Here is a 57,671-nt window from a genome sequence, read left to right as displayed (position 1 = left end):
CGCGAGGACCTCAACCACACCGGCTCCCACAAGATCAACAACGTGCTCGGCCAGGCACTGCTCACCCGGCGCATGGGCAAGACGCGCGTGATCGCCGAGACCGGCGCCGGCCAGCACGGTGTGGCGACGGCCACCGCCTGCGCCCTCTTCGGGCTCGAGTGCACCATCTACATGGGCGAGATCGACACCCGGCGCCAGGCCCTCAACGTGGCGCGCATGCGGATGCTGGGCGCCGAGGTCGTGGCCGTGAAGTCCGGCAGCCGCACGCTGAAGGACGCCATCAACGAGGCCTTCCGCGACTGGGTCGCCAACGTCGACCGCACCCACTACCTGTTCGGCACCGTCGCGGGACCGCACCCCTTCCCGGCGATGGTGCGCGACTTCCACCGCGTCATCGGCGTCGAGGCCCGCCGCCAGATCCTGGAGCGCGCCGGACGTCTGCCCGACGCGGCGGTCGCCTGTGTCGGCGGCGGTTCCAACGCCATCGGCCTCTTCCACGCCTTCATCCCGGACGCCGGCGTCCGGCTCATCGGCTGCGAGCCGGCCGGTCACGGCATCGAGACCGGCGAGCACGCGGCGACCCTGACCGCGGGCGAGCCCGGCATCCTGCACGGCTCGCGCTCCTACGTCCTCCAGGACGACGAGGGCCAGATCACCGAGCCGTACTCCATCTCGGCGGGCCTGGACTACCCGGGCATCGGCCCCGAGCACTCCTATCTCAAGGACACCGGCCGCGGCGAGTACCGCGCGGTCACCGACGACGCGGCCATGCAGGCGCTGCGTCTGCTGTCGCGCACCGAGGGCATCATCCCGGCCATCGAGAGCGCGCACGCGCTGGCCGGAGCCCTGGAGGTCGGCAAGGAACTCGGCAAGGACGGGCTGATCGTCGTCAACCTGTCCGGTCGTGGCGACAAGGACATGGACACGGCCGCCCGTTACTTCGGCCTGTACGACACCGACGCCGAGGTCGCCGCCAACGCGGCCGACACCGCCGAGATCGAGGGGGACGCCAAGTGAGCGGGACCGCATTCACCGGCGGAAACAGCCGGCTGCTGTCGGACACCCTCGCCGCCGCCAAGGCGGAGGACCGCGCCGCGCTCATCGCCTACCTCCCGGCCGGGTTCCCGACCGTGGACGGGGGGATCGAGGCGATCAAGGCCGTCCTCGACGGAGGCGCGGACATCGTCGAGGTCGGTCTGCCGCACAGCGACCCCGTCCTCGACGGTCCGGTCATCCAGACCGCCGACGACATCGCCCTGCGCGGTGGGGTGCGGATCGCGGACGTCATGCGGACGGTCCGGGAGTCCTTCGAGGCCACCGGGAAACCGGTCCTCGTCATGACGTACTGGAACCCGATCGACCGCTACGGCGTCGAGCGCTTCACCGCCGAGCTGGCCGAGGCGGGCGGCGCCGGCTGCATCCTGCCCGACCTGCCGGTCCAGGAGTCGGCGCTGTGGAGGGAGCACGCGCACAAGCACGGCCTCGCGACGGTCTTCGTCGTGGCGCCGAGCAGCCAGGACGCGCGGCTCGCGCAGATCACCGAGGCGGGCAGCGGCTTCGTCTACGCCGCCTCGCTGATGGGCGTGACCGGCACCCGTGAGTCGGTGGGCACCCAGGCGCAGAACCTGGTCGAGCGGACCCGGGCCACCGGCACCGGCCTGCCCGTCTGCGTCGGCCTCGGCGTCTCCGACGCCACGCAGGCCGCCGAGGTGGCCGGCTTCGCCGACGGCGTGATCGTCGGATCGGCGTTCGTCAAGCGGATGCTGGACGCGCCGGACGACGCGACCGGCGTCGAAGCGGTGCGCGAACTCGCGGGCGAGCTGGCGAAGGGCGTGCGCCGACAGGCGTAACCCGGGACAGGCGTGGGCGACCGGGGCATCGGGCGGGACATTTCCGCCGGTCACTCGAACGGGTGGACCTGGGGTCGGGGAGGCGCAATGCGCCTCCCCGGTTCGTTCTGGGGGTGTGAGCGAGAAGAATCGTGCGGGAAAGCGCACCGCCAGGGAGCGGCTGGCGGACGAGCGAGAGAAGCAGAAGGCGGCAGAGCGGCGACGGCGGACGCTGATCGTCGCGTCCAGCGTCGTCTGTGTCCTGGGCCTGGCGGCGGTGATCGGGGTCGTCGCCGCGAACTCCGGCAAGGACGACAGCAGCGACAAGGCGGGCCCGGTCGTGGCGCCCTCGGGAGCGCAGGGCGAGGACGCGCTCGCCATCCCCGTCGGCAAGGAGAGCGCCAGGTCCACCCTCACGGTGTGGGAGGACTTCCGCTGCCCGGCCTGCAAGGCATTCGAGACGGCGTACCGCCCCACGATCCACGAGCTGACGGACGCCGGAAAGCTCAAGGTCGAGTACCACCTGGCCACGCTCATCGACGGCAACATGGGCGGCAGCGGCTCCCGCAACGCGGCCAACGCGGCGGCCTGCGCGCAGGACGTCGGGAAGTTCCCGGCCTACCACGACGTGCTGTACGAGAACCAGCCGCAGGAGACGGACGACGCCTTCGCCGAGAACAGCAAGCTCATCGGGCTCGCTGCCAAGGTCGACGGCCTGGACACACCCGCGTTCCGTACCTGTGTCGAGGACGGCACGCACAACAGCTGGGTCGGGAAGTCCAACCAGGCCTTCCAGAACGGCCATTTCGGCGGCACCCCGACCGTGCTGTTCAACGGCAAGAACATCTACGCGGACCAGTCGATGACGCCGGCGAAGCTGAAACAGATGGTGGAGGAGGCCGACAAAGGGTGACATGGGCCGTCAGCCCTTCACACCTGCCCGTTATGGAGCCGTAGCCGGGCCGCCCGCCGTCGGCCCGGTCCGGCACGGTAGCGTCGACCCTGCCATGGAACTTGCCTACATTCCCAGCCCGTCGCACGGGGTGCTGTACCTCGGCCCCGTTCCGCTGCGCGGCTACGCGTTCTGCATCATCATCGGCGTCTTCGTCGCGGTCTGGCTCGGCAACAGGCGCTGGGTCGCCCGTGGCGGACAGGCCGGCACGGTGGCCGACATCTCCGTCTGGGCGGTGCCCTTCGGCCTGGTCGGCGGCCGCCTCTACCACGTGATCACGGACTACGAGCTGTACTTCAGCGAGGGCCGTGACTGGGTGGACGCCTTCAAGGTCTGGGAGGGCGGCCTCGGTATCTGGGGCGCGATCTCGCTCGGCGCGGTGGGCGCGTGGATCGGCTGTCGCCGACGGGGCATCGCCCTGCCCGCGTACGCCGACGCCATCGCGCCCGGCATCGCGCTCGCCCAGGCGATCGGCCGCTGGGGCAACTGGTTCAACCAGGAGCTGTACGGCAAGGAGACCGACCTTCCCTGGGCTCTGCACATCACGTCCTCGGCGGACGGCCGGGTGCCCGGCTACTACCACCCGACGTTCCTGTACGAGTCGCTGTGGTGCATCGGCGTCGCCCTCCTCGTGATCTGGGCGGACCGCCGCTTCAAGCTGGGCCATGGCCGTGCTTTCGCGGTGTACGTGGCCGGGTACTGCGCGGGCCGTGCGTGGATCGAGAACATGCGCGTCGACGACGCCCACCACATTCTGGGCCTGCGGCTCAACGTCTGGACCGCGCTGATCGTGTTCCTGCTCGCGGTGACGTACATCGTGATCTCGGCCAGGAAGCGGCCGGGGCGCGAGGCCGTGGTCGAGCCGGGTGCGGATGCCTCCGGCGGCGGGACGGAAGCCGGAGCCGACGGCGAAGGCACGTCGCAGGACACGGCTGTTGACGAGACGGGCGGCGACGCCGAAGCGAAGGGCGACGCGAAGTCCGAAGCGAAGGGTGACGCGAAGTCCGGCTCGAAGGGTGACGCGAAGTCCGGCTCGAAGGGCGACGCGAAGTCCGGCTCGAAGGGCGACGGCGAGGCGAAGGCCGGGACCGATGCCGGTGCCAAGGCCGACGCCGAAGCGACGGGTGCCGGCGCAGCCAAGACCGATGCCGCCTCCCGGGCGGACGCCAAGGTCAATGTCGGCGCCGACTCCAAGGCCACGGCCGAGGCCGACGCGGCGGCCAAGGGCGAGAAGGACGCGAAGGGCGGCGCCGCGGCCGGTGCCGAGGAGCCTGCCGCGGTGAAGGCCGAGGACGAAGCCGAGTCGGCCGGCAAGAAGAGCTGACGACCGGTCGGTCGACCGACGAAGAGGGCGCCCGGGGTCTGCCGGGCGCCCTCTTCGCATGAGGAGGCAGGTGGGTTCAGGCCCTGCGGGCCGCCAGGGACAGGGTGCGCTGCGCCGCCGCCACCACGGCCGCGTCGATGAAGCGCCCGTCCGGCAGCGCCTGGGCCCCCCGGTCGGTGGCCGCCGCCTTCACGATCGTCTCGGCCTCTTCCAGTTCCTGCCGGGTGGGCAGATAGGCCTGCTCGATGATCGGGAGCTGGCGGGGGTGGATGGCGGCGCGGCCCAGGAAGCCGAGGGTGCGGCCATGGGCGCAGCTGGTGGCCAGGCCCTCCAGGTCGCGGATGTCGGGGTGGACGGACTGGGGCGGGGGCGCCAGACCCGCGGCCCGGGCGGCGACCACGACCCGGGCGCGGGACCAGTCGAGGCCCGCGTCGTCGCGGACGCCCAGGTCGGCCCGTAGGTCCGCCTCGCCGAGGGCGATGCCGTGCAGGGAGGGGTGGGCGCTGGCGATGGCGTAGGCGTGTTCGATGCCGAGGGCCGTCTCCAGGAGGGCGTGGAGGGGGGTGGCTCCACGCTCCGCGGGCGGCATGGCCGCGGCGACGCGGGTGATCTGGTGCGGGGACGTCACTTTCGGCAGGCGCAGCGCGGAGACCCCGGGGAGGGCGGCCACCGCGCGGAGGTCCGCCGCGGCGAAGGGGCTGTCCAGGGCGTTCACCCGGACGTGGACCGGGACCGGCTGGGGCTCGCCGAGGCGTTCGGCGGTGGCCGTGCGGGCGTACTCCTTTCGGTCCGGGGCGACCGCGTCCTCCAGGTCGACGATGACGACGTCGGCGCCGCAGGCGAGGGCCTTGGTGACCGTCTCCGGACGGTCGCCGGGGACGTACAGCCAGGTCAGCGGGGTTTTGTTCATAGGGCGCCGGCCTCGCGCAGGGACGCCAGCTCGGCCGTGGTCAGGCCCAGTTCGGTCAGGACGGCCTCCGTGTCGGCGCCGTGCGGGCGGCCGGCCCAGCGGATCGCGCCGGGGGTGGAGGAGAGCCGGAAGAGGACGTTCTGCATGCGGATCCGGCCCAGTTCCGGGTCCTCGACCGCGGTGATCGTGTCGAGGGCCTGGTACTGGGGGTCGGTCATCACGTCCCGCACGTCCTGGATCGGGGCGATCGCCGCCTCCGCCTTCTCGAAGGCGGCGAGGACGTCGGTGCGGTCGCGGGCGGCGATCCAGCTGCCGACCGCCTCGTCGAGGAGGTCGGCGTGGGCGGCCCGGTCGGCGCCGGTCCCGAACCAGGGCTCGTCGATCAGGTCGGGGCGGCCGACCAGGCGCAGCACGCGCTCCGCGACCGACTGGGCCGACGTGGAGACGGCGACCCAGCCGCCGTCGGCCGTGCGGTAGGTGTTGCGCGGGGCGTTGTTGGCGGACCGGTTGCCGGTGCGGGCCTGGACGTATCCCAGCTGGTCGTACCAGAGCGGCTGGGGGCCGAGGACGGTGAGGATGGGCTCGATGATCGCCATGTCGACGACCTGTCCCTCGGCCGTGCGGTCACGGGCGGCGAGGGCGGTCATGACGGCGTACGCGGTGGCCAGACCGGCGATCGAGTCGGCCAGGCCGAAGGGCGGGAGGGTAGGGGACGCGTCCGGTTCCCCGGTGATCGCGGCGAACCCGCTCATCGCCTCGGCGAGGGTGCCGAAGCCCGGGCGGTGTGCGTAGGGGCCGAACTGGCCGAAGGCGGTGACCCGGGTGAGGACGAGCCGGGGGTTGGCCGCCGACAGCGCGTCCCAGCCGAGGTCCCACTTCTCCAGGGTGCCGGGGCGGAAGTTCTCGATGATCACGTCGGCGGTGGCGGCGAGGCGCAGCAGCGTGGCGCGGCCGCCGGGCTTGGAGAGGTCGAGGGTGATGGTGCGCTTGTTCCGGCCGAGGAGCTTCCACCAGAGGCCCACGCCGTCCTTCGACGGGCCGTGGCCGCGGGAGGGGTCGGGCCGGGTGGGGTGCTCGACCTTGATGACCTCCGCGCCGAAGTCACCGAGCATGGTGGCGGCGAGCGGGCCGGCGAAGAGGGTGGCCAGGTCGAGGACGCGGACACCGTGCAGGGGGGCGGTCTCCCCGGTCATGACGCGCACGGCGTCTCGGTCTCGCGGCGGTGGGGCATCGGGGCGACGTGGGCGGCGAGGCCCGGGTGCGTGCCGCCGGGCACGACGGTGTCGGTCATGGGCGGGAAGCCTCCCGGTGGGTGAGGGACCAGGTGAGGTGGGCCAGGGTGTCGAAGCCGACGCCGTTGAGGTCGGCGACGGAGGTGGCCAGGCGGTTCTTCAGGGGGGCCGTCCAGTGGTCGGGGAGGGCGGCCGGGTCGCCGGTGAGCAGGGCGGCGATCCCGCCGGCCGTCGCGCCGACCGAGTCGGTGTCCAGGCCGCCGGACACGGCACGGCCGACGGAGCCGGTGAAATCGCCGTCCGCGTGGGTGAGTGCGGCGGCGAGCAGGGCGGTGTTGGGGACGGCGTGGACCCAGTGGTACGCCTTGTGGGCGGTGTGGAGTTCGTCCACCACGGTGTCGAAGTCGGGGTGTTCCCCGGCGAGCCGGACGGCGTGGGTCACGGCCTGCGCGAGGCGGGAGCGGGGCGGGACGACGGTCAGGCCGGCGCGCAGACAGGCGTGGACGTCCTGGGCGCCGGTCGCGGCCGTGGCGATGGTGGCCGCCGTGAACATCGCCGCGTAGACGCCGTTGGCGGTGTGCGTGAGGGTGGCGTCGCGGTGGGCCTGTTCGGCCGCCGCCGCCGGGTCCCCGGGGTTGGTCCAGCCGTGGACGTCGGCCCGGATGAGGGCGCCGATCCATTCGCGGAAGGGGTTGCGGTGGCGGGCGGTGACCGGGGGCTCGATGCCGCAGAGGAGGTTGCGCAGGGCGACGCGTTCGGCGGTGAAGGTGCGGCCCGCCGGGAGTTCGTCCAGCCAGAGCCCGGCCACGTCCGCGGTGGTGAAGTGCCTGCCGTGGCGTTGGAGCAGGAGGAGATTGAGGAGCGGGTAGTTGAGGTCGTCGTCCTCGGGCATGCCGTCGATGTTCTCGGCGAGGGAGGTGGTCGCCGAGCGGCGGTTCCAGGGGTGTGCCTCGAGGAGGGGCCGGGGGACCCCGCGGGCGGTGAAGTAGTGGGCGAGGGGCCAGTTGCCGGTGGACCGGGCGAGTCGGCGGATGGCGTCCAGGGGGAGTTTCTCGACGGGTTTGCCCAGCAGGCAGCCGGCGGCCCGGCCCAGCCAGGCCGCTTCCAGGCCGGCCCGGGTGGGGGCCGGCGGGTGGTCACCGGCGGGCCGGTCCGGCCACTGCGGGCACAGGGCCCTGATCCTCGCCAGGTCGGTCGGCTCGTGCTCCGTCAATCTGCTGGGCAGGTCGGCCAGTTCGTCCATGAGGTCGTCCGCGAGGAGACGCAGGTAGCGGGAGGCGCGCTGGGGGGACGCGCCTGTCCTGGCCGGTGCCTCGCAGCCGCCGGCGGCCTTCCAGCGGGCGGCGATGGCCCAGGGCTCGCGGCCGTCCTGGGCCGCCTGACGCAGTTCGTGGCCGAGGAGGTCCTCCGGCTGGACCCAGGTCAGTCGGAGCATCTCGGGCCTCCGATCGCGGCGAACGCCTGCTCGTGCGTGCGGCGGTGCCGGACGTCCCGGTCGAAGATCTCCCGGGTGACCTCGGCGAGTGCCGCCGCGGGCTGCCAGAGGTCGAGGCGGCTGGCCTCGGCGACCTGCTTGGACCAGTCGTCGGGGACCGGCGAGCCGAGGGCTCCGGCCACCGCGCCCGCCATCGTCGCGATCGAATCGCAGTCGCGGCCGTAGTTGACCGCGCCCAGGACCGCCTGCCGGTAGTCGCCGTCGGCCACCACCAACATCCCCAGGGCGACGGGCAGTTCCTCGATCGCGTGCAGGCGGGAGGGGCGGCGGGCGGCCAGGGAGGGGCGGCGGTAGTCGGGGCCCACGGTGTCGTACGGCGTCACCGCCTCCCGCAGCGGGACCAGCGCGGACTCGAAGTCGTTGTACCGGGCCGCCGCTTCGCAGACCTTCTCGATCGCCGTGCGGGTTCCGTCCTGGGCCAGCGCCAGACAGGCCGTGACGACGGACTCCGCTGTCGCGCCCGGCGTGCAGGCGGCCGCGACCGCCGCCGCGAACACTCCCGCCGCCTCACGGCCGTACGAGGACTGGTGGGCGCCCGCGATGTCCAGCGCCTCGGCGTACGCGCCCGCCGGGTTGGCCGCGTTGACCAGGCCGACCGGGGCCATGTACATCGCCGCACCGCAGTTGACGATGTTGCCGACCCCTGCCTCGCGTGGGTCGACATGTCCGTAGTGGAGCCTCGTCACCAGCCATTTCTCCGCCAGGAAGATCCGGTGGAGAGGAAGTGCCTCCGCCTCCAGTTCCGGGATCCAGCGGGGTGTCGTCAGCAGGTCCGGGACCAGGTGGTCGGCGACCGCGTAGGCGTCCAGGTGGTCGCGGACCGTGGCATAGACCCTGATCAGGGCGTGGGTCATCAAGGTGTCGTCGGTGACGTGGCCGTCGCCCTTGTGGTACGGGGCGATGGGGCGGGCGGTGCGCCAGTCGTCGCCGTTCCAGGGGCCGACGACGCCGTGGACCCGGCTGCCGTGGCGCTGGAGGATCTGCTCGGGGGAGTAGCCCTCGACGGGGCCGCCGAGGGCGTCGCCGACGGCCGCGCCGACGAGGGCGGCGGTGATGCGGTCTTCCAGGGTTCCGCCGCTGCTTTCTTGCACTTTGGGCGTCATGCCCGAATCATCCACCTGGTGAGGCCGGTTGCGCGGCTTCCAGGAGCCCGGCGAGTTCCACCAGATCGGTTCCGGTGAGCCGGGGCAGTACGCAGCCGGAGAGGGTGCGGCAGCTGTCTCGCCAGGAGGCCGGGATCGCGGTGCCGCCGCCCAATGCGCCGGTCAGCGCGCCTGCCAGGGCCGGGGCCGAGTCCGCGACCCGGGAGAGACAGGCCGCCGCCGGAACCGCTTCGTGGATCCGGCCGCCGGACGCGGTCACCAGGGCCAGGGCCACCGGGACCGTCTCCGCCGCCGCGATGCCGTAGCTGTAGACGTGGTCGACGATCTGGTGTTCCAGGAGGGGGATGAGCGCGAAGGCGCTGTCGGCGTCGTGGGCCAGCGCGAGGGCGTGCCGGGCGTTGCGGCCGATCTCCGTGTGCTCGGGGAGTTCGGCGAGCGCCGCCTTGACGCAGGCCTCGGGGCCCGCGCCGACGAGGGCCAGCGCGCAGGCCGCCGCCATCGCGCGTGCGCCGTGCACACCGTCGCCGTCCTGGGTGTAGCGGGCGTCGAACTCGGCGAGTTCGGCGGCGAGTCGGGGGTCGCCGGGGTGGGCCACGGCCAGGACGCAGGCGCGAACGCAGGCCGCGTCGTCGAAGTAGTGCGGGTTGTCGTGGCCGGTGGCGGGCGGTCGCAGCCCGGCGGCGAGGTTGCCGAGACCGGCGCGGACGGAGATCCGGGCGCGCAGGGGGAGGACGGCGGACTCGATCTCGGGCGCGCGGTCGGCGGCGGCCGCGACCTCGCACGCGACGGCGTTCCAGGTGAGGTCGATGGCGGCGCGCATCCGGCGTTCCCGGCTGAGGTCGCCGAGGGCGGTGTCGTCTCCGGCGCGCAGGACCGCCTCCGCGGCGAAGGCCGCCCACTCGGCGTCGTCGGACGGGCCGAGGCGCAGGGGTTCGGGGGGTTGGTTCAGGGCGATGGGCACCGGGAGGGTGGTCGTCGCGTTGTGTTCGGCGAAGGTGTCGAGTTCGCGGGTGAGGCGGCGGGTCCACTCCGGCATGCGGGCGGCTCTGTGGCGGGCGGCGGGCCAGCCGGCGGCGTCGCCCGCGGCCAGGCCCAGCAGGAGGCCTTCGATGCGGTGCGCGTCCCGCGGGCGGGCGGGTTCGACGGCCTCGGCTTCGCCTTCGGCCTTGTCGTTGCGACCCGCACCACCCCCGCGGCTCTCGTCGCCGGGCACGGGCGGCCCCTGCCGAGTGTTCTCGCCGACGGCGGCGGGTGGGTACGGCTCGGCCGTGTGTGGTGCCGGGCGCGTAGGGGTGTGCGGCTTGGTCGGGGTCGGGGTGGTGGTCGTCGGGGTGTGCGGCTCGGCCGTGACCGGGGTGGTGGTCGTCGGGGTGTGCGGCTTGGTCGTGACCGGGGTGGTGGTCGTCGGGGTGTGCGGCTTGGTCGTGACCGGGGTGGTGGTTGTCGGGGTGTGCGGCTTGGTCGTGACCGGGTTGGGAGTGGTCGAGGTGTGCGGCTTGGTCGGGGTGGCGGTCGGGGTCTGCGGCGTGGGCGGCGTGGGGGTCGTCGGGGTGTGTGGCCTTGCCGTGACCGGGGTGGGGGTCGTCGGGGATCCGGCGGACTCCGAGCCGGCCGCTCCCTGGTCCCATGGTGCGGGTGGTCTCATGAGGTGGCCTCCGTGCCGTCGTTCGCCGCCAGGGTGAAGGCGGTCGGGTCCGGCGGGGTGAAGCGGCCGAGGGCCATCAGGGTCGGTACGAGTTCCTCCACGACCGTCCCCTCGCCCCACTTGCCGCCCTCGCCCGGCACCAGCAACTCCGCCACGTCCAGCACGTGGTGGCCCGCCATGGACGGCAGGCAGCTTCCCCGTGCCGGGCCGATCGCCGCCGCCCACTCCGCCGGGATCGCCGACACGCCCCTCGTCGCGCCGGCCAGGGCGCCCGCCACCGCCGCCGTCGTGTCCGCGTCGCGGCCCATGTTCACCGCCGTGAGGACGGCTTCGCGGAAGTCGCCGTCGGCCGCCGCGTAGGCGCCGAAGGCGAGCGCGACGGCTTCGGGGGCGAGGTCGGTCCAGGGGTAACCGCCGATGACGACGGCGGAGCGGACCGCCCGTTCGCCCCGGTGGGCCACCGCCACGGCCCGGCGCAGGGAACGCGCCGTCCAGGAGTCCTCGGGGATCACGGCCAGGGCGGAGGCGACCACCGCGATCGCCGGCGCTCCCGCCATCGCCGCCGCCACTCCCGCCGCGACCGCCTGGCCGCCGTAGATGCCCTCGCCGTCGTGGCTCACCGCCCCGTCGATCGCGACCAGGCGGGCCGCTTCCGCCGGGCGGCCCGCGGCGAAGACGCCGAAGGGGGCCGCGCGCATCGCCAGGCCGTCGCTCCAGGCATGCCGGTGCTGCGCCGAGATCGGGGCCGCCAGGCCTCGGCGGAGGTTCTCCAGGGTGCCGCGTTCACTGAAGCCGGCGCCCCGGAAGGGGCCCTCGTCGCGGTCGGCGATCCACTGGTGCCAGGCCGTCTCGACGTGGGCCGGGGTGAGCGCGGAGCCGTGACGGGCCAGCAGCAGACCCGAGAAGATCGCGTACTCGGTGTCGTCGGTGCCGGCCGGCCTGTCGGCGACGTAGCCCGTGATGCGGCCCCAGCGGGCGCGGATCTCGGAGGGTTTCATGTTCTCCGCGGGGGCGCCCAGAGCGTCTCCCACGGCCAGGCCGAGCAGGGCGCCGCGGGCCCGTTCGCGCAGTGCTGCGGCGTCCCCCGGCGCCGGAACCGGGGGGATGCAGGCGATCGATGCCATACGGCGGCCTCTCCTTCGGGGGTCCGCACGGGGCGGCGGAGCCCTTTTGCGGATGTGTCCCACCATCGGCGGTTGACCCGAGCCTCGGAAGCTCTCATATCACCCGGTCGACATCTGTGCAGCATCCCGATCGTATGAGCATTCGAGGGTAAACCCGCAGGTTAGCCCAGCCTTTCCTACCTGGCGGACGGGAAATACCCGGCGTATGTTCAGTGTTGTCGAAAAGTGGAATCAGTCCAAACTTAGCTTTGCCTCTGCTTACCGAAGCTCTCCGAAGCTCTCCGGAACACCCGAAAAGCTCGAAAAGACACCACCCTGGGGGACCGCGTGGCCATCATCGAAACCGAAGCCGCACTGCACGAGGCGCACCGCGACAACCACACCCACCGGGATGTCACCGGGGGCTGGCTGCGGCCCGCCGTCTTCGGCGCGATGGACGGCCTGGTCTCCAACCTCGCCCTGATGACCGGTGTCGCCGGAGGGTCGGTGGGGCAGCAGACCGTCGTCATCACCGGTCTGGCCGGTCTGGCCGCCGGCGCCTTCTCCATGGCCGCCGGTGAGTACACCTCCGTCGCCTCGCAGCGCGAACTCGTCGAGGCCGAGCTCGACGTCGAACGGCGGGAGCTGAGAAAGCACCCCGCGGACGAAGAGGCCGAGCTCGCCGCGCTGTACGAGGCCCGCGGCGTCGAACCCGCGCTGGCCCGGCAGGTCGCCCATCAGCTGTCGCGCGATCCCGAGCAGGCCCTGGAGATCCACGCCCGTGAGGAACTGGGCATCGATCCCTCCGACCTGCCCTCGCCGCTGGTCGCCGCCGTGTCGAGCTTCGGGGCGTTCGCGCTGGGCGCGTTGCTGCCCGTACTCCCCTACCTGCTGGGGGCCGGCTCGCTGTGGCCGGCCGTGCTGCTCGCGCTGTTCGGACTGTTCGGCTGCGGGGCCGTGGTGGCCCGGGTGACCGCTCGGACCTGGTGGTTCAGCGGACTGCGGCAGCTCGCCCTCGGTGGTGCGGCGGCCGGTGTGACGTACGCCCTGGGCAGCTTGTTCGGAACGGCCGTAGGATAGTGCGGATGCTACTTATGCGTTGGGCCGCATAAGTAGTCGTTACCGACTGGTTTCGAGTGCTTAACCAGCGGGCATGAGCCGTAAGCGCTGTGGGCAATGACGCCTCCGGCGCACTCGCGGGGTGAACGACGCCGCTCCCCTCGCCCTCCGGACCGACGGACACCGATCAGATCGATCTCGTCCCGTTCGGTCCCCACATACTTCCAGCCACGTGCGCGATACCCCCGTCGCGACTCCGTGGCGTCCGCATGTTGGAACGGAGTATCCGGTTCCCGAGAACCGCTCCATCATGTAACCTGCACGAAATTTTGCGTTACGCAGAGGGCCAACGTCGTCCCTTCGCCAGCAGATATGCCACTTGAGACGACGACGGGAGAGCCGATGCGTACGCCGCGCCAGCCGTCCCAGCATTCCGCGAATGGCCAGAACTGGTCCTTCATGGATGCTCGCCCTGCTGCGCAGGGTATGTACGACCCCCGCAACGAGCACGACGCCTGTGGCGTCGGCTTCGTGGCGAACCTCACCGGCGAGGCGAGCCACACGCTGGTCGAGCAGGCGCTCACCGTTCTGCGCAACCTCGAACACCGCGGCGCCACCGGCTCCGAGCCGGACTCCGGCGACGGCGCGGGCATCCTGACCCAGGTCCCGGACGCCTTCTTCCGCGAGGTCGCCGGACTCGAGCTCCCCGAAGCCGGTGGCTACGCCGTCGGTATCGCCTTCCTCCCCGAGGACGGCCTCCAGGACGCCGTCTCGCAGATCGACGCGATCGCCGCCGACGAGGGCCTCACCGTCCTCGGCTGGCGCGAGGTCCCGGTCGCCCCCGGGCTGCTCGGCGCCACCGCCCGCTCGACGATGCCGGCCTTCCGCCAGATCTTCGTGACGGACAACGCCAGCACGGGCATCGACCTCGACCGCAAGGCGTTCGTGCTGCGCAAGCGCGCCGAGCGCGAGGCCGGCGTCTACTTCCCCTCGCTGTCCGCCCGCACGATCGTCTACAAGGGCATGCTGACCACCGGTCAGCTCGAGCCCTTCTTCCCGGACCTGTCCGACCGCCGCTTCGCCTCGGCCGTGTCGCTCGTCCACTCGCGCTTCTCGACGAACACCTTCCCGTCGTGGCCGCTCGCGCACCCGTACCGCTTCGTCGCGCACAACGGTGAGATCAACACCGTCAAGGGCAACCGCAACTGGATGACCGCCCGGGAGTCGCAGCTCGTCTCCGATCTGTTCGGCAAGGACGAGAAGTCCATCGAGCGGATCTTCCCGGTGTGTACGCCGGACGCCTCCGACTCGGCGTCCTTCGACGAGGTGCTCGAGCTGCTCCACCTCGGTGGCCGCTCGCTGCCGCACTCCGTGCTGATGATGATCCCGGAGGCGTGGGAGAACCACGACTCCATGGACCCGGCCCGGCGCGCCTTCTACGAGTTCCACTCCACGATGATGGAGCCCTGGGACGGCCCGGCCTGCGTCACCTTCACCGACGGCACCCAGGTCGGCGCCGTGCTCGACCGCAACGGTCTGCGTCCCGGCCGCTACTGGGTCACCGACGAGGGCCTCGTCGTCCTCGGCTCCGAGGTCGGCGTCCTCGACATCGACCCCGCCAAGGTCGTCCGCAAGGGCCGCCTCCAGCCCGGCCGGATGTTCCTCGTCGACACCGCCGAGCACCGCATCATCGAGGACGACGAGATCAAGGCGCAGCTCGCCGCCGAGAAGCCCTACGCCGAGTGGCTCGAGGCCGGCGAGATCGAGCTGGTCGACCTGCCCGAGCGTGAGCACATCGTGCACACGCACGCCTCGGTCACCCGCCGCCAGCAGACCTTCGGCTACACCGAGGAAGAGCTGCGCGTCATCCTCGCGCCGATGGCCAAGACCGCCGGCGAACCGCTCGGTTCCATGGGCACCGACTCGCCGATCGCCGCGCTCTCCGCGCGCCCGCGGCTGCTCTTCGACTACTTCACCCAGCTGTTCGCGCAGGTCACCAACCCGCCGCTGGACGCGATCCGCGAAGAGCTCGTCACCTCCCTGCGCTCCTCCCTCGGCCCGCAGGGCAACCTGCTCGAGCCGAGCGCCGCGTCGTGCCGGACGGTCACCCTGCCGTTCCCGGTCATCGACAACGACGAGCTGGCCAAGCTCATCCACATCAACGCCGACGGCGACATGCCCGGCTTCAAGGCCGCGACGCTCTCCGGCCTGTACCGGGTGCACGGTGGCGGTGACGCGCTGGCCGCGCGCATCGAGGAGATCTGCGCCGAGGCCGACGCCGCCATCGACAACGGCGCCCGCCTCATCGTCCTGTCGGACCGCCACTCGGACGCCGAGCACGCGCCGATCCCGTCGCTGCTGCTCACCGCCGCCGTCCACCACCACCTCATCCGCACCAAGCAGCGCACCGAGGTGGGCCTCCTCGTCGAGGCCGGCGACGTCCGCGAAGTGCACCACGTGGCCCTGCTGATCGGCTTCGGCGCCGCCGCCGTCAACCCGTACCTGGCGATGGAGTCCGTCGAGGACCTGCTGCGCGCGGGCACCTTCCTCGACGGCATGGAGCCCGAGCAGGCGATCCGCAACCTGATCTACGCGCTGGGCAAGGGCGTCCTGAAGGTCATGTCCAAGATGGGCATCTCGACCGTCGCCTCCTACCGCGGCGCCCAGGTGTTCGAGGCCGTCGGTCTCGACGACGCCTTCGTCACCGAGTACTTCAGCGGCACCGCCACCAAGATCGGCGGCGTCGGCATCGACGTCATCGCCAAGGAGGTCGCCGCCCGCCACGCCAAGGCGTACCCGGCCAGCGGCATCGCGCCGGCCCACCGCGCCCTGGAGATAGGCGGCGAGTACCAGTGGCGCCGCGAGGGCGAGCCGCACCTGTTCGACCCGGAGACGGTCTTCCGCCTCCAGCACTCGACGCGCACGGCCCGCTACGACATCTTCAAGAAGTACACGGACCGCGTGAACGAGCAGTCCGAGCGCCTCATGACGCTGCGCGGCCTGTTCGGTTTCAAGTCGGACCGGCAGCCGATCTCCATCGACGAGGTCGAGCCGGTCAGCGAGATCGTCCGACGCTTCTCCACCGGCGCCATGTCGTACGGCTCCATCTCCAAGGAGGCGCACGAGACCCTCGCCATCGCCATGAACCAGCTGGGCGGCAAGTCCAACACCGGTGAGGGCGGCGAGGACGCGGACCGGCTGTACGACCCGGCGCGCCGTTCGTCGATCAAGCAGGTCGCCTCCGGCCGCTTCGGAGTCACCTCCGAGTACCTGGTCAACGCCGACGACATCCAGATCAAGATGGCCCAGGGCGCCAAGCCCGGCGAGGGCGGCCAGCTGCCCGGCCACAAGGTGTACCCCTGGGTCGCCAAGACGCGTCACTCGACCCCGGGCGTCGGTCTGATCTCCCCGCCGCCGCACCACGACATCTACTCCATCGAGGACCTGGCCCAGCTGATCCACGACCTGAAGAACGCGAACCCGCAGGCGCGGATCCACGTGAAGCTGGTCTCCGAGGTCGGCGTCGGCACGGTCGCGGCCGGTGTGTCGAAGGCGCACGCGGACGTGGTGCTCATCTCCGGCCACGACGGCGGTACCGGCGCCTCCCCGCTCACCTCGCTGAAGCACGCGGGAGGCCCCTGGGAGCTCGGTCTCGCCGAGACCCAGCAGACGCTGCTGCTCAACGGCCTGCGCGACCGCATCGTCGTGCAGACCGACGGCCAGCTGAAGACCGGCCGTGATGTGATCATCGCCGCGCTGCTCGGCGCCGAGGAGTTCGGTTTCGCGACCGCGCCGCTCGTCGTCTCCGGCTGCGTCATGATGCGCGTCTGCCACCTGGACACCTGCCCGGTCGGCATCGCCACCCAGAACCCGGTGCTGCGCGACCGCTTCGCCGGCAAGGCGGAGTACGTGGTGAACTTCTTCAGGTTCATCGCCGAAGAGGTCCGCGAGATCCTCGCCGAGCTGGGCTTCCGCACCATCGAGGAAGCCGTCGGCCACGCCGAGGTGCTGGACGTCGAGCGCGCCGTCGACCACTGGAAGGCGCAGGGCCTCAACCTGGCCCCGCTGTTCCACGTGCCCGCCCTGCCCGAGGGCGCGGCGCTGCACCAGGTCATCACGCAGGACCACGGCCTGGAGAAGGCGCTCGACAACGAGCTGATCAAGCTCGCCGCCGACGCCCTGGCCGCGGACTCCGCGACCGACGCCCAGCCGGTGCGCGCCCAGGTCGCCATCCGCAACATCAACCGCACGGTCGGCACCATGCTCGGCCACGAGGTGACGAAGAAGTTCGGTGGCGCGGGCCTGCCCGAGGACACCATCGACATCACCTTCACCGGTTCCGCCGGCCAGTCCTTCGGCGCCTTCCTCCCGCGCGGTGTCACGCTGCGCCTGGAGGGCGACGCCAACGACTACGTCGGCAAGGGCCTCTCCGGCGGCCGGATCGTCGTCCGCCCGGACCGGGGCGCCGACCACCTCGCCGAGTACTCCACGATCGCGGGCAACACCATCGCCTACGGCGCCACCGGCGGCGAACTGTTCCTGCGCGGCCGTACCGGTGAGCGGTTCTGCGTCCGCAACTCCGGCGCGACGGTCGTCTCCGAGGGCGTGGGCGACCACGGCTGCGAGTACATGACCGGCGGTCACGCCGTGGTCCTCGGCGAGACCGGCCGCAACTTCGCGGCCGGCATGTCGGGCGGCATCGCCTACGTGATCGACCTGAACCGCGACAACGTCAACTCCGGCAACCTCGGCGCCGTCGAGACGCCGGACCAGGCCGACAAGCAGTGGCTGCACGACGTGGTGCGCCGCCACGCCGAGGAGACCGGCTCGACGGTCGCCGCGAAGCTGCTCGCCGACTGGGACGCCGCCGCGGAGCGCTTCAGCAAGATCATCCCCAGCACGTACAAGGCAGTGCTCGCCGCCAAGGACGCCGCCGAGCAGGCGGGACTCTCCGAGTCCGAGATCACCGAGAAGATGATGGAGGCGGCGACCAATGGCTGACCCGAAGGGCTTTTTGAACCACGGCCGTGAGGTCGCCAAGTCCCGTCCGGTCGACGTGCGTCTGAAGGACTGGAACGAGGTCTACGTCCCCGGTTCGCTGCTGCCGATCATCGGCAAGCAGGCAGGCCGGTGCATGGACTGCGGCATCCCGTTCTGTCACAACGGCTGTCCGCTCGGGAACCTGATCCCCGAGTGGAACGACTTCGCGTACCGCGAGGACTGGTCGGCGGCCTCCGAGCGCCTGCACGCCACGAACAACTTCCCGGAGTTCACGGGCCGGCTGTGCCCCGCTCCGTGCGAGTCGGCGTGTGTGCTGGGCATCAACCAGCCGGCCGTCACCATCAAGAACGTCGAGGTCTCGATCATCGACAAGGCGTGGGAGACCGGCGACGTCGCCCCGCAGGCCCCCGAGCGCCTGTCCGGCAAGACCGTCGCGGTCATCGGCTCGGGCCCGGCCGGCCTGGCCGCCGCCCAGCAACTGACGCGGGCCGGTCACACCGTCGCCGTCTACGAGCGCGCGGACCGCATCGGAGGCCTCCTCCGGTACGGCATCCCCGAGTTCAAGATGGAGAAGCGGCACATCAACCGCCGTATCGAGCAGATGCGCGCGGAGGGCACCCGCTTCCGTACCGGTATCGAGATCGGCCGCGACCTCAAGGCGACCGACCTGAAGAAGCGCTACGACGCCATCGTCATCGCCGCCGGCGCCACGACCGCCCGTGACCTCCCGGTCCCCGGCCGTGAGCTCAAGGGCGTCTACCAGGCGATGGAGTACCTGCCGCTGGCCAACAAGGTCCAGGAGGGCGACTACGTGGCGCCCCCGATCTCGGCCGAGGGCAAGCACGTCGTGGTCATCGGCGGTGGCGACACCGGCGCCGACTGCGTGGGCACCGCCCACCGGCAGGGCGCGGCCTCGGTCACCCAGCTGGAGATCATGCCCCGGCCGGGCGAGGAGCGGGACGCGGTCTCCCAGCCGTGGCCGACCTTCCCGATGCTCTACAAGGTCACGAGCGCGCACGAGGAGGGCGGCGAGCGGGTCTACTCCGTCTCCACCACCCACTTCGAGGGCGACGAGGACGGCAACGTCCAGTGGCTGCACCTCAGCGAGGTCGAGTTCATCGACGGCAGGCTGACCCCGAAGCCGGGCACGGAGCGCAAGATCCCCGCCCAGCTGGTCACCCTCGCCATGGGCTTCACCGGCACCGACCGTGAGAACGGCGTGGTGGAGCAGTTCGGCCTGGAGCTCGACGAGCGCGGCAACATCGCCCGCGACGCCGACTTCCGGACGAACGTCCCGGGCGTGTACGTCGCCGGTGACGCGGGCCGCGGCCAGTCGCTCATCGTGTGGGCGATCGCGGAGGGCCGCTCGGCCGCCCGCGGAGTCGACCGGTTCCTGACCGGCACGAGCGAGCTCCCGGCCCCGATCCGCCCGACGGACCGTTCGCTGCTGGTCTGACGGCCCGAGGGTCCCCCAAAAACGTCCCGTACAAAGGCGTACGGAACACAGACGGCGCCTGCCCCACAGTCCCCGACCGGACGACTGGGCAGGCGCCGCCGCATGTCCGCGTGCTGGCGTGCGGCGGCACCGGCGTGCGGCGGCACGGCACTGGTCTGTCGGCGTGCCGCCGTTCTGCCGTGCCGCCGCACCGCCGTGCCGCCGCACCGCCGCACCGCCGCACCGCCGCACCGCCGCACCGCCGCACCGCCGCACCGCCGCACCGCCGCACCGCCGCACCGCCGCACCGCCGTGCCGCCGTGCCGCCGCACCGCCGCACCGCCGCACCGCCGCACCGCCGCACCGCCGCACCGCCGCACCGCCGTGCCGCCGTGCCGGCCTGTCGGCGCACCGCCGTGCTGGCGTGCCGCCGTGCGTGCCGTCGCACCGCCGCACCGCCGCACCGCCGCACCGCCGTGCCGCCGTGCCGGCCTGTCGGCGCACCGCCGTGCTGGCGTGCCGCCGTGCGTGCCGTCGCACCGCCGCACCGCCGCACCGCCGCACCGCCGCACCGCCGCACCGCCGTGCCGGCCTGTCGGCGCACCGCCGCACCGCCGGACCGGTGTACGGGCGGGCGGGCTACGGGACCCGGAACGTCTCTCCGTACACCTCCCACCGCAGAGGCGGGCGCAGGCCGAGGTTGCCGTCGTGCAGGAAACGGCGCTGGGTCGTGTCGACGCGGGAGGTGTCGATGCCGGGGTGCCGGGTCACCATGGCCCGGCGGCGGGCGTCGAGGAAGGCGTCCAGGTACTCGGTCTCCTTGCCGCCCCGAGCCGGGGTGCGGACCTGCCGCATGGCGCTGGAACGGATGCCGTCGAAGCTGGTCGGGCCCGCGCCTGGGCCGTGGAAGACCAGGGCGTCGTAGTAGATGAACTGGCCCAGCGCGCCCAGCCCGTCGGCCCGGCCCCGGTGGACCGCGGGGTCGAAGTAGACACGGTCGCGCTCGACGTCCTGGGCGGCCCGGAACGCGGGCACCCTCGACTCCGTCCGCCAGGCGGCCGGGAAGCCGGGGTCCAGACCGGCGTGCGAGGCGGTGCCGTCGACCCGCCGCAGGGCGGGGAGATAGCGGGCGAGGGCGTTGCGCGGGTGGTCGCGCGTGTAACGCTCGACCAGGGTGAGCAGATCGTGGGTGCCGGTGCAGAAGCCGATCAGGCCCGCCGTGTAGCCCTGGCCGTCCCCGATGTCCTCGACATAGCCGTACGCGCTGCGCCAGTTCAGGGTCCCGTTCTCGGCACTCGCCACGATCTTCTGGGCCAGTTCCTTCTGGCTGGGGGCGGTGAGGCCCGGCGGGGTCGCCCAAACGTCGGTGGTCGGCTGGACGAGTTCGGCCGGGGTGAACAGGTACACCGTCGACGCTACGGCGGCGCAGACCAGGGCGGCGGCACGTTTCATGCCGCACACCCTAGAGCGGGAATGTCGTGTTCCTTGTCATTCCATCCTAATTAGCCGGCGAACGAACAAAAGGGCGAAGGGTGGTGGGTGTGGGAGGCTGTGCGCCATGGTCGCGATCAGTCTCACCAAGGTCCAGGAGACGGCACCCGCGCTGGTCAACCTCTACAAGAGCGCCGGGGTGTCCCTCACCAAGCACGGTCTCGACGGGCAGCGGGCCGCCGTCTACCTCGTCGTCGACTACTCGGGTTCGATGAAGCCGTACTACCAGGACGGCAGCGTGCAGGCGCTGGCCGACCGGGTGTTGGGGCTGTCCGCGCACCTCGACGACGACGGCCGGGTGCCGGTCGTCTTCTTCTCCACCGACGTCGACGCCGTCACCGACATCGCCCTCGCCGACCATCAGGGGCGGGTGGACCGGATCGTGGCCGGGCTCGGGCACATGGGCAAGACCAGCTACCACCTCGCCATGGACGCCGTCATCGACCACTACCTCGACAGCGGTTCGAAGGACCCCGCGCTCGTCGTCTTCCAGACCGACGGCGGCCCGATCAACAAGCTCGCGGCGGAACGCTATCTGTGCAAGGCGTCGACGCTGCCGCTGTTCTGGCAGTTCATCGGCTTCGGCGACCGGGGCAGCAAGCAGTTCGACTTCCTGCGCAAGCTCGACGAACTGCCCGTACCGGCGAAGCGGGCGGTCGACAACGCCGGTTTCTTCCACGCCGGTTCGGATCCGCGCAAGGTGTCGGACGCGGAACTGTACGACCGACTGGTGCGCGAGTTCCCGCAGTGGCTGTCGGCCGCACGGGCGCGGGGAATCGTGCCGGCGTAGCGAAGTCCGCCCCCTCGGTCGTCCGCTGCCACGGCTGTCCGCCTCCGCCTCCGCGGCTGTCCGCACCGTTGGCTGTCGGACTTCGCGGCTGTCCGCACCGTTGGCTCGGCCCGTCCGTCGTGACACCCTGATGAGGTTGATCCGAGGGGGAGGCGACGACGCATGACTGACGGCGCGCGATCGGTGAACGGGGGCGCGGGCGGCGGGAGTTCGAGCCCGAGAGGTGAGTCCGGCAAGGGCGAGAGACTCGCCGACTGGGCCGACGGGCGGCTGGGGCTGTACACGCTGGCGAAAGCCAACCTGCGCAAGGTGTTCCCGGACCACTGGTCCTTCATGCTGGGCGAGATCTGCCTCTACAGCTTCCTGGTGCTCCTCCTCACCGGCGTCTACCTCACGCTCTTCTTCGAGCCGAGCAGCGCCGAGGTCGTCTACGACGGCACGTACGTCCCGCTCAACGGCGTCACGATGACGAGGGCGTACGAGTCGACGCTCGACATCAGCTTCGACGTGCGCGGAGGCCTGCTGATCAGGCAGATCCACCACTGGGCGGCCCTGGTCTTCGTGACCGGCATGCTCGTGCACATGATGCGGGTGTTCTTCACCGGCGCGTTCCGCAAGCCGCGCGAGGTCAACTGGCTGTTCGGCTGGACCCTGTTGTTCCTCGGCATCCTCACCGGACTGACCGGCTACTCGCTCCCGGACGACCTGCTCTCCGGCACCGGTGTCCGGTTCGCCGACGGCGCGATCCTGTCCATCCCGATCGTCGGGACGTACATATCGTTCTTCCTCTTCGGCGGGGAGTTCCCGGGCCACGACATCATCGCGCGGTTCTTCCCGATCCACGTGCTGCTGCTGCCCGGGATCATGCTGGGTCTGGTCGTCGCCCATCTCATCCTGGTGTTCTTCCACAAGCACACGCAGTACCCCGGGCCCGGGCGCGACCAGGAGTCCGTCGTCGGCATGCCCTTCATGCCGGTCTACATGGCGAAGGCGGGCGGGTTCTTCTTCCTGGTCTTCGGTGTGCTCGCGGTCATGGGCGGGATCGCCAGCATCAATCCCGTGTGGGCGTTCGGGCCGTACCGCCCCGACCTGGTGACGACGGGCGCGCAGCCGGACTGGTACCTCGGCTTCTCCGAGGGCCTGATCCGGGTGATGCCGGGATGGGAGATCAACATCTGGGGCCACACCCTGGTGCCGGGCGTCCTCATCCCCTTCTCGCTCTTCCCGCTGATCCTGCTCGCCATCGGCCTCTATCCGTTCGTCGAGGCGTGGATCACCGGTGACAGGCGGGAGCACCACATCCTCGACCGCCCGCGCAACGCGCCGGTGCGCACCGGCCTCGGGGTGGCCTGGCTGACCCTGTACGTGGTGCTGCTGATCGGCGGGGGCAACGACATCGTGGCCACGCATCTGCATCTGTCGATCAACGCGATCACCTGGTTCGTGCGGGTCGCCGTGTTCGTCGGCCCGGTCGTCGCCTACATGGTCACCAAGCGGATCTGTCTCGGCCTGCAACTCCGGGACCGGGACAAGGTGCTGCACGGCCGCGAGACGGGGACCATCAAACGCCTTCCGCACGGTGAGTACGTCGAGATCCACGAACCCCTGGACCAGGCCAGGCTGTTCACCCTCACCCAGCACGAGCAGGCACCGCCGTACGAGATCGGGCCGCTCGTCGACCACAACGGTGTGCGGCGCCCGGTCAGGGTGTCCCAGCGGGTACGGGCACGGCTGGCGCGCGCCATGTTCGGGGCGGACAGTCACATCCCGAAGCCGACCCCGGAGGAGCACCGCGAACTGACCGGCGGCTCCGGGCACTGACGTCGGCTCTCGCCGCCTGCCCGCGTTCTCCCTGTCTGCCTCCGCGCCTCATTCCTGCGGGCGTGTCTGCTTTCCTGCCTGCGTCCTGCCTGCGTCCTGCCTGCGTCCTGCGTCCTGCGTCCTGCGTCCTGCGTCCTGCGTCCTGCGTCCTGCGTGCCTGGCCTGTCTGCGGGTGCGGTCAGTCCGTGGGCGGGGGCCAGTTGCGCAGCAGGGCGTCGAGGCCGTCCAGGATCCGGGTCCAGGTCTCCTGGGTGTCGGGGGCGCTGTGGCTGAAGCCGCCGCCGAGCTCCAGGCTGACGTAGCCGTGGAAGACGCTGCCCAGGAGCCGGACGGCGTGGGTCTGGTCCGGCTCGGTGAGGTCGTAGCCGCGCAGGATCGCCCGGGTCATGCGCGCGTGCCGCGGGCCGGCGCTCGCGGCCGCCGCCTCGGGGCCGAGTCTCAGCTGGGCCGCGGCATAGCGGCCGGGGTGCGCGCGGGCGTAGTCACGGTAGACGTCGGCCAGGGCGGTCAGGGCGTCCTTGCCGGCCCGCCCGGCCAGCGCGAGGTCGCCCCGGTCGGCCAGTTCCTCCAGGACGAGCAGCGCGATGCGGGTTCTGAGGTCGTCGGAGTTCTTCACGTGCGAGTACAGGCTCGCGACCTTGACGTCGAAGTGCCGGGCGAGCGCCGAGACGGTCACCCGGTCGAAGCCGACCTCGTCGGCCAGTTCCGCGCCCGCCCGCACCAGGCGTTCCGTGCTCAGCCCCACACGACCCATGGTCATCCTCTCGTCCGGCTCGTCCGGCTCGTCCGGCTCGCTCGGCTCGTCGCTCACTCCGGCCGTTCCGGCTGGTCCGGCTTGTTCGGCAGGTCCGGCTCGTTCGGCTTCCTCAGGCTCGCTGGACGGAGCCGCTGTGCCGATAGCCATTATGCGTTTGCCTAAAACCTTTAGGCAAATTAGCCTGCGTTCCATGAAGCCGCTGTCCGAGCAAGAGATCCGTGCCGCGTTCGTGAACTGCACCAAGGGCGAGGCGAAGCGCCTGTCCGTACCACGTGACCTGGCCGAACGGCCCTGGGACGACCTGGACTACCTCGGCTGGCGGGACCCTCAGGCCCCCGACCGGGCCTACCTCGTCATCGAGCTGGACGGCAGGCCGAGGGCCCTCGCCCTGCGCTCCTCCACCTCGGGCTCCTGGCAGGCGCGCCGCAGCATGTGCACCATGTGCCTGACCACGCACTCCGGAGGTGTCTCGCTGATGGTCGCGCCGAAGGCCGGAAGAGCCGGTCAGCAGGGCAACTCGGTCGGGGCCTACATCTGCAGCGACCTCGCCTGCTCGCTGTACGTGCGGGGCAAGCGGGACGCGGGCGTCGGGGCCCGGCTGCCCGAGACGATCACCCTGGAGGAGAAGATCGGACGGACCGTGGCCAACCTCGCCGCGTTCATCGCCAAGGTGACCGGCTGAGGCCGCCCCTGCCGTGGCCGAGGCTATCCGTGGGCGCGCAGCACCTCCGCCCGGCAGTCGTCCGGGGTGCCCCAGGCCGTGCGCAGGGCGCGGGCCTTGGTGAGCCAGAGCGACAGGTCGTACTCCGCCGTGTAGCCGATCGCGCCGTGCAGCTGGAGCGCGGTGCGCGCGGCCGTGTACGCCGCCTCGCAGGCGCTCGCCTTCGCGGCGGCGACATCCGCCGGGCTCATCGTCACGGCGGCGCCCAGGACCAGGGGGCCGGCGAACTCCAACGCGATCTTCGCGTCCGCCAGCCGGTGCTTGACCGCCTGGAACGAACCGACGGGGACGCCGAACTGGACGCGCTGCCCTACGTACGCCACGGTCCGCTCCAGCAGCGCGAGGCCCACCCCGAGGGCTTGTGCGGCGGTGGCCAGGCGGGCCCAGAGCAGGGCGCGGCCCGCGGGCGGGTCCGGGGTGAGGAGCTCGCCGCCCGGCAGCAGGCGGGTGAGGCGGCGGGCGGGGTCGAGGGAGGGGCGGACCGGGCCGTGACCGGGGGAGAGGCGGAGGCCGTCGGCGGCCAGGGTCATCCGTAGCGCCGCCGCGTCGCCGTCCACGGCGTACGAACCTTCGCGTGCCAGCGTCGCCATCGACTCGCCCGAGGCCAGCGCGGGCAGAAACCGCTTGGCGGGGCCCGGATCGAGCAGCAGGGCCGCCGCGGCCACCGTCTCCACGAGCGGGCCCGGCACCGCGTGCCGCCCCAGCTCCACGAAGGCGACGGCCAGGTCCACCGGCCGGGGCCCCAGCCCCTCGTAGGCCTCGGGGACCGCCAGCGCGAACACGCCGGCCTCGGCGATCCGCGACCACAGCGCTCGCCCGCTCGCCCGCTCGCCCCGGCTCCAGTCGCGCACCACGGCCGGGGTGTCGGCCGAGCTCAGCAGCGCGCCCAGCGACCGTGCGAAGGCCCGCTGTTCGATGTCCAGGACGAAACGCATCGCCGGCGGAACCGGCCTGGGCGAAGTCATCGACGGCGTCCCCTCGGCAGGCCGAGCAGCTGCTCGGCGACGATGTCGCGCTGGATCTCGTTCGTGCCCGCGTAGATCGGCCCGGCGAGCGAGAAGACGTAACCCTCCGCCCAGTCGGTGCCGGCCGTCTCCCCCTCCTCGCCCAGGAGATCCAGTGCCGTCTCGTGCAACGCGATGTCGTACTCCGACCAGAAGACCTTGTTCAGGCTCGACTCCGGGCCCAGCCGCTCCCCGGCGAGGAAACGGGAGGCCGCCGCATAGGTGAACAGCTGATACGCGCGGGCGCCGATCAGCGCGTCGGCGACGCGGGCCGCGGTGCCCTCCGGGCTGCCCCGCTCCAGCCACAGGGCGTGCAGGCGGTCGGCCGAGGCGAGGAAGCGGCCGGGGGAGCGCAGGGTGAGCCCGCGTTCGTTGGCCGCCGTCGACATCGCGATCCGCCAGCCCTGACCCGGTTCCCCTATCACGTCCTCGTCCGGCACGAAGACCTCGTCCAGGAACAGTTCGGCGAACGCCGGCTTCCCGTCCAGGCGGCCGATGGGGCGGACGGTGACACCCGGGGCCCGCAGGTCGAACATGAGGTAGCTGAGCCCCTGGTGGGGTTTCGGGGTGTCGGGGTCGGTGCGGAACAGGCCGAAGGCGCGGTCGGCGAAGGCCGCGCGCGAGGACCAGGTCTTCTGACCGGTCAGCCGCCAGCCGCCGTCCACCCGGACCGCCCTGGCGCGCAGCGCGGCCAGGTCCGAGCCGGCCTCGGGCTCCGACCAGGCCTGTGCCCAGACGGCCTCACCGGTGGCCATGGCGGGCAGCACCCGGGCCCGCTGTTCCTCCGTGCCGTGGTCGAGCAGGGTGGGGGCGAGGAGGCTCACGCCGTTCTGGTTGACCCGGCCCGGGGCACCCGCCGCGTAGTACTCCTCCTCGAAGACCAGCCAGCGCATCAGGCCGCAGTCCCGCCCGCCGTAGCGCGCCGGCCAGTTCACCACCGACCAGTCGTCCGCGGCCAGTTGGGCCTCCCACGCGCGGTGCGCGGCGAAGCCCTCGGCGGTCTCCAGGGAGGGCAGCGGCTCCGCCGGCACATGCGCGTGCAGCCAGGCCCGGGCCTCGGCGCGGAACGCCTCGTCGGCGGGGGAGTGTGCGAGGTCCACGGGCGCCCTCCTTGCGTGCACGTTCTTCCCTAACAAGTGTTTGGTAGGTTAGCGTGTCGTCATGAAGAACGTCGAGAGTCCGCCGTACGTTCCCGGGCACGCGCTGCTCGACGGCCGCACCGCCGTCATCACCGCGGCCGCCGGCGCGGGCATCGGCGGAGCGACCGCGCGCCGCTTCCTGGAGGAGGGCGCGCGCGTGCTGATCAGCGACGCCCACGCGCGGCGGCTCAAGGCCCACGAGGCGGAACTGGCCGAGGAGTTCGGCGAGGCGTCGGTGACCGCCCGGCCGTGCGACGTCACCGACGAGAGTCAGGTGCGGGCGCTCTTCGACACGGCCGTGCGGGAACACGGGCGACTGGACATCGTCGTCAACAACGCCGGTCTCGGCGGGACTTCGGACCTCGTGGACATGACCGACGAGCAGTGGGCACGCGTCCTGGACGTCACCCTGAACGGCACCTTCCGGTGCACCCGGGCCGCACTGCGGCTCATGCGGGACACCGGCGGGGGAGTCGTCGTCAACAACGCCTCCGTCGTCGGCTGGCGCGCCCAGGCCGGACAGGCGCACTACGCGGCCGCGAAGGCGGGCGTGATGGCGCTGACCCGCTGCGCGGCCGTCGAGGCGGCCCAGTACGGCGTGCGGGTCAACGCCGTCTCGCCGAGCCTCGCCATGCACCCGCACCTGGTGAAGGTGACCTCGGCCGAGCTGCTGGAGGAACTCACCGCCCGCGAGGCCTTCGGGCGGTACGCCGAACCCTGGGAGGTGGCCAACGTGATCGTGTTCCTGGCGTCGGGCTACTCCTCGTACCTGACGGGTGAGGTCGTCTCCGTCAGCAGCCAGCACGCCTGACGACCGGAGCAGACCACAATGGACCCGTGCCGACCAAGAAGAAGCCCCAGGTGACCGCCGCAGAGCCCGCCGCGACCGCCGCCGCCCGCGACCGGCGCGGCGAACTCCTCGACACCGCCGCCGAGGTCTTCGCCGAGCAGGGCTACAACGCCACCACCGTCCGCAAGATCGCGGACCACGCGGGCATGCTGGCGGGCAGCCTCTACTACCACTTCGACTCCAAGGAGTCGATGCTCGAGGAGATCCTGCGCACCTTCCTCGACGAGCTGTGGGACGGCTACGACGCCGTCCTGGCAGCCGGCCTGGGCCCCCGTGAGGCCCTCGAAGCCCTGGTCACCGAGTCGTTCCGGGAGATCGACCGGCACCGCGCCGCCGTCGCGATCTACCAGAAGGAGAGCAAGCAGCTCGTGACGCAGGAACGGTTCGCGTTCCTCGCCGAGTCGCAGCGCAGGTTCGAGAAGGCCTGGCTGTCCACACTGGAACGCGGTGTCGCGGACCGGGTCTTCCGCGCCGACCTCGACATCCGCCTCGCCTACCGGTTCGTCCGCGACACCGTGTGGGTCGCCGCGTCCTGGTACCGGCCCGGCGGACAGCACAGCCCGGAGGAGATCGCCCGGCAGTACCTGTCGATGGTGCTGGACGGGATCGCCGTACGCGAACAACCCTTTCCTGTGAGGGAGTTGCCATGGCCGAGGCCTACATCGTCGAAGCGGTCCGCACGCCGGTCGGACGGCGCGGAGGAGGACTGAGCAAGGTCCATCCGGCCGACCTGGGCGCGCATGTGCTCAAGGAACTCGTCGCACGGGCCGGGGTCGACCCGGCGGCCGTCGAGGACGTCGTCTTCGGCTGCCTGGACGCGGTCGGACCGCAGGCCGGGGACATCGCGCGGACCTGCTGGCTGGCCGCCGGACTGCCGGAGGAGGTGCCGGGCGTGACCGTGGACCGGCAGTGCGGCTCCTCGCAGCAGGCCGTGCACTTCGCCGCACAGGGCGTGCTCTCCGGAACACAGGACCTGGTGGTCGCGGGCGGCGTGCAGAACATGTCGCAGATCCCGATCGCGTTCGCCACCCGGCAGGCCGCCGAGTCCCTCGGCTTCACCCAGGGCCCCTTCGCGGGCAGCGAGGGCTGGCGCGCCCGCTACGGGGACCGGCCGGTGAACCAGTTCGCCGGCGCCGAGATGATCGCCGCCAAGTGGGGGATCAGCCGGCAGGACCAGGAGGAGTTCGCCCTGCGGTCGCATCATCGGGCCGTGCGCGCGCTCGACGAGGGCCGCTTCGCCCGCGAGACCGTGGCCTACGGGGAGGTCACCGCCGACGAGGGGCCGCGCCGGGACACCTCCCTGGAGAAGATGGCCGCGCTCAAGCCCGTCATCGACGGGGGTACCGTCACCGCGGCCTGCTCCTCGCAGGTCTCCGACGGCGCGGCGGCCATGCTGCTGGCCTCGGAACGGGCGGTGCGCGAGCACGGCCTGACCCCACGCGCGCGCGTGCACCACCTCTCCGTCCGCGGCGAGGACCCGATCCGCATGCTGACGGCTCCGATCCCGGCCACCGCGCACGCCCTGAAGAAGACCGGGCTGTCGATCCACGACATCGACCTCGTCGAGATCAACGAGGCCTTCGCGCCCGTTGTCCTGGCCTGGCTGAAGGAGACCGGCGCGGACCCGGAGAAGGTCAACGTCAACGGCGGCGCCATCGCCCTCGGCCACCCGCTCGGCGCGACCGGCACCAAGCTGATGACCACCCTGCTGCACGAACTGGAGCGCAGAGGCGGCCGGTTCGGCCTGCAGACCATGTGCGAGGGCGGCGGGCAGGCCAACGTGACGGTCATCGAAAGGCTGTGACGGCCCCGGGTCGAGGCAGTCCGTTCCGGCGGGCGGAGTCCGGCGCAGGCTCCCGAAGCCGTGAGGCCAGCAGGGTCGAGCGGTGCGGGGGAGCCGTCGGGGTGGGGCCCGTGTGCGAGGGCGGCGGTCGGGCCGACGTGACGGTCATCGAACGGCTCTGAGCCCGTTCAGGGACGTCAGCAGTTCCTCCGCCTCCTTCATGATCCGCTCCACCAGCTCCGCGCACGACGGCAGGTCGTCGATCACCCCGGCGACCTGCCCGGCCGCCATCACCCCACCGTCGGTACGCCCCTCCACCATCGCGGACCTGAGCAGCATCGGCGTGTTCGCGGCGAGCAGTACCTGACTCCAGGTGAGGTCCTTGCCGTGGCGCAGCGCCAGGCCGTCGCGGACCATCTCCCGCCAGGTGAGGCCGGACAGCTTCCGGAACCCGGCCGCGTGACGCACCGCCCGCGACAGGGCCCTGGCCCGGCCGGAGCCCTCCAGGGCGTCGACCAGCCCGGTGCGCAGCATGCGGTGCGGGAGCCCGTCCACCGCCCGGGTGACGGTGACGTCCCGGACCGTCGCCGCCAGATACCGCGCCTTCACCGCCTCCGGGACCGGCGAGTCCGAGGTGAGCAGGAACCGGGTGCCCATCGCGACCCCCGCCGCCCCGTACGCAAGCGCCGCCACCAGCCCCCGCCCGTCGAAGAAGCCGCCCGCCGCCACGACCGGTATGTCCACGGCGTCCACCACCTGCGGCAGCAGGACCGTCGTCGCCACGTCACCGGTGTGTCCGCCGCCCTCGCCGCCCTGCACGATCACCGCGTCCGCACCCCAGGCGGCGACCTTCTCGGCATGCCGGCGGGCCCCGATCGACGGGATGACGACGACACCCGCCTCCTTGAGCTCGGCGATCAGCTCCGGCGAGGGCGCGAGCGCGAAGGACGCCACCCGTACCCCCTCGTCGAGGATGATCCGCACCCGGTCGCCGGCGTCCGCCGCGTCGGCCCGCAGATTCACCCCGAACGGCTCCGGCGTGCGCGACCTCACCTCGCGCACCGCCGCCCGCAGCTGGTCCAGGGTCATGGTCGCCGAGGCCAGGACACCGAGCGCCCCCGCGTTCGCCGCCGCCGACACCAGGCGCGGGCCCGCCACCCATCCCATCCCGGTCTGCACGATCGGGTGACGGACCCCGACCAGCCGGGTGAACGCCGTCTCCATCAGAGCGCGACCTCCCGGGCCCGGGTCCCGTGCGGGTCGATCACCTCGCGGATCAGGCGCAGTTCACGGGCGGTCGGTTCACGGGTGCGCGGCACCTCGTCCGGCACCACGAGGTCGAACCCCGTCGCCTCCCGGACCTGCGCGACACCCACCCCGGGATGCAGCGACGCCAGCCGCATCGAACGGTCGGGCGTGGCGAAGTCGAAGACACCGAGGTCGGAGACGACCCGCGGGATGCGGTGGTGCCGCGCGCCGGCCGCACGGTCGTACCCGACCCCGCACACCATGTCGACCCGCTCGACGAAGACCCGCCGGGAGTGCCTCGGTATCCAGTAACTCGTCGGGTTGTTCAGGGTGTTGACCGGGGCGCCCCGCACCCCGAGCAGCTGCCGCGTGGGCTTCGCCCAGTCGCCGATGCACGAGATGTTCTGGTTGCCGTACCGGTCGATCTGGCTCGCGCCCATCATCACGTGCCGCCGGCCCCCGGTGACCAGCGTCAGGTGCTGCCGGTACGGCAGCCATCCCTCGACGGTGCCGTCGAGGCCGACGAGCAGGGCCTCGCCGTCGGTCAGCAGCAGCTCCGGCGCGAAGGTGTGCCGGGCCAGTCGGGCGCCGACGGAGGGGATCAGACCCATGGGACTGGCCAGGATCTCGCCCGCGCCGCGCCACGCCTCCGCGCAGGCGATCACGCAGTACTCGGCGCGGGTCACCTCGCTCATGACTCCTCCCCGACGGCCGACCGGTACGCCTGCTCGTCCCCGGCGAGGAACCGTGCCGCGAACTCCGGCCAGGGCGTCGTCGCGTACCGCTTCTGGAACGCCTCGTCCCGGCCGTAGTCGGGGGCGCAGGACGTGAAGTGCGCGCCGTTCGGGGCCTCGATCACGCCCGTCACCGTGTGCCGCTTGACCAGCAGTGACTGCGGCGGCGCGTCCTTCGTCAACTCCGCCGTGTCGACGATCCGTTCACAGCTGACGTAGGCCTCGTCCGCCGCCTCGCAGAAGAGGTCGTCGAAGTACGGATCCGGGCCCAGGTACTGCCCGTTGCCCAGCCGGTCGGCCCGGTTGACGTGCACCAGGGCCGCGTCCAGCCGCAGGGCGGGCATCGCCACGAACGTCTCCTGGTCCTCGTACGGCGAAGTCACCGTCCGCAGACCGGGGTTGACCCGCATCACGTCCGATCCGACGCCCGCCCGCACCGGCAGGAAGGGCAGCCGGTTCGCGGCGGCGTGCAGACCCCACATGAACATCGCCTCGTCGATCTCCGTGAGCTCGAAGGCTCCGCGCTCGCGGGCCGCGCGGTAGTGCGGTTCCAGGGGGATCGAGTCGAGGGTGACGAAGGCGGTGACCAGCTTCCGGATGCGTCCGGCAGCGGCGAGCATGCCCACGTCCGGGCCGCCGTACGACACGACGGTGAGGTCGGTGACCTCCGACCGGAGCAGCGCCCTGACCAGCGCCATCGGTTTACGGCGTGAGCCCCAGCCGCCGATGCCGAGGGTCATGCCACTGCGCAGCCGGGCCACGGCCTCGTCCGCGGACAGTATCTTGTCGGCCCTGTCGGCCCTGTCGGCCCTGTCGGCCCTGTCGGCCCTGTCGGCCCTGTCGGCACCGCGGGGCTCGTCGGCCCGGTCGGGGCCGTCGGTGTGGGTGCTCACTCAGTCACCGTTCCTTCCGAAGGTGTCGCGGACCCGGTCGGCCACCCCGCCGACGCTCGCCTCGTAGGTGAAGCCCTGCTCGAAGCGGTAGCTGCGGCGCACGTCGACCGGATCGATGCCGTTGATGGCCGCCTTGGCCAGGCGCAGCAGCTCACCGTCCTTCGCGGCGATCTCGCCGGCCAGCTCCAGGGCCGCCGCGCGCAGTCCGCCCTGCGGCACCACCCGCCACACCGAGCCGTGCGCGTGCAGTTCGGCCGCCGTGACCGTGCGCGAGGTGTAGTACAGGGCGCGCAGCAGGTGCTGAGGGACCAGCCGGGCCAGATGCGTGGCCGCGCCCAGCGCGCCCCGGTCCAGCTCGGGCAGCCCGAACACGGCGTCCTCGCTCGCCACGATCACGTCCGCGTTCCCCACCAGGCCGATGCCGCCGCCCAGACAGAAGCCCTGCACCGCCGCCACCACCGGGACCTCGCACTCGTACACCGCGGCGAAGGCCTCGAAGCAGCCGCGGTTGGCGCCGACGAGCGCGCTCGGCCCCTGCGCCTGGATCTCCTTTATGTCCACGCCGGCGTTGAACCCGCGCCCCTCGGCGGCCAGCACCACACACCGCGTGTCCGGATCGCGCCCGGCCGTGCGCAGGGCGTCGGCCAGGGCGAACCAGCCGCTCACCGGCAGCGCGTTCACCGGCGGGAAGTCGACCGTGACGAGCGCGATTCCCTTTTCCGGCCCCTTTTCCGGGGACGAGGTGGAGACACCCATGGAAGCATCAGCTACCTTTCCACCAAACGTTTGTTAGGTGGAAGGTAGCAGCGAATGGAGCTGGACGGGAAGGTCGCCGTCGTCACCGGCGGCACCCGCGGAGTGGGCGCCGGCATCGCACGCTCCCTCGCACGCGCGGGCGCCGACGTCGTGGTCTGCGCCCGCAGGCCGCCGCAAGACCCGGTCGGCAAGGCCGGGTTCGTACCGCTGGACGTGCGGGACGCCGACGCCGTACGGCGCTTCTTCGCCGAACTGCCCCGCCTCGACGTCCTCGTCAACAACGCGGGCGGCGCACCCCACCGCCCCCTCGCGCAGGCCGACGCCGAACGGCACGCGCGCGTGATCGAACTCAACCTCCTCGCACCGCTGACCGTGTCCCTCGCCGCGTACGACCACCTCAAGCGCGCGAAGGGCTCGATCGTCATGATCGGCAGCGTCAGCGGCAGCCGCCCCTCGCCCGGCACCGCGGCCTACGGCGCGGCCAAGGCCGGCCTGGAGAACCTCGCACGGTCCATGGCCGTCGAGTGGGCGCCGGAGGTGCGCGTGAACACCCTGGTCGTCGGCATGGTCCGCACCGAACTCACCCACCTCCACTACGGCGGCGAGGACGGCGTCGAGGCCGTCGCCCGCACCGTCCCGCTCGGCCGGCTCGCCCTCCCCGCCGACGTGGGCGCGGCCGCCGTCTTCCTCGCCTCCGACGCGGCCCGCTACATCAGCGGGGCGAGCCTGCTCCTGCACGGGGGCGGCGAGCGGCCCGCCTTCCTGGACGCCGCAACTGTCAACCAAGAGACGTGAGATGACCTGAGATGAGCGGAGACGTGAGATGAGCGGAATCTGCGAGCGGCGGGTCGTCGTCGTCACCGGAGCCGGACGCGGACTCGGACGCGCCCACGCGCTCGCGTTCGCCGCCGAGGGCGCCCGGGTCGTCGTCAACGACCTCGGCGTCGGCCTCGACGGCACGCCCGCCCCCGACAGCCCGGCCGGGCGGATCGTGGACGAGATCCGCGCGGCGGGCGGCGAGGCGGTCGCACACGGCGGGGACATCGCCACCTCCGAAGGCGCCGCGTCCCTCGTCGCCACCGCGCTGGAGACCTACGGCCGGCTCGACACCCTCGTCAACAACGCCGGCTTCCTGCGCGACCGCATGCTCGTCAACCTCGGCGAGGACGACTGGGACGCCGTTGTGCGCGTCCATCTCAAGGGCCACTTCCTCACCCTGAAGCACTCCGCCGCACACTGGCGCGCCGAGGCCAAGGCGGGCCGCCCGCCCGTCGCCCGTGTCGTCAACACCAGCAGCGGCGCGGGACTGCTCGGCTCGGTCGGACAGGGCAACTACAGCGCCGCGAAGGCCGGGGTCGTCGCGCTGACCCTCGTCGCCGCCGCCGAACTCGCCCGCTACGGCGTCCAGGTCAACGCGATCGCGCCCGCCGCCCGCACCCGTATGACCGAGCGCACCTTCGCCGCGACCATGGCCGCCCCCGAGAACGGCTTCGACACGATGGCCCCCGGGAACGTCTCCCCGCTGGTCGTCTGGCTCGGCTCCGCCGCGAGCGAGGGCGTCACCGGGCGCGTCTTCGAGGCGGAGGGCGGGCGCATCACCGTCATGGAGGGCTGGCGGCCCGGGCCCACCCTGGACAAGGCGGCCCGGTGGAGCGCCGGGGAGGCGGGGGAGGCCGTGCGGAAGCTGCTGACGGAGACGACGGCGCCGGGGGCGGTCTACGGGGCCTGAGTCACCGGGACCCGCCCCGGGTGAGCCGGGCGGTCGCCCCCCGCTGCGCCTCGGTCATGACCGTGAGGAACCGGTTCACGGTCTCCAGCTCCTGCGCGTCGAACTCCTCGCAGGCCGCCACGATGTCCCTCGCCCAGTCCTCGAAGAACACGGCCAGCTCGGCGAGTTTCGTCTCGTTGAGCTCGACGAGCACGCGCCGCCTGTCCGTGGGGTGCTTGACCCGGCGGACGAAGCCCTTGGCCTCCAGCCGGTCGACCAGACCGGTGACCGAGGCGGGGGCGAGGCCGGTCAGCTCCGCCAGGTCCTTCGCCGTGAGCGGTCCCTGCCGCTGGAGGAAGTCGAGGGTCTTCTCCTCGGTGGCGTTCAGGCCCTGCTTGGCGGCGATCGCCGAATGGAACATCACGGTGACGGCGCTGTGCTGCCGGCCCACGGTCATGAGGCGGTCCAGGGCCGCGGCCCGCCGGGTGTCTGCCTCTGTCATGGAACCAGGCTAACAAATATTTCGTTCGCTCGAACTAACTACTTGTGCTCGACCATGGGGGAGTGCAAGTCTTTCGTTAGGCCGAACGAAATAAATCTGGGCCGTCCGGACCGACCCGACAGGAGACACCCATGTCCGCCACCCTCACCCCACCCCCGCACACCGGCACGGACCCCCACCCGCGCCGCTGGGCCGCCGCCGTCGTGATGATGATCGCGGCGCTGATGGACCTCCTCGACACCACCATCGTCAACGTCGCGATCCCGTCCATCGGCCGAGACCTGCACGCCTCCACCAGCGAACTGCAGTGGACGGTCTCCGCGTACCTGCTCGGCTTCGCCGCCGCCCTGATCGTCTCCGGGCACCTCGGCGACCGTCTCGGCCGCCGCACCCTCTTCCTCGCCGGCACCGCCGGCTTCGGACTGGCGAGCCTCGCCTGCGGACTCGCCCAGTCGCCCGGGCAGCTCATCGCGGCCCGCGCCGTACAGGGTGTCCTGGCGGCGGTCCTGATGCCCCAGGTCATCGGCTCCTTCCGCACCCTCTTCCAAGGCAAGGAACGCGGCGCGGCCTTCGGCATGTACGGGGCCGTCGCCGGTTTCGCCTCGGCGATCGGACTGCTGCTCGGGGGACTGCTCACCGACGCCGACCTGTTCGGCTGGGGCTGGCGGTCGGTGTTCCTGGTCAACGTGCCGGTGGCCGCGGCGACCCTCGTCGCCGGGGCGCTCCTGGTGCCGGTCACCAAGGAGCGGTCCGCCCGACGGCCCGACGTGATCGGCAGCCTCGTCCTGGCCGGCGCTCTGGTGGCGATCGTGCTTCCCCTGGTGCAGGGACGGGAGAACGGCTGGCCGCTGTGGGGCTGGGCCTGCCTGACCACGGGACTGCTCTCGGTCGCCGCCCTCGCGGTGTTCGAGGCGCGCCGGGCCGGCGAAGGCACGGTCCCGCTGCTTCCGGCCCGCGCCTTCCGGCTCCCCGCGTTCTCCGTCGGCGTCCTCGTCCAGCTCCTCTTCTCCGTCGGCATGCAGGGCTTCTTCCTCGTCTTCGCCGTCTGGCTGCAGGCCGGCCAGGGCTATACGCCGATGCAGGCCGGAGTGGTCACCGTCGCCTTCTCGGTCGGCGGCTTCCTCACGGCACCGGCCGCCGACGCCCTCGCCGTGCGCTACGGCAGGCTCGTCCTCGGCGCCGGAGCGCTGCTGATGGCCGTCGGCTTCGGCTGGGTGTGGGCCGCGATCGGCGACGCCTCCGACGCCCACACCGGGGCCTGGCCGCTGGCGCCCGGCCTGGCCGTCGCCGGCGCCGGACTCGGCTTCCTCGTCGTGCCCCTGGTCAACGTGGTCCTGTCCGCCGTACCCGCCGACCTCGCCGGCGGCGCGTCCGGCATCTTCTCCACCGCCCAGCAGTTCGGCGGCGCCCTCGGCGCGGCCGCGATCGGCACGGTCTTCTTCGGCCACACCGACCACGGCCTGACACAGGCCCTGGACACGGCCATGCCGTGGGTGACCGGCGGGTTCGTCCTGTGCGCGGGACTGTGCGCGATGCTCCCGCGCACGGCGACCTCCGACCCGTCCGGACCCTCCGGCACGTGAGCACGTGAGCACGTGAGCACGTGAGCACGTGAGCACGTGAGGACGTCAGGACGTGAAGGCCTAGGTGTCGCACTCCAGCACCGTCCGGCACAACCCGCACCGCGCCCGGACCCGCCCCCGCACCGGCACCCTGATCCGCTGATGGCAGGTGGGACAAGGGAACGTCACCCGCAGCGACCCCGGCGCGTCCGGGACGAAGGCGTACAAAGTGTCCGGGGCCGCCGCCGACCCGTGGTCCTGGGCGTGCCGGCGGTCCCGGGCATAACGGCGCCGACCCGCCCACCCCGCAGCCGTCAGCGGAGGCTGCCGCTCGTCATGACGAGCCCGCTCCATACCCCGCCCGTACGCCGTGTACGCCTGCGCACTGGTGAACCACACCGACGGATCCTCACCGAAGACCAGCGACCGCTTCGCCAGCACGTACCCGAACTCCTCCGGCGTCAGATACCCCAGCTTCTGCGAGGACGCCGCGTCCTCCCGGTACGCGTCGAGGAGCAGCCAGCCCGCCCCCAGATACGTCGTCGCCGTGTCCGTCAGGATCTCGTTGTCCCGCGTGCCCGGGAACGACAGGCCCAGCCGATGCAGATAGACGTGCATGATCTCGTGCGCCAGAGCCGCGCCGATGTCCCGCCGATGCGTACGGAACCGGTCGTTCAACTCCACGAAGTACTCAGGCCCCGCCGCGAGTTCGATGTTCGCCGCATGCTCCATCTCACGGAAGGCGACGATCATCCGCGCGTCCGGCAACCGGTAGTGCCGCACCAGCTCGCGGGCCACCCGCTGCACCCCCAGATGCAGGTCGTCCGTGTCGCAGAACGCCACGTCCGCCGGCGCCACACTGCTCGCGAACTGGTGGACGGTGTCGTACGACAACCGCTTGTACAACGCCGTGACAGCCGCCCGCACCGTCTCGAGATGCGGGTATCCGTGCTCCACCGGCCCGCCGTTCGCCACGCCCGCACCCCCAAGACGCCGAGAACCCCGTTCCACTGTACGGGCAGCCCCGAACCCCGGTGAGGGCATGCCCTAGGGTGATCGCCCATGACCACCAGCAACACCCCTCGACCCGGCGGCGACGTCGACCCCGCCGTCCGCGAGGAACTCGCCCGCCTGCGCGACAGCATCGACAACATCGACGCCGCCGTCGTCCACATGCTCGCCGAGCGCTTCAAGGCCACCCAGCAGGTCGGCCACCTCAAGGCCCGCCACCAGCTGCCGCCCGCCGACCAGGCCCGCGAGGCCCGCCAGATCGCCCGGCTGCGCACCCTCGCCGAGAACGCCAAACTCGACCCCGCGTTCGCCGAGAAGTTCCTCAACTTCATCATCGCCGAGGTGATCCGTCACCACGAGCGCATCGCCGAGGACACCGTCAACGGCTCGGCCCCCTCGCCCAACTGACCACGCCGGCCGACCGTCCGACACGCCCCCACCCCACCGAACGGCACCGCGCGTGACCCGGCGGACACAACCCGTCAGCCGACCGCCGCCCGCACCGCCGCCCGCCCGCTCCGCCCACCGCGCCGCCGAACCGGAACGGCGCCCCGGCGCGAGAAAGGACATAGGGCGCGTACCGATCCGCCCCTGTGCCGGACCAGCACGATCAGGCAGCATGTCGTTCATGTCCGTACTGACGCGCGACGAAGCGCAGAGCCGTGCCAAGCACCTCGACGTCCACCGCTACACCATCGAGCTCGACCTGACGACCGGCGACGAGACCTTCGAGTCCCACACCGTCATCCGGTTCGCCACGCGCGCCAGCGGGGACACCTTCGTCGAGCTCAAGCCCGCGGCACTGCACTCCGTCACCCTCGACGGCGAGCCCCTCGACCCCGAGACCCTCGACGACAACCGGCTCCCGCTGAAGAACCTCACCGCCGGCGACCACGAACTGCGCGTCCGGGCGAGCATGCGCTACTCCCGCACCGGCGAAGGCATGCACCGCTTCACCGACCCCACCGACGGCGAGACCTACCTCTACACCCAGCTCTTCATGGACGACGTCCAACGCGTCTTCGCCGCCTTCGACCAGCCCGACCTCAAATCGGTCTTCGAGCTGACCGTCAAAGCCCCCGAAACCTGGACCGTCCTCGCCAACAGCATCACCGAACACCTCGGCGAAGGCCGCTGGCAGGCCGCCCCCACCCCCCTCATCTCCACCTACCTCGTCGCCGTCGCCGCCGGCCCCTGGCACTCCGTACGCACCGAACACCACGGCCTCCCCCTCGGCCTGCACTGCCGCCGCTCCCTGGCCCCCCACCTCGACGCCGACGCCGACGAACTCCTCGAAATCACCCAGCAGTGCTACGACCGCTACCACGAGAAGTTCGAGGAGCCCTACCCCTTCGACTCCTACGACCAGGCGTTCGTCCCCGAGTTCAACGCCGGCGCCATGGAGAACCCCGGCCTCGTCACCTTCCGCGACGACTTCGTCTACCGCTCCGCCGTCACCGACACCGAACGCCAGACCCGCGCCATGGTCATCGCCCACGAGATGGCCCACATGTGGTTCGGCGACCTCGTCACCCTCCAGTGGTGGGACGACATCTGGCTCAACGAGTCCTTCGCCGAGTACATGGGCTACCAGACCCTCACCGAAGCCACCCGCCACACCGACACCTGGACCGACTTCGGCGTCGTCCGCAAGGCCTGGGGCTACGACGCCGACCAGCGCCCCTCCACCCACCCCGTCGCCCCCGAGAACGTCGACGACACCGCCTCCGCGCTCCTCAACTTCGACGGCATCTCCTACGCCAAGGGCGCCTCCGCACTACGCCAACTCGTCACCTGGCTCGGCGAGAAGGACTTCCTCGCCGGCATCAACACCCACTTCGCCCGCCACCGGTTCGCCAACGCCACCCTCGCCGACTTCATCGACTCCCTCGCCGCCCACACCGACCGCGACGTCCACGCCTGGGCCGACGCCTGGCTGCGCACCACCGGCGTCGACACCCTCACCCCCACCCTCGGCGGCAGCAACGGCGACCACACCCTGACCGTCGACCACCAGGGCAGCCGCCCGCACCGCGTCGCCGTCGGCCTCTACGACCTCGACCTCGGCGACGAAGGCCGCCTCACCCTGCGCGAACGCCTCGAAGTCGACATCCCGCAGAAGACCCCGCAGTCCATCGGCAAGCGCCCCGCCCTCCTGCTGCTCAACGACAGCGACCTCACCTACACCAAGGTCCGCTTCGACCCCACCTCCTTCGAAACCGTCCGCACCAGCCTCTCCGGACTGCCCGACCCGCTCACCCGCGCCGTCGTCTGGAACGCCCTGCGCGACGCCGTCCGCGACGGCGACCTCGCCCCCACCGCCTACCTCGAGGCCGCCCGAGCCCACCTCCCGAAGGAAACCGACCTCGCCCTCGTCGAAGGCGTCCTCGCCTTCGCCTCCCGCCAGGTCGCCGACCGCTACGTCACCCCCGAACAGCGCCCCGCCGCCGTCGCCACCCTCTCCGCCCTCTGCCGCGACCTCATCCGCCGCACCGAGGACGGCGACCACCCCGGCCTGCGCCTCATCGCCGTACGCCACTTCATCGACGTCGCCGCCCACCCCGACACCATCGCAGCCTGGCTCGCCGACGGCACCGTCCCCGGCGGCCCCGAACTCGACCCCGACCTGCGCTGGCGCGTCCTCGCCCGGCTCGCCGTCCTCGGCGCCACCGACGACGACGCCATCACCGCCGAACTCGACCGCGACCCCTCCGCCACCGGCCAGGAAGGCGCCGCGCGCTGCCGCGCCGCCCTCCCCGACGCGGAGACCAAGGAGCGGGCCTGGGCGGCGATGTTCTCCTCCGACAGCCTCTCGAACTACCTCTTCACCGCCACCGCCCAAGGCTTCTGGCAACCCGAACAGACCGACCTCCTGACCGACTACGTCCCCCGCTTCTACCAGGACGCCGTCACCCTCGCCGCCCGCCGCGGCCCCGCCATCGCCGAAGCCGCGGGCCGCTGGGCCTTCCCCACCCACGCCGCCGACCCCGAGAACCTCCGCCTGGGCGAGGAGTGTCTGGCCGACGCCGACCCCACCCCCGCCCTGCGCCGCAAACTCGTCGACCAACTCGACGATCTGGCACGGGCATTGAGGGTGAGGGAGGCATAGCGGCACCGCCATCGAGGGCGACGCGGGTGAGGCGGGTGAGGCGGTCGAGGCGGGGCCCCCGAAACTGCGGCCTTTCGGATCGCTCCTCAGCCGATCCGCCAGGAACGGAGCTTCTCGGGGTTTCGCACCGCCCAGACACGCCTGATCCGGTCGCCCGCGATCTCGAACGCGAACACGGTCGCGATACTGCCGTCCTGCCGCGCCACCAAGCCGGGCAGACCGTTGACTGTGCACTCCAGCAACGTCGTGCGGCCGGCCCACAGACGGGAGATCTCGGCGTAGGCATGTGCGATCCGCTCACCACCCACGAGCGGACGCAGGTGGGTGACAGCCAGCCCACCACCGTCAGCGGTCGCGGTGGCGTCGGGGTCGAGCAGGCCGACCAGGGCCTCGATGTCCTTGGCCTCCCACGCGGTTCTGAACCGCCTGACGATGCCGGCCTGCCCGGCACCCGGGACCGCCGAGGTCTGCACACCGCGGATACGACGGCGCGCGGACGAGGCCAGCTGGCGGCACGCCGCCGGACTACGGCCTACGACCCCGGCGACCTCGCCGAAGGGGTAGCGGAAGACGTCGTGCAGGACGAACGCGACCCGCTCGGCCGGGGTCATCGAATCGAGGACGACCAGGAACGCCATCGTCACCGACTCGTCGAGAGTGACCCGGTCGGCCGGATCGATCCCGCCACCGCCGGAACGCCCGTTGATCCACTCCGTGGGCTCGGGCAGCGGCTCCGGGATCCAGTCACCCACATACGTCTCCCGCCTGGCCCGCGCCGAACCGAGCAGATTCAGACAGATGCGGCCGGCCACCGTCATCAGCCAGGCACCGGGCGACTCGATGGCCCGCTGCTCCCGCGCCGACAGGGCATACCAGCGGGCGTAGGTCTCCTGCACGACGTCCTCGGCGTCCGCCAAGGACCCCAGGAGCCGATAGCCCAGATTGATCAGCCGGCGCCGCTCACTCATGATCGCGCCGAGGTCCGGATCGCTCCGATCGTCGCCGTGCTCGCCTCTGGTCGTCATCGTCCGGCCGTCTCCCTCGCTCGCCTCTGTGCCTCTACCCCTTACGACAAGGCAGCGCATCGGAATGTGAGACCGACACGCCGCCTCACATTCCGACGGGCTGCCTTGTCGTACCGGTGAGGACGACGACAAGACGGAGAGGCGACTTTGATGAACGACTTCCAGGCCATCGCGGACCGCGTCGAGATCGAGGCACTGCGCGGCGAGTTCACCGACGCGGCGATGATGCGCGACCGACCCCGCCTGGCATCGCTGTTCACACCGGACGGAGCCCTGCGCATGCCCAACATCCCCGCCGAAATGGTCGGCCGAGAAGAGATCCGCGTCCAGGGCGAGCGGCTGCAGAGTCTGTGGGACTTCTTCGTACAGAACACACACCCCGGCACGATCCTCCTCGACGGCGACACCGCGACCGGCCGCGCCTACATCCAGGAACTCGCACGCACCCTCGACGGACGCCAGGGCCTGAACTACGCCGTCTACCACGACCGCTACCGACGCACCGCCGAAGGCTGGAAGTTCGCCGAGCGGGTGTACGAGGTCAGATACCTCGACACCTCCCCGCTGGCGGGCACCGCACCCCACACGGCACGGGATTCCGGGACCAACCCGGCAGACACCACGGCCACCCCCGCCCCGGCCGCCTCCTTCGCCGACCCGGCACCTGCCGAACGACTGGAACGGGCAGCCGCCGCACTGCGCGCCAACGGCTTCACCGCCGAGATCCTCGACGACGCCACCGCCGCGCGCGCCCGCGTCAAGGACCTGCTCCCCGAGGGCGCCACCGTGCTCACCGGAGCCAGCGAGACCCTCCGGCTCTCCGGCATCGACGAGGACATCAACGCCGGCGGCCGGTACGACGCCGTCAGGCCGCGCATCCTGGCCATCGACCGTGCCACCGGCGCCGACGAGATCCGACGGCTGGCCGCCGGCCCCGAATTCGTCGTCAACAGCGTCGCCGCGGTCACCGAGACCGGCTCGCTCGTTCTCGCCTCGGGCAGCGGCAGCCAACTCCCCGCCAACGCGGGCGGCGCCGCCCACGCGGTCTGGATCATCGGCGCGCAGAAGGTGGTGCCCGACCTGAGCACAGCCATGCGCCGGGTCGAGGAGCACGCCCTCCCACTCGAGAACGAACGCGCCCAGGCGGTGTACGGGATGCCCAGCGCCGTCAACCGCCTGCTCATCCTCAACGCCGAACCCCGCCCAGGGCGCGGCACCGTACTGCTGCTCCGAGAAGCCATCGGATACTGACCCGGCCCCGAGCCCCTGCCGGCCAAGGGCTCGGAGCCGGTCATCGAGAGCGGCGACCCGGACGGTGACTTCGCAGAGGACCGCGAGCTCGCCGTACCGGGTCGCCACCGCCCAGTCCCGCTCGAGGCGGCCGACCAGCACCCACCCGCACCGGGCCCACACCCCGACCACCCCCAGCCGCCCCTCCCGGCGACGCCCACACCCCGACCACCCCCAGCCGCCCCTCCCGGCGACGCCCACACCCCGACCACCCCCAGCCGCCCCTCCCGGCGACGCCCACCACCGGCCCCGGCGCCAGGTCTCGCGCCGGCCCCGGCGCGAGGTCCCGCCCCGGGCGCCACACGTCACCCTGGTCCGGCGCCAGGACCCGCCCCGGTCCTCGCGAAAGATCCCGCGCACCGCCCTCGGCCCCGGCCCCGGCCCGGGCACCAGGTCCCGCCCCGGCCCGGGCACCAGGTCCCGCCTCCGTGCCCCCCGCCACGCATCACGCTGGGCCGGCGCTACGTCCCACGCTGGCCCCTGCGCCAGGTCCCGCGCACCGCCCCGGCCAGGCGCCACGCACCACCCCGCCCGGTCCGGCGCCACGTCCCGCCCCGGTCCCGGCGCAAGGTCGCGTACCACCCGGCGCCACGCGTCACCCTGGCCCGGCGCCCCCTCCCGCACCGGCGCCGCAGGCGCACATCCCCCTTTAGGGTTCCGATCGGCGCATGTTTCGGGCGCGGCGGCGCAATCCCCGACAAGCTGACACTCCCCGCTGCGGACATCCGACCCCGCGCCCCGGAGGAGCCCCCGTGAGCATGCCGCCCCTCGCCTCAGGACCCGAAGGCCCCGACGCCCTACGGCCGTTGCTCACGACCGTCCTCGACGCCCTCACCACCGGCACCCGGGCACGCGGAGGACCACTGCCCGCAGGCGGACCCCAAACGGTCGCCACCCGCCTACGGAACGCCGTCGGAGACCTGCTCCCCGAACACGGCGACCCGCACGCCCTCACCACCCTCGTCCACGCCCTCGCCGAAGGCGCCGCCGACCCCGCCGACCCCCTCTGCGCAGCCCACCTGCACTGCCCGCCCCTCGCCGTCGCCACCGCCGCCGACCTCGCCGCCTCCGCCCTCAACCCCTCCCTCGACTCCTGGGACCAGGCACCCGCCGCCTCCGAACTCGAGGCACTCGTGACCCGGACCCTCGCCGCCCAGGCCGGCATGGCCGACGCACTCGTCACCACCGGCGGGACCGAAGCCAACCAACTCGCCCTCCTCCTCGCCCGCGAAACCAACGGCCCCACCCTCAAGCTCATCTGCGGCGCCAACGCCCACCACTCCCTGCCCCGCGCCGCCTGGCTCCTCGGCCTCCCCGACCCCCTGATCCTCCCCACCCCCACCGGCACCCTCGACCCCACCACCCTCGCCCACACCCTCACCACCCAGCCAGGCCCCCTCATCGTCGCCGCCACCGCCGGCACCACCGACGCCGGACTCATCGACCCCCTCCCCGCCATCGCCGCCCTCACCACCACCCACGGCGCCCGCCTCCACATCGACGCCGCCTACGGAGGCGGCCTCCTCTTCAGCGACCGCCACCGCCACCTGCTCACCGGCCTCGACACCGCCCACACCGTCACCCTCGACCTGCACAAACTCGGCTGGCAACCCATCGCCGCCGGACTCCTCGCCATCCGCGACACCCACGACCTCACCGCCCTCCACCACCACGCCGACTACCTCAACGCCGACGACGACACCGAAGCCGGCCTCCCCGACCTCCTCGGCCGCTCCCTCCGCACCACCCGACGCCCCGACACCCTCAAAATCGCCGTCACCCTCAAAACCCTCGGCCGCACCGGCCTCGGCACACTCGTCGACCAAGTCTGCGCCCACGCCCACGCGTTCGCCGACCTCATCACCACACACCCCGGCTTCGAACTCCACGCCCCACCCACCATCAGCACCGTCCTCTTCCGCCCCACCGGCGTCACCGACGACACCGTCGCCACCATCCGCCGCCGCCTCCTCACCCAAGGCCGCGCCGTCCTCGGCCGAGCCCGCCTCGACAACCGGCTCTGGCTCAAAGCCACCCTCCTCAACCCCCACACCCACCCAGCCGACCTGACCACCCTCCTCGAACTGGCAGAAGGAAACACCCCCCGATGAACACGCCCCCACACCCCGGCACCCCCCGCGACCTCGTCGGCATCGGCATCGGCCCCTGCAACCTCTCCCTCGCCGCCCTCGCCCACCCACTCGCCGAACTCGACACCGTCTTCTACGAACAACGCCCCCGCTTCGACTGGCACCCCGGCCTCCTCCTCGACGGCGCCCGCATCCAAGTCCCCTTCCTCGCCGACCTCGTCACCCTCGCCGACCCCACCAGCCCCTGGACCTTCCTCAACTACCTCAAAACCCACCAACGCCTCTACCCCTTCTACTTCGCCGAGCGCTTCCACATCCAGCGCGCCGAATACGACACCTACTGCCGCTGGACCGCCGACAACCTCCCCGCACTCCACTTCCGCCACCAGGTCGACGCCGTCCGCTGGAACCCCGAACGCGACATCTTCGAAGTCGACCACACCCAACTCGACACCCACGGCGAAGCCGAAGCCCTCGGCCGCACCCACACCCGCAACGTCGTCCTCGGCATCGGCACCGAGCCCTACATCCCCGACGCCCTACGCCCCCTCGTCGACACACCCGGCGTACCCGTCATCCACGCCAACGACTACCTCACCCACCGCGACACCCTCCTCACCGCCGGCCACATCACCGTCGTCGGCTCAGGACAATCCGGCGCCGAAGTCTTCCTCGACCTGCTCCGCCACCGCCCCACCGGCCACGAACAACTCCACTGGATCGGCCGCACCGACGCCTTCGCCCCCATGGAGTACTCCAAACTCGGCCTCGAACACTTCACCCCCGACTACACCCGCTACTTCCACGCCCTCCCCGAGAACACCCGCGACCGCCTCACCACCACCCAATGGCAACTCCACAAAGGCATCGACGCAGGCACCCTCACCGCCATCCACGAAGAGCTCTACCGACGCACCCTCCACGGCGACTGGCCCGACACCGTCCTCACCCCCGGAGTCCGCGTCCGCACCGCAGGCCGCATCGCCACCACCAAGATCGAACTCCACCTCGAACACCTCCAGCAGAACACCCGCACCCGCCTCACCACCGACGCCGTCGTCCTCGCCACCGGACACCGCGAACGCCCCCTCGACCGCATCCTCGCCGGCCTCGACCCCTACATCCGCCGCGACAACAGCGAACGCCCCCGCGTCGACGAACACTTCCGCCTCGTCCTCGACCCCTCCGTCACCGCCACCGGCTGCAACGTCTACGTCCAGAACGCCGAACGCCACACCCACGGCGTAGGCGCCCCCGACCTCGGCCTCGCCGCCTGGCGCAGCGCCACCATCCTCAACACCCTCACCGGCAAAGAGACCTACCCCCTCCCCACCCGCACCGCCTTCACCACCTTCGGACTCGAACAACCACAACCCCGAGTCCCCCAAGCCCGACAAGCACCCACCCTCACCCCCCTCGCCGACCGACGCTGAAAGCCACACCCGACACCCACAGCCCACGCACGCGAAAGGCGGTGCTCCCACAGTGACCGACCCGGCCACCGCACGAAACACCGCCCACCGCCCCACAGGACCACACGAGCGCGGAACCCCTAGAACACCGGCGTACCGTCACGCGTCAACTTCCAGTCCACCGACGCGAAGTCCTTCGGATCCAGCACACCCTTCGCCGTCACCCACTCCGAGATCCGCGTACGGATCTCCGTCGACTCCGACCACAACTCCTGCGCCGACGCCACATGCGGGAACGCCCCACCACCATTGGCCCGATAATTGTTCACCGCCAGCACGAACTGCTGAGCATCGTCCAACGCCACCCCGTTGAACGTCAGATTCCTGATCCGCGAACCCGCCGCCTGCGCGATGTCGATCTCGTACACCAGACCCGACACATAGTCGTAGTTGTAGTCCGGACGCCCCGCCGCGTTCGTCAGCTTCTCCGTGTCGACCACCGCACCCGCAGCCGTCTGCACGAAATACTGCGCCGAGTACTCCAGGTACGCCCGCACCTGCGCACCCGTCAGCAGCTTCGCCACCAGCGTGTTGTCATACACGTACAGGCTCGACAGGTCCCGGATCGTCACCTGGCCCGCCGGGATCGCCGACGTCCGCGAGAACGGCGACGCCTGCGCGATCACCGGCAGCGAGGCGTACGACGTACCGGCCAGCGCCGCCTTGACGACATCCTCCTGCACCTTCGTGATCAGGTCGATGATCGGCGCGTCCTTGTACCGCGCCTCCACCGTCGTCAACGTCTCCGTCGCCGAACCGACCACCTGGTTGACGTACGCCACGACCTTCGCGTGCTCGTCACCCAGCAACCTCGTGATCCTCGGATCGTCCGCCACCGAGTTGGAGTTCAGCACCTTCGAAGCGACGGACTCGACCGCCCACCGCCCCTTCTCGAACACCAGCTCCACATCGAACACCGACAGCCGCTCCGCATACGCCAACGGCTCCGACAACACGACCGTCTTCCCGGTCTTCACGTTGACGACCTTCAGCTCCGGAATCTCCACATGCGCATGCCCCACCAGAACCGCGTCGATGTCCGGCACCTGCTGCGCCACCAACGCCGCCGAATTCTCCACATACGGCAACTGGTCACCGTACGACGACGTACCCGACGAACCCGAATGCGCCGACACGATCACCACATCCGCACCCAGCGACTTCAGCCTCGGCACCCACTTCGCCGCCTGCTCCTCAAGACCCGGGAACGCCAGCTTCCCCTGCACATACGCCTTGTCCCAGATCGCGATACCCGGATTCGTCAGCCCGAGCACCGCCACCTTCACCGGCGGCGCGCCCTTCACACAGAACGTCTTGATCACGTAAGGCACAAACGCCGGCTTCAGCGTCTTCGCGTCCACCGCGTTCGCCCCCAGCAGCGGGAACCGCAACTGCGACTCGAACTTCCGCAGCGTCTCGATGCCGTAGTTGAACTCATGATTGCCCAGCGCCGCCGCGTCATACCCGATCGCGTTCATCGCCTGCGCCATCGGATGCACCGGACCACCCTTGGCGGTGATCGGATCCACCTTCGCGTAGTAATACGTCAGCGGAGTGCCCTGGATCGTGTCACCCGCGTCCAGCAGCAGCGTGTTCTCGCGCCCCTTCTCCTCACGGATCTGGTTCACCAGCGTCGAGATCCGCGCCAACCCCTGCGCGTTACCGGCCGCGTCCTTGTACTCCGCGTCCTTGAAGTAGTCCCAGTTGAACACGTGACCATGCAGATCCGTCGTCCCCAACACCGTCAGCGCATACCGCTTCGGCTGCTTGACCGGCTTCCCCGGCTTCTTCGCCTCGGCAGCCCGCGCCGGAGCCACCGCAGCACCCGCGATCGCCACCCCCGCCCCGGTCACAGCGGACTTCTTCAGGAACTTCCGGCGATTCAACGGCATGTCTCATGCTCCTCGGGGAATGGTCAACGACGCGCGTAGATTCTGACCCGGACACGACCGACGGCAACAGGGCCAGGAGGTTTCGATCTGATGACCGGAACGGTCAACTACCGCCGGGCAACGGGGAAAGACATGACAAGGTAGGACGTATGACCTCCCCGCAGAATCCCCCGTACGGCACACCCGACGCCCCCCTCCTCACGGTCCGCGGCGAGGCCGAACTCGAAGTCGACCCCGAGATCGCCCGCATCCACATCACCCTCACCGCCCGCGGCCGCGACCGCCGCACCACCCTCGACGACCTCACCCGCCGCAACACCACCACCCTCGACCTCATCAAGACCTACGGCGACGCAGTCGAGAACCTCTCCACCGGCGCGATCTCCATCACCCCGGAACTCGCCACACGCGGCCGAGGCGAACGCATCCGCACCTACCACGGCACCATCCACCTCACCGCCGAACTCACCGACTTCACCACCCTCGGCGAACTCACCACCCGCCTCGCCGACCTCGACCTCACCCGAATCGACGGCCCCACCTGGGAACTCCGCCCCACCTCACCCGTCCACCGCCAAGCCCGCCAACAAGCCGTACGCGAAGCCGTACAACGGGCCAACGAATACGCCGAGGCACTCGGCACCACCGTCACCGCCCTCCTCGAACTCGCCGACACCGGCACCACGGGAGCACGCCCCCGCGCCGCCTTCGACCGCCGCGCCGTCCGCTTCTCCCTGGCCGCCGCCGACACCGAGACAGACGCACCCGAACCCCTCGACCTCGAACCACAACGCATCCAGGTCCGCGCCGAGGTCAGCGCACAGTTCACGATGAACCCACCCAGCCTGTGAAACCACCCAGCCCGTGAACCCACCCAGCCCGTGAATGCGCTCAGCCTGCCAACGCGCTCGGACCGCGAATCCACCCCACCTGTGAATTCACCCATTCGGGGAAACCGGGTACCCAGGGACACCGGAATCAGGAAAAACGCTCATCAGAGCGACACCCCGCACAATCTACGAGCCGACAACAGTTGACAACAACCCTTCACCCAAAGGTTGTTGAGCGGCCATATCCTCCAAATTCCCTACCCACCGGTAAGACATAAGCTCGAAACATGCGCCGAGCGAAAATCGTCTGCACCCTGGGCCCCGCCACCGACTCCTACGACCAGATCAAAGCCCTGGTCGACGCCGGAATGGACGTAGCCCGCTTCAACCTCAGCCACGGCGGCCACGCCGAGCACGAGGAGCGCTACCAACGCGTCCGCAAGGCCTCCGACGAAACCGGCCACAGCGTCGGCCTCCTCGCCGACCTTCAGGGCCCGAAGATCCGCCTCGGCAACTTCACGGAAGGCCCCGTACTCCTTGAACGCGGCGACACCTTCACCATCACCGTCGAGGAAGGCGTAGAGGGCGACCGTCAGAGGTGCGGCACGACATACGCCGGCCTCGCAGCCGACGTCACCACCGGCGAACGCATCCTCGTCGACGACGGCAAAGTCTGCCTCGAAGTCACAGACGTCGACGGGCCCCGCGTCCACACCCGCGTGATCGAAGGCGGCGTGATCTCCGACCACAAGGGCCTCAACCTCCCCGGCGTCGCCGTCTCCGTCCCCGCCCTCTCCAAAAAGGACGAGGACGACCTCCGCTGGGCACTCCGCACCGGCTTCGACGTCATCGCCCTCTCCTTCGTCCGCAGCGGCCGCGACATCGTGGACGTCCACCGGATCATGGACGACGAAGGCCGCCGCCTCCCCGTCATCGCCAAGATCGAGAAACCCCAGGCCGTCGAGAACATCGACGACATCGTCGCCGCCTTCGACGGAATCATGGTGGCCCGCGGCGACCTCGGCGTCGAAATGCCCCTCGAACAGGTCCCGATCGTCCAGAAGCGCGCGATCAAGCTGGCCAAGCGCAACGCCAAGCCCGTCATCGTCGCCACCCAGATGCTCGACTCCATGATCGAGAACTCCCGCCCCACCCGCGCCGAAGCCTCCGACGTCGCCAACGCCGTCATCGACGGCACCGACGCGGTCATGCTCTCCGGCGAGACCAGCGTCGGCAAATACGCCATCCAGACCGTCCGCACCATGGCGAAGATCGTCGAAGCGGCCGAAGAGGACATCCTCGCCAAGGGCCTGCCCGACCTCACCGCAAACAACAAACCCCGCACCCAGGGCGGCGCCGTCGCCCGCGCAGCCGCCGAAATCGGCGACTTCCTCGGCGCCAAGTTCCTCGTCGCCTTCACCCAGAGCGGCGACACCGTCCGCCGCCTCTCCCGCTACCGCTCCCCGATCCCCCTCCTCGCCTTCACCCCGGAACCGGCCACGCGCTCCCAGCTCAACCTCACCTGGGGCGTCGAGACGTTCCTCGGCCCGCACGCGGACTCCACCGACGCGATGGTCGACCAGGTGGACGAGCTGCTGCTGAAGTACGGCCGCTGCCAGAAGGGTGACGTGGTGGTCATCACGGCGGGTTCGCTCACCGGGGTCTCGGGCTCGACGAACCTGGTCCGCGTCCACCACGTCGGGGAGGACGACAGCCCCAAGTAGGGGAGTGGCTGAGTCAGTACTTGGGGCCTACGTGGGTGTCGAGTAGGGCCACGTGGGCCTTCTTGGCGACGGAGATGTTGTAGGGGTTCCCGTTGCGGGTGCAGTGCGTCCACTCGATGCCCAGCTTCTCGAGGGTGTCGGTGAACAGCCGCCGGATGTCGTCGGAGACGTTGGTGAAGAAGTACCGGGGGTATTCGTAGCGCTTGCGCTCACCGGCGACGATGCGGGTCGTCCAGTTGGTGATGCGGCACCCGTCGGAGTGGATGAGACCCCGGACGAACTCCCAGGGGTGGGCGTCGACGATGGCCTGCTGCCAGGGCTCGAGGACGATGGGCCGCTCGTGCTTCTTGCCGGGGCCGTGCTGGGGGAACATACAAGTCCAGTGCCTTGTGTACGACTTCACCTCGACGCAGCCGGTTTTGTGACGCTGGCTGACGTTCGGGAGCGGCATCACCTTGCGCATGGCTTCTTCGGCTGCGGCGATCAGGCCGGTCTGCGTGGCGTTGCAAAAGATGGAGAGGTGGTGCTGCTTCGGTTTCGAGACGATGTGGCCGTCGCCGAGATACAAGCCGAGCAGGTAGGCATAGGCGATCTCATCGAACTCGCGGCCGGTGCAATTGGGGCAGTCCGTCGGCTGTTCGTATCTCTCACCACGGGCTTTGCGGTCCTCGCTGCGCCACCAGCCGACGGTTCCGCGCGGAATGTTCAGACGCTCAGCCACGAGACAATTGGGAGCGCCTTGGCGCATCAGCGTGACGGCTTGGGCGCGAATCGAAGGACTGTGCTGTTCCATGCGGTCACTTTGAGCGGGAGAGCGCGACGACACGCAGTAAAAAGCGGATGTTCACGAGAACGGGAACATCCGCCTTCTAAGATCAACCTTAGAATTGAAGGAAAAGTGCCCCGGGTGGGATTCGAACCCACGCTGTCGGTGGTTTGAGCACCGTGTCTCTTCCGCTGGACTACCGGGGCTTCCTCTAAAACGAAGGCGGGCACCGACCCGCCGTGACCCCACCTTACCGCAGCTAGGTAGGCTCTTGTCAGCAGTACCCCTGTGCCCTGAACGAGGAGCCCCCGTGACCGCCCCCGAGTCGCCCCAGCCCGTAGACGCGCCCGACGACGACAAGTCGCACGTGCCTCCGCTGACGACCCGTGTCGTCATCGCCGAGGACGAGGCGCTGATCCGCCTCGACCTCAAAGAGATGCTGGAGGAGGAGGGCTACAGCGTCGTCGGCGAGGCCGGCGACGGTGAGCAGGCGGTCGAGCTGGCCCGTGAGCACAAGCCGGACCTGGTCATCCTCGATGTGAAGATGCCCAAGCTGGACGGCATCTCGGCCGCCGAGAAGATCGCCGAGGAGCGCATCGCTCCGGTGCTGATGCTGACGGCGTTCTCGCAGCGGGACCTCGTCGAGCGGGCGCGTGACGCCGGTGCGATGGCGTATCTGGTGAAGCCGTTCAGCAAGAGTGACGTCGTGCCGGCGATCGAGATGGCCGTGTCGCGTTTCACGGAGTTGCGGGAGCTGGAGAACGAGGTCGCGGATCTGACGCTGCGGCTGGAGACCCGCAAGCTGGTGGACCGGGCGAAGTCGATTCTCCAGACGGAGTACGGGCTGACGGAGCCGGCGGCGTTCCGGTGGATCCAGAAGACGTCGATGGACCGTCGGATGTCGATGCAGCAGGTGGCCGAGGCGGTCATTCAGGATGCCGACGAGAAGAAGTCGTCCAAGGGCTGATCCGCTCGGCGGAAGCGAAACGACGAGGCCCGCGCCCGGAGAAGGGGCGCGGGCCTCGTTGTGTGCGAGGGGGGTGCTCAGTCCTCGCCGAGGTATGCCTTGCGGACGGACTCGTCGTGGAGGAGGTCCCGGCCGGTGCCGGAGAGCACGATCTTGCCGATTTCCATGACGTGGCCCTGGTCGGCGAGCGACAGGGCGGCCTGGGCGTTCTGCTCGATGAGCAGGATGGTCATGCCCTGGGACTTGAGTTCGGCGATGGTGGACATGATCTTCTGCATCATGATGGGGGAGAGGCCCATGGAGGGCTCGTCCAGCATGAGCAGTTTGGGCTGGGACATGAGGGCGCGGCCCATGGCGAGCATCTGCTGTTCGCCGCCGGAGAGGGTGCCGGCGGCCTGCTTGCGGCGCTCTCCCAGGATGGGGAAGAGGTCGTAGGCGCGCTGGATGTCCTTGTCGATGCCGGCTTTGTCGCTGCGGAGGAAGGCGCCGAGGCGGAGGTTGTCCTCGATCGTCATGCGCGGGAAGATGTGCCGGCCCTCGGGGGAGTGGGCGAGTCCGAGCGAGACGATGTCGTGGGCGGGCGTCTTCTTGAGCGATTTGCCGTTGAACTTGATTTGGCCGCCGACGGGCTTGAGCAGGCCGGACAGGGTGCGCAGGGTGGTGGTCTTGCCGGCGCCGTTGGTGCCGATCAGGGTGACGACCTCGCCGGCCTCGACCTTGAACGAGATGCCTTTGACGGCCTCGATCTTGCCGTAGGCGACCCGGAGGTCCTCGACTTCGAGCAGTGCGGTCATCGGTCGTTCTCCTTGCCGGGCGCGGCGTCCGTCGGGGTCTGGGCGCTTCCGGCGTTGGCTTCGGCGGCCTCGACTTCGGCTATTTCTTCGTCGCCGGGGGCGTTTTCGAAGGGTTCGCCGAGGTAGGCGGCGACCACGCGTTCGTCGCCCTGGACGGTGGCGCTGTCGCCTTCGACGAGTTTTTCGCCTTGGACGAGGACGGCGACGCGGTCGCAGAGGTTGAAGATGAAGCGCATGTCGTGCTCGATGACGAGGACGGCGATGCCTTGGTCGCGGATGGCGAAGACGAGTTCTTCGGTGGCGCGGGTTTCCTGGGGGTTCATGCCGGCGGTCGGCTCGTCGAGGAGGAGCAGTCCGGGCTCGCTGGCGAGTGCGCGTGCGATTTCGAGCTTGCGCTGTTCGCCGTAGGGGAGGTTGCGGGCGAGGTGGTCGGCCTTCTTCTCCAGGCCGATGAACTCCAGGAGTTCCATGGCGCGTTCGCGGGAGGCGGCTTCGGCTTTGTGGAAGCCGGGGAGGCGCAGGATGGCGGACCAGAAGCCTTCTTTGGTGCGGGTGTGGCGGCCGACGAGGACGTTTTCCAGGACGGTCATGTTGCCGAAGAGGCGGATGTTCTGGAAGGTGCGGGCGATGCCGGCGGCGGTGACCTTGAAGGATTTCGGCGGGAGGATGTTGCCTTTGAAGCGGACCTCTCCCTCGGTGGGGATGTAGAGGCCGGTGAGGCAGTTGAAGAAGGTGGTTTTGCCGGCGCCGTTGGGGCCGATGAGGCCGACGATCTCGCCGCTGTTGACGGTGAGGTCGACGTTGCGGACGGCGGTGAGGCCGCCGAATCGCATGGTGACGCCGCGGGCGTCGAGCACCGTTTCGCCGACAGGGGCGACAGGGGCGTCCTTGGTGGTGGTGTCGGTGGTCATGGTGGTCAGGCCCCTGCCTTGGTGAGGACGGTGGGCGCTTCCGCGTCTTCGTGGAACTCGAGCTGGCGACGCCGGTTGGGGATCATGCCTTCCGGGCGGAAGCGCATCAGCAGGATGAGTGCGAGGCCGAAGGCGAAGAGTTGGTAGTCGCCGAGGAACTGGAGCTTGTTGGGGATGAGGAAGAGCAGGGAGGCGCCGATGAGGGGTCCGCTGATGGTGCCCATGCCGCCGAGGACGACTGCGGCGAGGAGGAAGGCGGAGTTGGGCGGGATGGGGCCGGCGAAGACGTACTGCTCGGGGGTCACGGTGTAGGTGACGTGGGCTTGTACGGTGCCGGCGAGTCCGGCGAGGGAGGCGCCGACGGCGAAGGCGATGAGTTTGACGCGGAAGCCGTTGATGCCCATGGCGAGGGCGGCGGTCTCGTCTTCGCGGATGGCGACCCAGGCGCGGCCGATGCGGGAGTCGCCGCTGCGTCGGAACACGGTGACGACGATGGCGGTGATGATCAGCATCAGGAAGAAGTAGTTGGCGAAGCGGCCGATGCTGAATCCGGCGATGTCGTGGACGGTTCCGAAGTCGAATCCGAGGATGTTGAGGTTCGGGATGGAGGAGATGCCGTTGGAGCCGTTGGTGATGTCGGGGCCGGAGGTGCCGTCGAGGTTGTTGGCGGTGATGCGGAAGATTTCTCCGAAGCCGAGGGTGACGATGGCGAGGTAGTCGCCGCGCAGTCGCAGGGTGGGGGCGCCGATGAGGACGCCGAAGATGAGGGAGGCGCCGGTGCCGACGAGGGCGGCGGCCCAGAACGGGAAGTGGACGCCGAAGGGGGAGCTGGGGGAGCCGGAGACGAGTGAGGCGGCGTAGGCGCCGACGCCGAGGAAGGCGACGTAGCCGAGGTCGAGGAGTCCGGCGAGGCCGACGACGATGTTCAGGCCGAGGGCGACGGTGGCGAAGATGAGGATGTAGACGCCGACGGTGGCGTACTGGTCGTCGGTCTGGGTGAAGGGGAACATCGCGGCGGCGATGAAGGCGCCGCAGGTGGTGATGTTCTGGTGGCGGGCGGTGATCTGGCCCGCTTGGGCGACGAGGCCGGACTTGTTGAGGGCGGCGAAGCCGAAGCCCGCGGTGATGAGGAAGCCGACGAACAGTTCGTCGTACTCGGTGCCGATGCCGTAGGTGAAGACGGTGAGGCCGAGGGCGAGGACGGCGACGATGATCAGGATCTCGGCGTAGGAGGGCAGCTTGCCGACGGGCTTGGCGGTGCCGGAGCCGAAGGCGGCCTTGATGGTCTCCCACTGGTGGGCGGCCTTGTGCTTGCTGTGTTCCCACGAGGTGTCGTCGGGGTCGATCGGGTCGGCCTCGGGGTGCTCGAAGGGCAGGGCGAGGGCGCCGATGAAGGCGGCGAGGCTGCCTATGGCGACGAGGTAGCCGCCGATTTCGAGGTTGACGACGCCGCCGAGGTCGGCGCTGATCGCGATGACCGTGTACCAGCTGGTGGCGAAGGTGGCGAGGGCGGCGAATTTGATGGCGCCGTCGCCGCCGGCGGGGATGAGCCAGCCGAGGCCCTTGATGCCGTAGGTGGCGAGGGCGAAGAGGGTGGTGAGGGCGGCGCCGATGAGGACGAGGACCTGGAGGCCGCCGGGGTAGCCGTAGACGGTGAGGTCGCCGGGGAAGGCGGAGGTCCAGGTCCAGGCGAGGAAGGTGGAGATGAGGGTGAGGATGGCGCCGCCGGTGGCGAGGGCGCGGCCGGTGGCGGCCGGGATGCCGATGAGGCCGGCCTGGGCGGAAGCGGGCTTGCTGAGCGCTTCGGCGGTGGTGGTCTGTGTCGTCATCGGTGTCACGCCCTGTCCGCGACGCGCTCGCCGAGCAGGCCTTGTGGCCGCAGCAGGAGCACGAGGATGAGGAGTACGAAGGCCCAGACGTCGGCCCAGGCGTTGCTGCCGAACTGGCTCATGCCGGGGATGTCGGCGATGTAGGCGGTGGCCAGGGTTTCGACGACGCCGAGGACGATGCCGCCGATCATGGCTCCGTAGATGTTGCCGATGCCGCCGAGGACGGCTGCGGTGAAGGCCTTGAGTCCGAGGAGGAAGCCCATGGTGAAGGAGATCTGGCCGTACTTGAGGCCGTAGGCGACGCCTCCGATGGCGGCGAAGGTGGCGCCGAGGGCGAAGGCGATCACGATGATGCGGTCGGTGTTGACGCCCATGAGTTTGGCGGTGTCGGGGTCCTGGGCGGTTGCCTGCATGCCGCGGCCGGTGCGGGTCTTCATGACGAAGTAGCCGAGGAAGGCCATGCTGATGGGGGCGGCGATGAGGAGGAAGACGTCGCCGGTCTGGATGGTGACGTTGCCGATTTCGAAGGGGCCGCCGTCGATCTGGGGGAAGACGCGGGCGGATTTGGCTTCGGGGTACCAGGCCCAGACGGCCTGCTGGAGGGCGAGGGAGAGGCCGATGGCGGTGATGAGCGGGGCGAGGCGTGGTGCGTTGCGGAGGGGACGGTAGGCGAACCGTTCCGCTCCCACGGCGACGGTCACGGAGACCATCACGGCTCCGACGAGCATCAGTGGCAGGGCGATTGCCATGGATGTGCCGTCGGGCAGTATGTACGCGTAGACCGTGAGAGCGCCGAACGCTCCGGTCATGAAGATCTCGCCGTGGGCGAAGTTGATGAGCTGGACAATGCCATAGACCATTGTGTAGCCGATGGCGACAAGGCCGTACATGGATCCCAGTAGCAGGCCGTTGACCAGCTGCTGCGGCAGTTCGTTCACCGCATGTCCTCCGAGACGGTTCGGATGTTTCGACGGGGGGCCGGATGCGAGTCCGGGCGGGGGGGCGGGGGGCCCCCCCCCCCCGGGGGGGGGGGGGGGGGGGGGGGTGGGGGGTGGGGGGGGGGGGGTGGGGGGGGGGGGGGGGGGTGAAGGGACCCGTGGCGGATGGGGGGGCG

The 57,671-nt window shown here is 70.9% G+C and carries 46 protein-coding genes, 1 tRNA gene and 1 pseudogene (1 of these 48 running past the window's edge); 24 read left to right on the top strand and 24 right to left on the bottom strand.

Going from position 1 to position 57,671, the window contains the following annotated elements:
* The 4 genes from trpB to lgt form a co-directional block, all read left to right on the top strand.
* Positions 1-1,017: the 3' portion of a tryptophan synthase subunit beta gene (trpB, locus tag ACIPFH_RS33640; protein ID WP_401832490.1), read on the top strand. Its footprint begins 267 nt before the window's first position; only the last 1,017 of its 1,284 coding nucleotides appear in the window; the start codon falls outside the window, past its left edge; the stop codon is at positions 1,015-1,017.
* Positions 1,014-1,850, top strand: coding sequence for a tryptophan synthase subunit alpha (gene trpA / locus ACIPFH_RS33635; protein ID WP_401832489.1), 837 nt, complete (start codon positions 1,014-1,016; stop codon positions 1,848-1,850). Before trpB ends, trpA begins: the two co-directional genes overlap by 4 nt.
* A 115-nt stretch (positions 1,851-1,965) precedes the next feature.
* Positions 1,966-2,742: a thioredoxin domain-containing protein gene (locus tag ACIPFH_RS33630; RefSeq protein WP_401832487.1), complete on the top strand. Its 777-nt coding sequence runs from the start codon at positions 1,966-1,968 to the stop codon at positions 2,740-2,742.
* Between the two features lie 94 nt (positions 2,743-2,836).
* Positions 2,837-4,105 carry a prolipoprotein diacylglyceryl transferase gene (lgt, locus tag ACIPFH_RS33625; protein WP_401832485.1) on the top strand — a complete coding sequence of 423 codons (1,269 nt, stop codon included), beginning with the start codon at positions 2,837-2,839 and terminating at the stop codon, positions 4,103-4,105.
* Positions 4,106-4,181: 76 nt separating this feature from the next.
* On the opposite strand, the gene ACIPFH_RS33620 is transcribed toward lgt, so the two are convergent.
* From ACIPFH_RS33620 to ACIPFH_RS33595, 6 genes are all read right to left on the bottom strand, one after another.
* On the bottom strand, positions 4,182-5,015 hold the full coding sequence (locus tag ACIPFH_RS33620; protein WP_401832483.1) for an HpcH/HpaI aldolase/citrate lyase family protein: 834 nt from the start codon (positions 5,013-5,015) through the stop codon (positions 4,182-4,184).
* Entirely contained in the window at positions 5,012-6,208 is a 1,197-nt protein-coding gene (locus ACIPFH_RS33615) for a CaiB/BaiF CoA transferase family protein (RefSeq protein ID WP_401832481.1), read from the bottom strand. Before ACIPFH_RS33615 ends, ACIPFH_RS33620 begins: the two co-directional genes overlap by 4 nt.
* Before the next feature lie 94 nt (positions 6,209-6,302).
* Positions 6,303-7,682, bottom strand: a complete 1,380-nt coding sequence (locus ACIPFH_RS33610) for an ADP-ribosylglycohydrolase family protein (protein WP_401832479.1) — start codon at positions 7,680-7,682, stop codon at positions 6,303-6,305.
* Complete coding sequence (locus ACIPFH_RS33605; RefSeq protein ID WP_401832476.1) at positions 7,670-8,845, bottom strand: ADP-ribosylglycohydrolase family protein; 1,176 nt, start codon at positions 8,843-8,845, stop codon at positions 7,670-7,672. Before ACIPFH_RS33605 ends, ACIPFH_RS33610 begins: the two co-directional genes overlap by 13 nt.
* 7 nt (positions 8,846-8,852) lie before the next feature.
* A complete protein-coding gene (locus ACIPFH_RS33600; protein ID WP_401832661.1) occupies positions 8,853-10,058 on the bottom strand; it encodes an ADP-ribosylglycohydrolase family protein in 1,206 nt (401 codons plus the stop codon).
* Positions 10,059-10,486: 428 nt separating this feature from the next.
* Entirely contained in the window at positions 10,487-11,614 is a 1,128-nt protein-coding gene (locus ACIPFH_RS33595; protein WP_401832475.1) for an ADP-ribosylglycohydrolase family protein, read from the bottom strand.
* 327 nt (positions 11,615-11,941) lie between these two features.
* Here ACIPFH_RS33595 and ACIPFH_RS33590 point away from each other — a divergent pair, with 327 nt between their 5' ends.
* The 3 genes from ACIPFH_RS33590 (at position 11,942) to ACIPFH_RS33580 (ending at position 19,109) form a co-directional block, all read left to right on the top strand.
* Positions 11,942-12,673 carry a VIT1/CCC1 transporter family protein gene (locus ACIPFH_RS33590; protein WP_401832474.1) on the top strand — a complete coding sequence of 244 codons (732 nt, stop codon included), beginning with the start codon at positions 11,942-11,944 and terminating at the stop codon, positions 12,671-12,673.
* 381 nt (positions 12,674-13,054) lie between these two features.
* A complete protein-coding gene (gltB, locus tag ACIPFH_RS33585; RefSeq protein WP_401832472.1) occupies positions 13,055-17,653 on the top strand; it encodes a glutamate synthase large subunit in 4,599 nt (1,532 codons plus the stop codon).
* The gene (locus ACIPFH_RS33580) at positions 17,646-19,109 is read left to right on the top strand and encodes a glutamate synthase subunit beta (RefSeq protein ID WP_356252539.1); all 1,464 of its coding nucleotides are present in this window, start codon (positions 17,646-17,648) and stop codon (positions 19,107-19,109) included. Before gltB ends, ACIPFH_RS33580 begins: the two co-directional genes overlap by 8 nt.
* Positions 19,110-19,727: 618 nt before the next feature.
* Here ACIPFH_RS33580 and ACIPFH_RS33575 read toward each other — a convergent pair.
* The gene (locus tag ACIPFH_RS33575) at positions 19,728-20,540 is read right to left on the bottom strand and encodes a chitosanase (protein WP_401832469.1); all 813 of its coding nucleotides are present in this window, start codon (positions 20,538-20,540) and stop codon (positions 19,728-19,730) included.
* A 106-nt stretch (positions 20,541-20,646) separates the two neighbouring features.
* Here ACIPFH_RS33575 and ACIPFH_RS33570 point away from each other — a divergent pair, with 106 nt between their 5' ends.
* Positions 20,647-21,369, top strand: a complete 723-nt coding sequence (locus ACIPFH_RS33570) for a vWA domain-containing protein (protein ID WP_401832467.1) — start codon at positions 20,647-20,649, stop codon at positions 21,367-21,369.
* Between the two features lie 162 nt (positions 21,370-21,531).
* Positions 21,532-23,190: a cytochrome bc complex cytochrome b subunit gene (locus tag ACIPFH_RS33565; protein WP_401832465.1), complete on the top strand. Its 1,659-nt coding sequence runs from the start codon at positions 21,532-21,534 to the stop codon at positions 23,188-23,190.
* Positions 23,191-23,368: 178 nt separating this feature from the next.
* Here the strand turns inward: ACIPFH_RS33565 and ACIPFH_RS33560 are convergent, their stop codons facing one another.
* Entirely contained in the window at positions 23,369-23,944 is a 576-nt protein-coding gene (locus ACIPFH_RS33560; RefSeq protein ID WP_401832659.1) for a TetR/AcrR family transcriptional regulator, read from the bottom strand.
* A 193-nt stretch (positions 23,945-24,137) separates the two neighbouring features.
* Here ACIPFH_RS33560 and ACIPFH_RS33555 point away from each other — a divergent pair, with 193 nt between their 5' ends.
* The gene (locus ACIPFH_RS33555; RefSeq protein ID WP_401832462.1) at positions 24,138-24,629 is read left to right on the top strand and encodes an FBP domain-containing protein; all 492 of its coding nucleotides are present in this window, start codon (positions 24,138-24,140) and stop codon (positions 24,627-24,629) included.
* A gap of 23 nt (positions 24,630-24,652) precedes the next feature.
* Here the strand turns inward: ACIPFH_RS33555 and ACIPFH_RS33550 are convergent, their stop codons facing one another.
* Both ACIPFH_RS33550 and ACIPFH_RS33545 read right to left on the bottom strand, forming a co-directional pair.
* On the bottom strand, positions 24,653-25,603 hold the full coding sequence (locus tag ACIPFH_RS33550) for an acyl-CoA dehydrogenase family protein (RefSeq protein ID WP_401832656.1): 951 nt from the start codon (positions 25,601-25,603) through the stop codon (positions 24,653-24,655).
* A gap of 26 nt (positions 25,604-25,629) precedes the next feature.
* Positions 25,630-26,772, bottom strand: coding sequence for an acyl-CoA dehydrogenase family protein (locus tag ACIPFH_RS33545; RefSeq protein WP_401832461.1), 1,143 nt, complete (start codon positions 26,770-26,772; stop codon positions 25,630-25,632).
* 61 nt (positions 26,773-26,833) lie between these two features.
* On the opposite strand from ACIPFH_RS33545, the gene ACIPFH_RS33540 reads away from it, so the two are divergent.
* The 3 genes and pseudogenes from ACIPFH_RS33540 (at position 26,834) to ACIPFH_RS33530 (ending at position 29,465) form a co-directional block, all read left to right on the top strand.
* The gene (locus ACIPFH_RS33540; RefSeq protein WP_401832459.1) at positions 26,834-27,622 is read left to right on the top strand and encodes an SDR family oxidoreductase; all 789 of its coding nucleotides are present in this window, start codon (positions 26,834-26,836) and stop codon (positions 27,620-27,622) included.
* A 26-nt stretch (positions 27,623-27,648) separates the two neighbouring features.
* Positions 27,649-28,278: pseudogene (locus ACIPFH_RS33535) on the top strand (TetR/AcrR family transcriptional regulator); the annotation flags it as partial.
* A gap of 29 nt (positions 28,279-28,307) precedes the next feature.
* Positions 28,308-29,465: an acetyl-CoA C-acetyltransferase gene (locus ACIPFH_RS33530; RefSeq protein ID WP_401832458.1), complete on the top strand. Its 1,158-nt coding sequence runs from the start codon at positions 28,308-28,310 to the stop codon at positions 29,463-29,465.
* A gap of 144 nt (positions 29,466-29,609) precedes the next feature.
* On the opposite strand, the gene ACIPFH_RS33525 is transcribed toward ACIPFH_RS33530, so the two are convergent.
* The 4 genes from ACIPFH_RS33525 to ACIPFH_RS33510 all read right to left on the bottom strand — a co-directional run bounded on the left by ACIPFH_RS33525 (position 29,610) and on the right by ACIPFH_RS33510 (position 33,075).
* Complete coding sequence (locus ACIPFH_RS33525; RefSeq protein ID WP_401832455.1) at positions 29,610-30,668, bottom strand: NAD(P)H-dependent flavin oxidoreductase; 1,059 nt, start codon at positions 30,666-30,668, stop codon at positions 29,610-29,612.
* The gene (locus ACIPFH_RS33520; RefSeq protein ID WP_401832453.1) at positions 30,668-31,387 is read right to left on the bottom strand and encodes a CoA-transferase subunit beta; all 720 of its coding nucleotides are present in this window, start codon (positions 31,385-31,387) and stop codon (positions 30,668-30,670) included. The genes ACIPFH_RS33525 and ACIPFH_RS33520 overlap by 1 nt, the downstream gene beginning before the upstream one ends.
* Positions 31,384-32,208, bottom strand: a complete 825-nt coding sequence (locus tag ACIPFH_RS33515) for a CoA transferase subunit A (protein WP_401832655.1) — start codon at positions 32,206-32,208, stop codon at positions 31,384-31,386. Before ACIPFH_RS33515 ends, ACIPFH_RS33520 begins: the two co-directional genes overlap by 4 nt.
* 111 nt (positions 32,209-32,319) lie before the next feature.
* Positions 32,320-33,075 (bottom strand): enoyl-CoA hydratase family protein, encoded by a 756-nt coding sequence (locus ACIPFH_RS33510; RefSeq protein WP_356255129.1) that lies wholly within the window; start codon positions 33,073-33,075, stop codon positions 32,320-32,322.
* 54 nt (positions 33,076-33,129) lie between these two features.
* Here ACIPFH_RS33510 and ACIPFH_RS33505 point away from each other — a divergent pair, with 54 nt between their 5' ends.
* Together ACIPFH_RS33505 and ACIPFH_RS33500 are read left to right on the top strand one after the other, a co-directional pair.
* A complete protein-coding gene (locus ACIPFH_RS33505; RefSeq protein WP_401832451.1) occupies positions 33,130-33,870 on the top strand; it encodes an SDR family oxidoreductase in 741 nt (246 codons plus the stop codon).
* Positions 33,871-33,898: 28 nt separating this feature from the next.
* Positions 33,899-34,804, top strand: a complete 906-nt coding sequence (locus ACIPFH_RS33500; RefSeq protein ID WP_401832448.1) for an SDR family oxidoreductase — start codon at positions 33,899-33,901, stop codon at positions 34,802-34,804.
* A 1-nt stretch (position 34,805) separates the two neighbouring features.
* Here the strand turns inward: ACIPFH_RS33500 and ACIPFH_RS33495 are convergent, their stop codons facing one another.
* Positions 34,806-35,285: a MarR family winged helix-turn-helix transcriptional regulator gene (locus tag ACIPFH_RS33495; RefSeq protein WP_401832447.1), complete on the bottom strand. Its 480-nt coding sequence runs from the start codon at positions 35,283-35,285 to the stop codon at positions 34,806-34,808.
* Between the two features lie 131 nt (positions 35,286-35,416).
* On the opposite strand from ACIPFH_RS33495, the gene ACIPFH_RS33490 reads away from it, so the two are divergent.
* Complete coding sequence (locus ACIPFH_RS33490) at positions 35,417-36,868, top strand: MFS transporter (RefSeq protein WP_401832445.1); 1,452 nt, start codon at positions 35,417-35,419, stop codon at positions 36,866-36,868.
* Positions 36,869-36,928: 60 nt separating this feature from the next.
* Here ACIPFH_RS33490 and ACIPFH_RS33485 read toward each other — a convergent pair whose 3' ends face one another.
* Positions 36,929-37,822, bottom strand: coding sequence for a hypothetical protein (locus ACIPFH_RS33485; RefSeq protein ID WP_401832443.1), 894 nt, complete (start codon positions 37,820-37,822; stop codon positions 36,929-36,931).
* Between the two features lie 87 nt (positions 37,823-37,909).
* Between ACIPFH_RS33485 and ACIPFH_RS33480 the strand changes: the two genes are divergently transcribed.
* Together ACIPFH_RS33480 and pepN are read left to right on the top strand one after the other, a co-directional pair.
* Complete coding sequence (locus ACIPFH_RS33480; RefSeq protein WP_401832441.1) at positions 37,910-38,266, top strand: chorismate mutase; 357 nt, start codon at positions 37,910-37,912, stop codon at positions 38,264-38,266.
* Between the two features lie 220 nt (positions 38,267-38,486).
* Positions 38,487-40,967, top strand: coding sequence for an aminopeptidase N (pepN, locus tag ACIPFH_RS33475; protein ID WP_401832439.1), 2,481 nt, complete (start codon positions 38,487-38,489; stop codon positions 40,965-40,967).
* Between the two features lie 86 nt (positions 40,968-41,053).
* Here pepN and sigJ read toward each other — a convergent pair whose 3' ends face one another.
* Positions 41,054-41,992 (bottom strand): RNA polymerase sigma factor SigJ, encoded by a 939-nt coding sequence (sigJ, locus tag ACIPFH_RS33470; RefSeq protein WP_401832437.1) that lies wholly within the window; start codon positions 41,990-41,992, stop codon positions 41,054-41,056.
* Positions 41,993-42,142: 150 nt separating this feature from the next.
* On the opposite strand from sigJ, the gene ACIPFH_RS33465 reads away from it, so the two are divergent.
* From ACIPFH_RS33465 to ACIPFH_RS33455, 3 genes are all read left to right on the top strand, one after another.
* Positions 42,143-43,243, top strand: a complete 1,101-nt coding sequence (locus ACIPFH_RS33465; RefSeq protein WP_401832436.1) for an LUD domain-containing protein — start codon at positions 42,143-42,145, stop codon at positions 43,241-43,243.
* 791 nt (positions 43,244-44,034) lie between these two features.
* Entirely contained in the window at positions 44,035-45,393 is a 1,359-nt protein-coding gene (locus ACIPFH_RS33460; RefSeq protein WP_401832435.1) for a pyridoxal phosphate-dependent decarboxylase family protein, read from the top strand.
* On the top strand, positions 45,390-46,805 hold the full coding sequence (locus tag ACIPFH_RS33455) for a lysine N(6)-hydroxylase/L-ornithine N(5)-oxygenase family protein (protein ID WP_401832433.1): 1,416 nt from the start codon (positions 45,390-45,392) through the stop codon (positions 46,803-46,805). The genes ACIPFH_RS33460 and ACIPFH_RS33455 overlap by 4 nt, the downstream gene beginning before the upstream one ends.
* A gap of 119 nt (positions 46,806-46,924) precedes the next feature.
* On the opposite strand, the gene ACIPFH_RS33450 is transcribed toward ACIPFH_RS33455, so the two are convergent.
* Positions 46,925-48,736: a bifunctional metallophosphatase/5'-nucleotidase gene (locus ACIPFH_RS33450; protein WP_401832430.1), complete on the bottom strand. Its 1,812-nt coding sequence runs from the start codon at positions 48,734-48,736 to the stop codon at positions 46,925-46,927.
* Between the two features lie 149 nt (positions 48,737-48,885).
* Here ACIPFH_RS33450 and ACIPFH_RS33445 point away from each other — a divergent pair, with 149 nt between their 5' ends.
* Together ACIPFH_RS33445 and pyk are read left to right on the top strand one after the other, a co-directional pair.
* Positions 48,886-49,587, top strand: a complete 702-nt coding sequence (locus ACIPFH_RS33445) for an SIMPL domain-containing protein (protein WP_401832428.1) — start codon at positions 48,886-48,888, stop codon at positions 49,585-49,587.
* Positions 49,588-49,853: 266 nt separating this feature from the next.
* Positions 49,854-51,290, top strand: coding sequence for a pyruvate kinase (gene pyk / locus ACIPFH_RS33440; protein ID WP_401832426.1), 1,437 nt, complete (start codon positions 49,854-49,856; stop codon positions 51,288-51,290).
* Positions 51,291-51,303: 13 nt separating this feature from the next.
* On the opposite strand, the gene ACIPFH_RS33435 is transcribed toward pyk, so the two are convergent.
* Together ACIPFH_RS33435 and ACIPFH_RS33430 are read right to left on the bottom strand one after the other, a co-directional pair.
* On the bottom strand, positions 51,304-52,083 hold the full coding sequence (locus ACIPFH_RS33435) for a helix-turn-helix domain-containing protein (protein ID WP_401832424.1): 780 nt from the start codon (positions 52,081-52,083) through the stop codon (positions 51,304-51,306).
* 106 nt (positions 52,084-52,189) lie between these two features.
* Positions 52,190-52,262: transfer RNA gene (locus ACIPFH_RS33430), tRNA-Leu, on the bottom strand.
* Between the two features lie 104 nt (positions 52,263-52,366).
* Here ACIPFH_RS33430 and ACIPFH_RS33425 point away from each other — a divergent pair.
* The gene (locus ACIPFH_RS33425; protein ID WP_351910914.1) at positions 52,367-53,023 is read left to right on the top strand and encodes a response regulator; all 657 of its coding nucleotides are present in this window, start codon (positions 52,367-52,369) and stop codon (positions 53,021-53,023) included.
* A gap of 77 nt (positions 53,024-53,100) precedes the next feature.
* On the opposite strand, the gene ACIPFH_RS33420 is transcribed toward ACIPFH_RS33425, so the two are convergent.
* From ACIPFH_RS33420 to ACIPFH_RS33405, 4 genes are read right to left on the bottom strand one after another with little or no spacing between them, the layout of a single operon-like run.
* On the bottom strand, positions 53,101-53,817 hold the full coding sequence (locus ACIPFH_RS33420; protein WP_401832421.1) for an ABC transporter ATP-binding protein: 717 nt from the start codon (positions 53,815-53,817) through the stop codon (positions 53,101-53,103).
* The gene (locus ACIPFH_RS33415; protein WP_401832419.1) at positions 53,814-54,728 is read right to left on the bottom strand and encodes an ABC transporter ATP-binding protein; all 915 of its coding nucleotides are present in this window, start codon (positions 54,726-54,728) and stop codon (positions 53,814-53,816) included. The genes ACIPFH_RS33420 and ACIPFH_RS33415 overlap by 4 nt, the downstream gene beginning before the upstream one ends.
* Positions 54,729-54,733: 5 nt before the next feature.
* Positions 54,734-56,557: a branched-chain amino acid ABC transporter permease gene (locus ACIPFH_RS33410; RefSeq protein ID WP_401832416.1), complete on the bottom strand. Its 1,824-nt coding sequence runs from the start codon at positions 56,555-56,557 to the stop codon at positions 54,734-54,736.
* A 5-nt stretch (positions 56,558-56,562) separates the two neighbouring features.
* A complete protein-coding gene (locus tag ACIPFH_RS33405; RefSeq protein WP_401832415.1) occupies positions 56,563-57,495 on the bottom strand; it encodes a branched-chain amino acid ABC transporter permease in 933 nt (310 codons plus the stop codon).
* Positions 57,496-57,671 lie beyond the last annotated feature (176 nt).

It is taken from the genome of Streptomyces sp. NPDC088157 (assembly GCF_044741545.1).
Taxonomy (GTDB): domain Bacteria; phylum Actinomycetota; class Actinomycetes; order Streptomycetales; family Streptomycetaceae; genus Streptomyces.
Note: the sequence above shows the minus strand (reverse complement) of the source record. Positions and strands in the feature narration are given on the sequence as shown.

Coding starts and splice junctions, on each gene's coding strand:
- ACIPFH_RS33495 (WP_401832447.1), bottom strand. CDS start 35,285: ATGACAGAGGCAGACACCCGGCGGGCCGCGGCCCTGGACCGCCTCATG.
- ACIPFH_RS33605 (WP_401832476.1), bottom strand. CDS start 8,845: ATGACGCCCAAAGTGCAAGAAAGCAGCGGCGGAACCCTGGAAGACCGC.
- ACIPFH_RS33435 (WP_401832424.1), bottom strand. CDS start 52,083: ATGGAACAGCACAGTCCTTCGATTCGCGCCCAAGCCGTCACGCTGATG.
- ACIPFH_RS33615 (WP_401832481.1), bottom strand. CDS start 6,208: ATGACCGGGGAGACCGCCCCCCTGCACGGTGTCCGCGTCCTCGACCTG.
- ACIPFH_RS33530 (WP_401832458.1), top strand. CDS start 28,308: ATGGCCGAGGCCTACATCGTCGAAGCGGTCCGCACGCCGGTCGGACGG.
- ACIPFH_RS33520 (WP_401832453.1), bottom strand. CDS start 31,387: ATGAGCGAGGTGACCCGCGCCGAGTACTGCGTGATCGCCTGCGCGGAG.
- ACIPFH_RS33450 (WP_401832430.1), bottom strand. CDS start 48,736: ATGCCGTTGAATCGCCGGAAGTTCCTGAAGAAGTCCGCTGTGACCGGG.
- ACIPFH_RS33490 (WP_401832445.1), top strand. CDS start 35,417: ATGTCCGCCACCCTCACCCCACCCCCGCACACCGGCACGGACCCCCAC.
- ACIPFH_RS33415 (WP_401832419.1), bottom strand. CDS start 54,728: ATGACCACCGACACCACCACCAAGGACGCCCCTGTCGCCCCTGTCGGC.
- lgt (WP_401832485.1), top strand. CDS start 2,837: ATGGAACTTGCCTACATTCCCAGCCCGTCGCACGGGGTGCTGTACCTC.
- ACIPFH_RS33510 (WP_356255129.1), bottom strand. CDS start 33,075: ATGGGTGTCTCCACCTCGTCCCCGGAAAAGGGGCCGGAAAAGGGAATC.
- ACIPFH_RS33480 (WP_401832441.1), top strand. CDS start 37,910: ATGACCACCAGCAACACCCCTCGACCCGGCGGCGACGTCGACCCCGCC.
- pyk (WP_401832426.1), top strand. CDS start 49,854: ATGCGCCGAGCGAAAATCGTCTGCACCCTGGGCCCCGCCACCGACTCC.
- ACIPFH_RS33465 (WP_401832436.1), top strand. CDS start 42,143: ATGAACGACTTCCAGGCCATCGCGGACCGCGTCGAGATCGAGGCACTG.
- ACIPFH_RS33555 (WP_401832462.1), top strand. CDS start 24,138: ATGAAGCCGCTGTCCGAGCAAGAGATCCGTGCCGCGTTCGTGAACTGC.
- ACIPFH_RS33505 (WP_401832451.1), top strand. CDS start 33,130: ATGGAGCTGGACGGGAAGGTCGCCGTCGTCACCGGCGGCACCCGCGGA.
- gltB (WP_401832472.1), top strand. CDS start 13,055: ATGCGTACGCCGCGCCAGCCGTCCCAGCATTCCGCGAATGGCCAGAAC.
- ACIPFH_RS33575 (WP_401832469.1), bottom strand. CDS start 20,540: ATGAAACGTGCCGCCGCCCTGGTCTGCGCCGCCGTAGCGTCGACGGTG.
- ACIPFH_RS33560 (WP_401832659.1), bottom strand. CDS start 23,944: ATGGGTCGTGTGGGGCTGAGCACGGAACGCCTGGTGCGGGCGGGCGCG.
- ACIPFH_RS33455 (WP_401832433.1), top strand. CDS start 45,390: ATGAACACGCCCCCACACCCCGGCACCCCCCGCGACCTCGTCGGCATC.
- ACIPFH_RS33570 (WP_401832467.1), top strand. CDS start 20,647: ATGGTCGCGATCAGTCTCACCAAGGTCCAGGAGACGGCACCCGCGCTG.
- ACIPFH_RS33595 (WP_401832475.1), bottom strand. CDS start 11,614: ATGGCATCGATCGCCTGCATCCCCCCGGTTCCGGCGCCGGGGGACGCC.
- ACIPFH_RS33540 (WP_401832459.1), top strand. CDS start 26,834: ATGAAGAACGTCGAGAGTCCGCCGTACGTTCCCGGGCACGCGCTGCTC.
- ACIPFH_RS33420 (WP_401832421.1), bottom strand. CDS start 53,817: ATGACCGCACTGCTCGAAGTCGAGGACCTCCGGGTCGCCTACGGCAAG.
- ACIPFH_RS33410 (WP_401832416.1), bottom strand. CDS start 56,557: ATGACGACACAGACCACCACCGCCGAAGCGCTCAGCAAGCCCGCTTCC.
- ACIPFH_RS33620 (WP_401832483.1), bottom strand. CDS start 5,015: ATGAACAAAACCCCGCTGACCTGGCTGTACGTCCCCGGCGACCGTCCG.
- ACIPFH_RS33580 (WP_356252539.1), top strand. CDS start 17,646: ATGGCTGACCCGAAGGGCTTTTTGAACCACGGCCGTGAGGTCGCCAAG.
- ACIPFH_RS33500 (WP_401832448.1), top strand. CDS start 33,899: ATGAGCGGAATCTGCGAGCGGCGGGTCGTCGTCGTCACCGGAGCCGGA.
- ACIPFH_RS33610 (WP_401832479.1), bottom strand. CDS start 7,682: ATGCTCCGACTGACCTGGGTCCAGCCGGAGGACCTCCTCGGCCACGAA.
- ACIPFH_RS33525 (WP_401832455.1), bottom strand. CDS start 30,668: ATGGAGACGGCGTTCACCCGGCTGGTCGGGGTCCGTCACCCGATCGTG.
- ACIPFH_RS33445 (WP_401832428.1), top strand. CDS start 48,886: ATGACCTCCCCGCAGAATCCCCCGTACGGCACACCCGACGCCCCCCTC.
- ACIPFH_RS33550 (WP_401832656.1), bottom strand. CDS start 25,603: ATGCGTTTCGTCCTGGACATCGAACAGCGGGCCTTCGCACGGTCGCTG.
- ACIPFH_RS33565 (WP_401832465.1), top strand. CDS start 21,532: ATGACTGACGGCGCGCGATCGGTGAACGGGGGCGCGGGCGGCGGGAGT.
- sigJ (WP_401832437.1), bottom strand. CDS start 41,992: ATGACGACCAGAGGCGAGCACGGCGACGATCGGAGCGATCCGGACCTC.
- pepN (WP_401832439.1), top strand. CDS start 38,487: ATGTCCGTACTGACGCGCGACGAAGCGCAGAGCCGTGCCAAGCACCTC.